Raw genomic sequence first — 57671 nt, 5'->3', positions numbered from 1 at the left:
CCCGCTTGTGCTCCTTTTTTCTTTTTCTTCGCGCGCTGTTCTTTAATCGCACGAAGCTCTCTTAATTTATCTTTGCTTAAGCGCGCGGTGCCATTGTTAATGACTTTGCGTGACTTTTTCTTTCTGGTCATGTCGTGTCTCTAATGTGCAGGCTTCGTTAAAAAAATGACGTCAGCCGCAATAAATTCAAGGTCTAATCCAAAACGCTCTGCAATGTAAGCAAATGTCTCTTTGCTATAAAAAGCGATGTGCGTTGGATCATTTTTGTAGTGCCAAGTGGAAAAGCGTTGTACATCGATCACCAGTTTAGTCATTAACGCTAACGTGCCACCTGGGCGTAATAAATCTACCCACATTGATAATACATTCTGTGGTTGCGCTAAGTGCTCTATGACTTCTGTGCTACATATAAAATCATAGTCACACTTTAGCGCTTGCTCGTCTGGATAATAGTACAAATCATACAAGGCCACACTGTGCCCTTGTTGCTGTAACATGCTGGCCAGCATAGGAGCTGGACCACAGCCAAAGTCTAACCCTTGGCTTTTCGGCGCTAGACGAACATTGAGTGGTTCATACACTCGTGATAGAAAGCGGCGATACCCGTCATCAGCAAGATCATTTTCATGCTGATCATAAATAGCCTTTTCTTGTGCTGCTGACAGAAATTGCTGTGGCGCAACAAAGACGAGAAAACAATGTGAACATTGCCAGTAATCTCGTTTTTTATCTTGATGGTAGTGACTGACTGTTGCGCTGTCGCACAAAGGGCAGGATCTCGCTTTCATAGCGCGTATTGTAACAGGACAAATAAAAAGGCGGTAGAGTAAACTCTACCGCCTGGTAACTCGAGCGCCTGAATACTCCGGACACTTCTCCCTTCGACTTCTTTACAAGTCTGTATTTATTATTTTTATTATCACTTTCCGTATTGTTTTTATTATCTTCCGTGCGGTGTTTTTTTGTTATCGGTCTTCCTAACTCTTTTTTATTCTTCCTTGGTTTGCATCAATGATGCTCCCCTAACGCACAATACCGTCGCTATTCCTTTAGTGCTTTCCATATTGTTGTTGTTTGTTGCGACAGCCAATAATTTACTCACTCACAAAATTGTTACAACTGGTTTATAACTTTTTTCTCACATTCATGCTATTCAGTTATGTTAAAAAACTTATAATTCATTAACTTATATGTTATTGATGAAAAAATTTGAATAATTACTCACATAAACATATGGTCAATGTCTCACAAATGGATGAGATATATCTCCATGTGAATTTCAGGCATAAAAAAAGCAGCTAATGCTGCTTTCTTAGATACTTTATGAAATCTAATCCATTATTATGGTTTAGATTAGTGAAGACCACTCATGTACTTAGAAAGTACTTCAATGTCTTTGTCTGTTAGCTTTTTAGCGATATCGCGCATCATGCCGTTTTGGTCATTTGCACGTGTACCGTCACGGAACTTCTCAAGCTGACTCTTGATATATTCTGGATGCTGGAAAGACACCTTAGGAAAACCAGCAAGTGATGTACCGTTACCGCGAGGACCGTGACATGCTGAACACGCTGGGATGCCGCGCTCTGCATCACCTGCTTTGTAAAGCTGCTGGCCTACTTCAACCACTTCCTCAGGCGTAGAACCTTCAGACATGTTCAAAGATGCGAAGTATGCAGCCAAGTCTTTCATGTCTTGGTCACTTAAAGGCATTGCCATACCGCTCATGACTGGGTCCATACGACCTTCTTTGCCACCAGACGTCATACCCAGTTTAAATTCTTTTAGTTGCTTGTAGATGTACTCTGCATGCTGACCAGCAATTTTAGGATACATACTAACAGGCGCATTACCATCGGCGCCATGACAAGCAGCACATGTAGCCGATTTGTCTTTACCTGCGTTAATGTCGCCATCGAATGCTGCTGCGTTGTTTGCACTCAACACACCAACTAGCATAGTTAAAGATAGTGCTAATTTCTTCATGGTAAATTCTCTGTTCCAGACCCTGTATTTCAATACAATCATTACGATGCAATGCCACTATTCTACACGATAAAAATTTCTCTGGCACGTTTTCTACCCATATTAAACTTATAAAAAGCGGGGTTTTATTGAAAATTTTTAAACCAGCTCTGCTATAAATGAATTTATACTTACTTCACAGAGCCTTTAGGTTCCCCCCAAACTGATATAAAATAGCCGTTAGATCAGTTAAGAGCCCCACCTCAGGAGTCAATGTGGCAAAATCTCGTGTCGATTACACCAAAGCACAATTTATTACCAGTGCGCCGGATATTACTAAGCTTCCGGACGACGAAGGTATTGAAATTGCGTTCGCTGGGCGCTCTAACGCCGGTAAATCAAGCTCGTTAAATACATTAACAGAGCAAAAACTGGCTCGCACCAGTAAAACACCGGGTCGTACTCAGTTAATCAATGCCTTTGCTCTTGATGAAGGACAACGCCTGATTGACTTACCTGGCTACGGATTTGCCAAAGTACCTTTGGAAATGAAAAAGAAATGGCAGAAATCTTTAGGTGAGTATCTGCAAAAGCGCCAAAGCCTTAAAGGCTTAGTGGTATTGATGGATATCCGTCATCCTCTTAAAGATCTAGATAGACAACTTATCGAATGGGCATCAAGTAGCGAAATCCCTATTTTAGCGTTGTTAACTAAGGCAGATAAGTACAAGCAAGGTAAACGTAAAGCTGAAGTGCTTCGCGTTCGTCGTGAACTTGCTGAAGTATCAGAGTCTATCAAGGTACATGCATTTTCTTCGCTCAAAGGCACTGGCCTAAACGAGCTGCAAAAGCAATTAGATGAATGGTTCTTGGGTCCATATCAGCCCGTTATCCCAAGCGAAAACGAATCTGCACCAGAGTAAATCACAAAACCTTCTTGCGTGGTCTCAATAAGATCTTGAGCCCACGCATAAAACACCCCTCGAGACACTTTAGCCTCAACGCCATGAGGTAGTTTTAAATAAGGCAAATATTGACCTTGCGGGTCTTCTTTGCACTGCAGCGGATGCTCTGTGCTGAGTACAAACTCCCTACCAACATTGTCAGTGCACACTAATATAGGCTTTGCACCCGAAGCTGGTGCTAATCGCCAATCAACAACGAGCAGCGGCGCGTCATCAACCTGTATCGCCATCTTCTCAACGGGTGTCTTTAAGTAATACTGGCCCTGCTCTTGGCACAATACTTTAGCGAACAGCTTAACAAGCCGTTGACGGGTGATGGGGGAGCCATGGTGGTGCCACACGCCATCAGGGGTAATATGGATATCAATGGCACCACACGATTGCGGTGCCCATTGCTCTAAGGGGGCGATTGGCTCCTCAATAGCCTTAATTAAGGCTGCGAGGTCGTTACTATTGGCTGTCATTAAGTGTCAAAACAAAGGATACTGGAACAGCACGGGTGATGGATTGAAGGCCCGCTATTTCTTGCAACTTATCTATCCCTTGAGAAAGACCATAGTCTGCTGGATTCACCAATACGGGTGTCAGCGAACTCACAACTATTTTATTTTTCTTATCCATTGTGGCGATAAGATCAATCGCTTGCACTTTGGTTTTGCCATTAAGAACCAGAGTCGCTTCTACTGGCGCTTGTGCCCACCCTTTGGTTTTAACTTGTTGAAGCAGCGCCTGCACATCTGCACTTACTTTCATCGTTGGGAAATCGGCAATATTGAACAAAAATTTCTGCATGCGTTCATTACGAATCGGAATATTGGTCTCTACGCTGCCCAATTCAATATCCAATAAAAACTGCCCTTGCTTACTCAACGTACCTGAAATCGTCTTGAAATGGTGGTTTTCCGCAACCATGTTATTTTTAACTGAGACAAAATTCACACGACTGTGGTCGTTGTCAATCTGCCAAGTGGCAGCTGCTTGCGTGCTTAGCAATAACAAACTGGGTAATAAAATAGTTTTAACACACTGATTAAACATGACGATTCCTGTATCAAAGATAATGGTGAATGCACTAAATAATACCAACAAAACTCAAATAGTGATCATTGCAGCGCTTTAAAAAAGTTCAGACACACAGCCTCGCGCGTTGTATGCACTTGCTACAAAGTCTAGGCGTATAGGAAAGTTAGCTGGAAAAGAAAAAGCCGGCTTACTAAAACAGCAAGCCGGTTATAGCAATCTGGGGAGAAGCTATCAATACGCTGTACCATCGCTAAGCGAGTGGCACATCATCAACAGGATGTCCTACAGGATGAGGACGCCGCGGACTGTAGCAAATCAGTTTTAAGAAATAAACGCCCGAGCGTGTTTTGCACTGAGATTTAATTCTATATAAACCAAAAAGAACCAATCATTATACAAATTTACACGCTGTTAACCTGTGCCAACGGGGGGGCATTTATTCTGTATTGTGCCTGTTAGTGTGCTTGTTGCCAATTATCACCACTGTCAGCCTCAGCAATTAACGGTACATCCAGAGATGCCGCTTTTGCCATCAGGTCACAAATCTGTTTGGTGTAATCAGCAACATATTGCTCTTGAATTTCAAACACCAATTCATCATGCACTTGCATTAAGATCTTCACGCTACCTTGTGGTTGCTGCTTCACCCATTGGTGCACTGAAATCATTGCTTTTTTGATGATATCAGCTGCAGTACCTTGCATAGGCGCGTTAATCGCTGCACGCTCAGCTGCTTTGCGACGCGCACCATTGCGCGCATTGATTTCAGGCAAGTGCAAACGACGGCCAAACAGTGTTTCTACATACCCCTTATCAGCGGCACTTTCGCGCGTGCGTTCCATATATTCCAACACCCCAGGGAAACGTTCGAAATATTTATCCATGTAGTGCTGCGCTTCATGACGTGGAATATCAAGCTGGCGTGACAAGCCAAATGCTGACATCCCGTAGATCAAACCAAAGTTTACCGCTTTGGCTTTACGACGCATGTCGCTGGTAACCTCTTCAAGTGGCACTGAAAATACTTCACTGGCTGTGGCGCTGTGAACATCTAAATCGTTCGCAAATGCATTAAGCAAACCTTTGTCCTGCGACAAGTGTGCCATGATTCGTAGTTCAATTTGTGAGTAATCCGCGGCCACAATCTTACATCCCGGACTGGCAATAAACGCCTCTCGAATACGGCGACCTTCTTCGGAGCGAATTGGGATGTTCTGCAAGTTTGGATCGGTTGAACTTAAACGACCTGTTGCTGTAACCGCTTGATGATACGAGGTATGCACGCGCTTCGTTTTCTCATTCACCATCAGTGGTAATTTATCTGTATAGGTCGATTTCAACTTAGATAAACCGCGGTGTTCGATGATCACTTTAGGTAACGGGTAATCATGGGCCAACTCTTGGAGCACTTCTTCCGCAGTAGATGGTGCGCCTTTAGGCGTTTTCTTGATTACTGGAAGTTCCAGCTTTTCAAATAAAATAGCCTGAAGTTGCTTTGGCGAGCCGAGATTAAACACTTCTCCTGCCATATCAAAGGCATCTTTTTCAAGCTCTTGCAAACGCTCACCTAAACGCTGTGAGTGCTGAGCAAGCATCTGTGAGTCAATCACTACACCGGTGCGCTCTATATCTGAAAGCACTTCAACAAGCGGCAGCTCTATGTCATTAAATACTGACTTTAATTGTTCATCTGCCTGTACTTTTGGCCACAAATGCTGGTGTAAACGTAAGGTGATATCTGCATCTTCTGCGGCATAGGGCGCTGCTTTTTCTAACTCAATTTGATTGAAAGTAAGCTGCTTTTTGCCTTTGCCAGCAATGTCTTCAAAACTGATATTTTTGTGGCCCAAGTATTTAAGGGCTAACGAGTCCATGTCATGACGCGTGCCAACACTATTGAACACATAAGATTCCAACATAGTATCAAAGGCGATACCCCAGAATTCGATCCCTGCATTGGCTAGAATACTTTTGTCATATTTTAGGTTCTGACCCACTTTCGCTTTGTTAGCATCAGCCAAGATTGGCCCAAGCTTCTCTAACACGGTTGTTAAGGGAAGTTGTTCCGGCGCCCCCGGGTAGTCATGGCTAATCGGCAAATACGCAGCTTCACCTGCCTCAACCGCAAAACTCATCCCTACCAACTGCGCTTGCATATAATCAACACTGGTCGTTTCAGTGTCGAAAGCGAACAACTCTGCATCTTGCAGTTTCTTCACCCATGTATCTAACTGCGCTTCAGTCAAAATGGTTTCGTAATGTGCATCAACTTTTGGCACTTCCTCTGCGCTAGTTGGTGCGTCAAGGTGGGTCTCAGTTGCCGTGCCTTTATCCAGTAACTCGCCTAGCCATCGACGAAACTCACATTCGCCATAGAGTTTGATCAGCTCATCGGTGTTTGGCTCGTTGAGTTTTAGCTTTTCTAAATCTTCTTCAAGCTCTACATCTAGCTTAATCGTTGCGAGCTCATAACTGAGCGGCAATTGCTCAAGAGCATTGCGCAGCTTCTCACCGATTTTGCCTTTTACCTCATCTGCATGATCGATCACGCCTTGCAGTGAGTCATATTTATCAAGCCATTTAACCGCTGTTTTTGGACCACACCCCTCAACACCGGGAATGTTATCAACCTTGTCACCCATCAGCGCAAGGTAATCAATAATTCGCTCAGGCCCGACACCGAATTTCTCTTTTACCGTAACAGGATCTGAGATGCTATCTGTCATGGTATTAATCAGTGTGACATGCTCATTCACTAACTGAGCCATATCTTTATCACCAGTTGAAATGAGCACATGGCGCTTTTGCTCACTGGCAATACGGGCGTAAGTACCGATGACATCGTCCGCTTCCACCCCTTCAATACTAATAAGCGGGAAGCCCATAGCACGAATAATATTGTGAAGAGGCTCAATTTGGGTGCGCAAATCATCAGGCATTGGCGGACGATTCGCTTTGTATTCACTGTACATATCGTTGCGGAAAGTCTTACCTTTGGCATCAAAGACCACCACCATATGCGACGGGTTATATTGCTTGACCAAACTTTTAAGCATGTTAACCACGCCATAAATCGCACCGGTTGCCTCACCTTTAGAGTTTGTTAGATGCGGTGGCGCATGATATGCACGAAACAAATAAGAAGAGCCATCAACTAAAACAAGGGGATTTTCTGGGATTTGCGCCATTTTTCAGCACTCTGAATATAGTTATTTTTGATAGCCAAAGGATGCCACAGAGCAGCCGAGAAAACGAGTCAGATTTGCAACGCCCCATTTATAGAAACACGTCCTGCTCCACTTATAAACATGGCTAAAAATGAGTCGGATATTTGCCTAACATCCTGTGGATAACTTTGTAGATAAAAACAACGACAAAAAATCCAGAATCAGTAAATTGAATCTAGATTGATTTTAAGTCTATGTTTTTAGGTGAAAAGAAGAAGAAACGGCGTATCTTATTTTCTTATTATTTTATTCTTCCATTGTGGAAAGTGATTTTTAGTAAGTGCCAATTAGAGCAACCTATCTAAATAACCAGCTATGCATAATAGCACATTAGATCAAAGATCATAGGGATCATTTATAACTTTTTTATGATCAGCAATTAGTATTAAGTTATATGTAAGAATTGACGCGAGCTGTGTTAAATTTAAGAGATAAAATTCGACTGTTTTAAAGGAAATTACGTATGACTAAGGTAGCGATTATTCTCAGTGGTTGTGGTGTATTTGACGGTGCGGAAATTCATGAGTCAGTGCTCACTTTACTCTATTTAGAGCAAGCCGGTGCGCAGTATCAGTGTTTCGCGCCTAATGTTGACCAATACCACGTGATCAACCACCTGACAGGCGAAGAACAAGCGCAAAAGCGCAACGTATTAGAAGAGGCAGCGCGCATCGCACGAGATGAGATCCTCGATCTCAAAGAATTGAATGTCGATGATTATGACGCCCTAGTTTTACCAGGTGGGTTCGGCGCTGCTAAAAACCTCTGTGACTTTGCCTTAAAAGGTGCACACAGTACCCTAAATACTGATGTTGAACGCGTATGCCGTGAATTTGCGCAACAAACAAAGCCTGCAGCATATCTTTGTATCGCCCCAGCTATCATCGCGCACATTTACCCGCAGGGTACAAAAGCAACCATCGGCCATGATGCCGATACTGCGGCCGCCATCGAAGCTATCGGCGCTAAACATGTCGAGTGCGCAGTTGATGACATCGTAGTGGATGAACAAGCGAAAGTTATTTCTACTCCAGCTTATATGTTGGCGGGTTCAGTAAAAGAGGCCGCCGCGGGCATTGAAAAGGCAATCAACAAGCTCGTCAGCCTAAGCTGAGCTCAAAGCAGCTCGATTTAGCGTTATCTTTTAACGAGCACATGTCTTGGGTTAGCCGTTTTTTACAATGCATTGGCCCGTGAATCGAAAAAGATTGCGCTAAAACATAAAATGTCTACTTTTTAACACATTAATATTGGCTAGACGTTTTATAAATTGTTCGGCGGGGTTATAATCTGCCGATATTTCGTCACAGGTCTCTAAGACCTTTAGCATCCGAATGAGCAAAGAAACATGAAGAAACTATCTGCCGCATTGTTATTGTTATCAACCGCTGTTAGCGCACAGCCTTTCGACAACTCTATGACTGAAGAAGCGATCAAAGCACGTCTTCAACCTGTTGGTGAAGTTTACCTAGCTGGTCAAGCTGCAGCAGCTGACGCAGCCCCTGCTGGCCCTCGCAGCGGTGAGCAAGTATACCAAGCGTCATGTTTTGCATGTCATGGCTCTGGTGCATTAGGCGCGCCAAAAACTGCTGCCGACTGGGAACCGCGTATCGCTCAAGGTTTCGACACTATGCTTGACCACGCCATCAATGGATTCAATGCAATGCCTCCACGTGGTACGTGTATGGATTGTTCTGATGATGAAATCAAGGCAGCCATTGAGTTCATGATTAAGTAAGTCTTAACTTACAGAAAAATCTATAAAAAAGGAGGGCATGCCCTCCTTTTTTCGTACCTAGAAAAGCGCACGATAGTTCTTGACCCTCTGTGTGAATAGTGGAATATTAGATGGTCAATAATTACACAATAATAATAAATGACGCGTTCAGTGGATGAGTGTTCAGAAATAACATTGCGCAAAATAAACAAGCGCTTAAAGAAGTTGCTGCAGCAATATAAACAGCAACACCATGTCCAGCACGCGTTAATCAGGCTCTCAGAGCAAGCTAGTACCCATCCAGATTTACATTCTTTTTATCCTGCTATTCGTCAACTTCTTGCCGATTACGTGCCTAGTAAGAATTTTTATGTTGTGCTTAAAGACCCTGAGTCTGGTTTGTTAGAGCTGTCTTACTTTGTTGACCAAAAAGATCCCAACAACCATCCGCAGCTCTCTCACAAACAATTTGAACAAAGTGTGACTGGTTACGTATTTCATTCCAAAGCGACCGCCTACTTTAGCAGTGAAACCATGGCTCAAGGAGCCAAGCAAGGTAAGTTTAAGCTACTAGGTACACCATCTGAACACTGGTTAGGTGTTCCGGTATACCAAGACGATGATGTTATCGGGGTCATGGTGTCGCAAAGCTACGACAAGGACGAAGGCTACAGCCAAGAGCAAATTGAACTCTTTGAAATGATTGCTCTGTATTTGGCTACCGCAATTGAGAGGGTTAAAAAGCGCGAGCTATTAGAAAGTCAGGTGAAACAGCGAACGCTGGCACTGACTCAAAGCAATGCTGCGCTCAATGAAGAAATCGCACAGCGTAAAAAAGCGCTTGAGTGCCAACAAACCTTGTTCCAAATCGCGGAGCTAGCCACTCAAGCGATTAATATGGACGATGTCTATTTCCATCTACATCAAATCATTAAATCAATTACCTATGCAGACAATCTATTTATTGCATTACATGACAAAGACAATAACTGGTTGAGTTTTCCTTACGCCGTAGATGAAAACGATGATGATTTTAGCCCTCGAACCTTTGCTAAAGGCTACAGTGAGCTGGTGCTTACCACCAAACAATGCCAATTGATCAACAAAGAACGCGCACAAGAGCTGATGCAAGAAGGGCTTGTAGCCAATAGCATTCATACTAATCAAACTCGATGCAGCAGCTGGCTTGGCGCGCCACTGAAAACCGCGCAGGGAGTCATAGGACTCATTGCTTGTCAGGCCTATAACGACAAATATGAATTTACCCAAGACGACATGGAACTCATTGCTTACGTCTCCAACCAAGTCGCCAATGTTTTGCAGAATCAGTTGTCACAACAAGCTTTGCGCAAAAGTCACCAAGAGCTGGAGTTACGTGTTGCAGAAAAAACACGTGAACTGCGCCAAGCAAATATGCATCTACAGCTGCAAATTGATGAGCGTCGTAAAATTGAGCAACAGTTATATCATGATGCTCACCACGACGCGCTTACCGGGTTACCCAATCGTAGTTTATTTCTGTCTCAGCTAGAGCGCACAATGCAACATTACCAGCGCTTTCCAGAGCAGCATTTTGCGGTTTTATTTATTGATTTAGATAAGTTTAAAGAAATAAATGATCAATTAGGCCACCAATTCGGTGACCAATTCCTTATCGCCGTAGCGAATAAGCTAAAGCAATGTATTCGCGAGCATGACTTAATAGCCCGCCTAGGTGGTGATGAATTCGTAGTATTGCTCTCGCAACTCAACGACAAAGAGCAAGCTGAAGACGTCGCAAAGCGCATTATTGCAGTGATGCAGCAGCAGTTTTGTCACGAAGGAACATGCATTCAAAGCGGGGCGAGCATAGGTATAACCTATAGCCATCAGGACTACAGCCATACCGATGAGGTTATCCGCGATGCTGACGCTGCCATGTACTATGCCAAACACTCTGGCAAAGGGCGCTATGAGTTCTATCATCCTTTGCTCAGTTATAGCATTAGCGAAAAAGAGCATGTTGAACGTCATTACCTTGGGGATTTACACACCCATTATCGTAAACACGATATCATCAGCCCCACTGGGCAAGCACCATTGCAGGTGTTATCGGCATTCGCAGACCATCCGATTCTTGGCAGCATCAGTTTTGAGCAAATTAAGCGTTTTGCCAGTAACAACGATGAATTAGCCCATGTTGAGCTCAGCCTCATGCGCCATGGCTTCTCACAGTATCACGGCAAACAGGTGTCTTTACTTCATGCCTCCACGTTGCTTCTTGATGAAAACTATTTCAAAGATCTGAGTCACTGGTTACACAACATAAGTAACAAATCACAACTGTGTTTATTATTTTCTGAAACAGAACTGCGCTTTTGTAGCTCAACACAATTGAGAAATTTAGAGTCATTGCAGGCTATGGAAGTGAAAATAGGCCTCAATGATTTTGCCAGTGATCGCTGTGAACTTGGGCCGCTTACCCAGTTACCTTATTTTTGTGTGCTACTAAGCAGCACCTTTAGCCGTCGCATACTGCAGGACCAAAGCTATGATCACATGCTCCAAGGTGTACTCGCAGTAACACAACTAAGTAAGTGCAAAGTTATCGCTAAAGGGCCTGATATATTAAATTACCGTGATCGCTTAGAAGCACACGGCATCAATTATTTTGTAGGTCACCAAGAGGCACTGGATGAGCTAGTGCCTCTTGAGAGCATTACTTCTTTAGCATAGCGCGCAAATTGGCAACTCGTGCCTGCCCTTGCTGCATTCTCTGCTCTTGATTTTGCGGTGCTTTTCGTGCTTCAAATGCCAAATCTTGTTGTGGCAACTCCTCCACAAAGCGACTGATCTCGGGCGTTATCATCTCACCAAACTGACGACGATTTTTAGCATAAGTCATGATCAATTCTTGCTGTGCTCGAGTGATCCCTACATAAGCCAAACGACGTTCTTCTTCGACGTTATCTTCATCAATACTGCTTTGGTGTGGCAATAAGCCCTCTTCCATGCCCACCATAAATACATAAGGGTACTCCAAGCCTTTTGATGCATGCAGGGTCAGCAGTTGCACCGCGTCACTTTGGTCTTCTTCTTCGTTGCGTTCCATCATGTCCCGCAACGTTAATTTCATCACTACTTCAGGCAAAGTCAACGCCGGGTTATCAGCATCCCCCGTGAGCATATCGGTGATCCAACGATACAGCTCCGACACATTCTTCATGCGCATCTCTGCCGCTTTAGCGCTGGTCGATGTCTCATATAAATAGGCTTCGTAGTTAATTTGACGCACCAAATCTTTCACTGCTTCTAAGGTGTCACTGCGCTGAACATTATCTGCTAGTTCGACAACCCAGCGGGCAAACCCCATCAATGCGTTAAAGCCTCGACCTTGCAAGCGCCCCGCTAGTTCAGGCTCAAAACACGCGGCAAACAAACTGATGTGCTTTTCATTGGCAAGTGAGCCTAATTTCTCCAGTGTTACCGGACCAATTTCGCGCTTAGGGGTGTTGACGATACGCAAAAAGGCATTGTCGTCGTCTTGGTTCACGAGCAAGCGCAAATACGCCATCATATCTTTAATTTCTGCACGGGCAAAAAACGACATACCACCACTGATTTTATAGGGAATGCGGTTACTCATAAGCGCCTTTTCAAACACCCTAGCTTGGTGGTTACCGCGATACAAAATCGCATAATCTTTAAAGTTGGTACGCTTAGTAAATTTGTGGGAAATGATCTCTGCCACTACGCGCTCGGCTTCATGCTCTTCGTCTTTTGTTGCAATGACCTTAATTTGCTCACCGTAACCCAATTCACTAAAGAGCTTTTTATCAAATACATGCGGGTTATTGGCAATGAGGATATTCGCCGCTTTAAGAATGCGCCCTGCACTGCGATAGTTTTGCTCCAACTTAATCAGGCGCAAACCGGGAAAGTCTTTACTTAAAAGCACCAGGTTCTGAGGCTTAGCACCACGCCATGAATAAATGGACTGATCATCATCACCCACCACAGTAAAACGAGCCCGTTGACCTACCAGTAGTTTCACGAGCTGGTATTGGCTGGTATTGGTATCTTGATACTCATCCACCAGCAAATAACGAAAACGGTCCTGCCAGCGATCACGAACCTCAGCATTAGAACCGAGTAATAACGTAGGGATCATAATGAGATCATCAAAGTCCATAGCGTTATAAGCACGTAATTGAGTTTGATATCGCGCGTACAGCTGAGCAAAGAGTGCTTTTTGTGGCTCGCGTGCTGCTGCAATTGCGTGCTGAGGCAAAATAAGTTCGTTTTTCCAGTCACTTATCTGCGTTTTCAGTGCATTAAGTAAGTCTTTATCGCCTTTGAGCTCATCGTCTGTGAGCTCATTCAACAATTGATTAGTGTCTTGGTCGTCAAACAGTGAGAAACCAGCTTTGAAGCCTAGCGTTTTCAGCTCCTTTTTGATTATCTCTAACCCCAGAGTGTGAAATGTGGATACCCATAAACCTTTGGCTTCTTGTTTTCCCAAGGTTTGGGCCACTCGCTCACGCATTTCACGCGCAGCTTTGTTGGTAAAAGTTACCGCAGCAATGTTTCGCGCCTGATACTGACAATTTTGCACCAAGTGAGCGATTTTATTAGTAATTACACGGGTTTTACCTGAGCCTGCTCCTGCTAACACAAGGCATGGACCACTGATGTACTTTACCGCTTCATTTTGCTGGGGATTGAGCTTCATAAACACTTATCTAAATCACATTGAACGGCACATTTTAGCGTATCTATCGTTTGGTTACAGCCGCGGTAGCAGGCAATATTTTAATAAAGTCGGCATTAACTATCCCGAGTGCGCATTAAATTAGTTACACTTAGGGCATACACAGATAGGAGTACAGTGATGATTAACCCTAGTAAAATTGAAGAAATCGCTCGTCAAATTGGTAACAACATGCCAAAGGGGATGCGTGATTTAGCTGAAAACTTCGAGTCCAAAACCAAGCAAGTACTGCAAAACAAGCTTTCAGAGATGGATTTTGTCAGCCGTGAAGAGTTTGATATTCAGAGCCAAGTACTGGTGCGTACTCGTGAGAAACTCACTGCTCTTGAGCAAAAGGTAGCGGCGTTAGAAGCAGCGCTGGCCGCGCAAAACGCAGCGTCTGACGAGTAATATCTTGGGCGTCGAGTGTGACCTGAGGTGTGACCCTTGGTGTGACCTATGAATACTCGGCGCAAAGGCCAGACGCCCGCATTAGTTTACTCACCGCACTAGCACACGAACGCAAACATGTAAGTCCTTTGTATTGCGCTATCAATACGTAAACGGGCATACAGCATAACCTAGTTACAGATACATTTATGAATAAGCTCAATACCCTTTGCGTGGCTGTGTTCGTTGGCCTGCTTGCCGTCATTGTTGGATTATGCGCTTTTACATTGAGCTGGAATTTATGGGCGCATTGGGGCGGCCCAATGCCGGGAGTTCACGTCATACTGTGGCCAGCAAATATGTCATTAGTGTATGTGTGGCACCCACTTTTTACTGAAGAAATTAATTTTTGGCCAAAACTGATGCTGATGATGCTTGGCCAATTTATTTTTGTATCTGGTGTCGCGGCCGCACTTTTATCCCTAGTAAAGCGGGTAATGATTGAGCCCCAAAATGACCACTGAGCCCAAGCGCTAATTCATATTTAAGGCTAATACCTCTTTATATGTCCATCAAAAAAAGAGACCTCTGTAGGCCTCTTGATAAACTCTTTATTTATTGACCACCAATTCGATGGGGATGCCACGTACACGCATAGCAACATGCTCTAGGGCTTCTTGATAACTTGTTTCAAACTCATTTTGGCAGCGAAACACTGCGTTCATATCATGTAGGCAGCCATTTTCGAGGCTGTAGACCCAGCCGTGTACAGTCAGTTCCTGACCTTTTGCCCATGCCTCTTGCACTATGTTGGTACGACACACGTTGCGCACTTGTTCAATGACGTTCAACTCAATTAAGCGTGCTAAACGGTCTTTTTCAGGAGCCTGGTCCAACAAATCCTGATAACGCTCTTTGATGTCACCAACGTGGCGCAGCCAATTATCAATCAACCCAAGCTTGGCGTTGTCATGTACAGCCTTAATACCACCGCAACCGTAATGACCGACCACCATGATGTGCTTAACCTTTAATACTTCTACTGCGTATTGCATCACAGATAAACAATTATGGTCAGTGTGCACAACAACATTGGCGACATTGCGGTGAACAAATAACTCACCGGGCATAAGGTCGACAATTTGGTTAGCTGGCACCCGGGAATCAGAGCAACCAATCCATAAGTATTCCGGGCTTTGCTGTTGCGAAAGCTTGCTAAAAAACTCGGGATCTTGTGCCGTAGTGCGCGCAGCCCAGTGCTTATTTTTCTCAAATAAATGGCTTAAATTCTTCACATCAACTCTCTGTTCAGTCTTGCATCAATAAGAATATTCCGAGGAGTGAGTGAAGGCTCGCAAAACTCAAAAATATCCACATCATAGTGTGCCTGTTGCAAATATAAAGCACGATCGAGTACCAGCCAAACTTCTATTGCTCTTCTGAATAGATGTCTTACCAGTTCAATGCGATCTGTCATCCGCTTACGCTGACAACCAAGTGCAAGATAATGCTCATAATTAAGCGCTTGTGGTAACGCTAGCCCCTTTTGCTGCGCAGCCCATTGGCAAAAATCAGCAAACTCACCACTGAATACTTGCTTGCCAACCGAAGGAACCGGAGTGTAATCAGTTTTGCTGAAGACATCGCGCACGAGCTGGTCAAAACCAAGACGCCATTGCACTTCTGTTTGGCGTAAGCGCTGTACGCGCTGACCTGCCGTAACGGTTTGCTGCAAAGCGAGCTTTAAGTCGCTTAACTGTAAGTTTAGTTTACTTTGCTTAGCACGTTCGCTCATGGGTTGATAATACTCATGCTGCAAAAACAAGTGATAACAACATGGAGAAATCGATATGCGGGGTGTATGCACATCACTGGCTTGACGGATCAATGCTTGATGTAATCCGCCACACGCGTGTAATGCCACCGCATGCTCACAACCCTCAATCCAAGCACTGCAGTCATCCGCAAGCACATCCGCTTGAGTGAATGCGATGGGCAGCTCAAATTGTTGAGCCAAGTGCTCACCTTGCTGGCAAAGATGCGCCTGAATTTCCACACTGTGAACACTGACATCATATTGGTGCGCCAACAAACGCCCAAGATGCCCTTTACCTGCACACCACTCCAATACCTTCTCATTGTGATTTTGCGGTGCAAGTTGCTCAACAAAAGTTTGTAGCTGAGTTAGCTTACGTCCTTTAATACCATTGCTTAACCAAAACGGTAAGCTCTGGGTTGGCATTTGTTGACGCAGATCTAAAACGCTCAGCGCACTGAGTTGCTCGATATTGGGAATATAATTGGCAAAATAACGAACAAGCTGCTGCTCATTGGCATCTAACGTCTGCACGTCTTCATCGTCTAGTTGCTCAAGCACTGGGGCTAATTCAGGCCATGGATAAGCATCACACGCAAAAGCAACACATTGCCAATATTGACGCGTGTCATAAAGAAGTTGATCTAGCGCTTCAAAACGCGCGAGCAAGGAAGACATAAATGCACTGTGGTTAGTTATTTGCGCAAAGTATATCAAACTTCACACGTGACTAGGACGTGTTTTGCCATGGCAGAGCCTGCGTCGCAGCGCCCTATTTAAGTGCGGCCGCCAAAAAACAGTCTTAAATAGGTGGGAATAGAAATAACGAGAATGCAGATAGCCAAGATGACCATCCATGAAAATGTGCCATGGTTGGACATAGGTTCTGGCTCATAAATAAAGCCTTCGAAATGCTCTTTCACCTTTTGCGCATCAATCTGATATAGCTCGGTGATCACCCGCCAGCGCGCATCCGACATAGCTCCTATGGCATTACCTGATTGCATAATCAACGGTTTTAGTTGGTCTGCTTCAAAGGCAAGTTGCGCCATACTCTTGTGCGGCGCATAACGTTTGCGGGTAGTTGCAATCGCTTCGTCCAAGTTCAAAAGTGCGTAACGCCAGCCGCGAATACTTGCTTGATGAAAGCGCGACACCACATCAGGGTTTGCATCAAGAAATGCTTGTGACGTAAACAACACATCACCATACACATTTAAACCATAGCGCTTAGGGCACAATAATCGATAGCCGATCCCCCTGCGGGTTAACACAAAGGGTTCATTGGTAATATAAACCTGCATGGCATCGATATCCTTGTCTATCCATGCCCGCACATTGCTCTTATTTTGATGTGTTACGACCTCAACATCGACATTATGATGCTCAAGCAAGGTCATAAGCTCAGCATTTTCATCTTTACTCAGAACACTGATACGTTGACCATCAAAATCTTGAGGAGTGTGAATGTCGGAGTCCTTATCGACTAACCAACAATAAGGGGATGATTGCAACAGGGCCGCCAGAGCAACTAAAGGCTCACCTGCAAGGCGCTTTTTAATGATGCCAGAGTGGGTAATACCGAAATCAGCGTTACCGATGAGCACTTCACGCATGGTATCAGTGTCATCTGGTAATGAGGGCACAATATTTACCGCCAGCCCTACATCATCGTAATAACCGAGCTCTTTTGCCATGTAGTAACCAGCAAACTGAAACTGATGCTGCCACTTCAGTTTCAGTGTTACTGAGGTTGTTTCTTTCTCCCGCGCTGCGCTTTGGGGCATGAGCCCTATGAAAATAATTACTAGAATTAGGTACTTACCCACGAAACAACCCTAAAGAGATAAACTCCTCAACTATAAGCAAGCTTTTTTCACAATGCCAGTATTGTGGTTATTTTGATATGCGGGTCTGTGCGCCAAAAACTGTTGATAGCACGGGTTATTCGTTTCCTCGAAACATTGATAACCCAAACGCTCAAGGTGCTGTTTAAAGGCGTTATCATCGTCTTTGGGCACTTCAAAAGCAGCCAACACATTACCTGTTGCGGCACCATGATTGCGATAATGGAACAAACTAATGTTCCACTTACTGCCCAAAGTATCTAAGAAACGCGCAAGCGCTCCTGGGTATTCTGGAAACTCAAAGCGTAACAACCGTTCTTGAAGTTGCTCCGAAGGCTTGCCTCCGACCATATATCGCACATGCAGCTTTGCTAGCTCGTTATCCGACATATCAACATAGTCGTAACCTTGGTCATCCAGCTCGGCCAAAAGCTCGGCCAATTCACTGGCTCCTTGGCGCAGTCCAATACCAACAAAAATCTGTGCTTCACCTGGGCCTGCATAGCGATAGTTAAACTCAGTGATAGCGCGGCCACCTAGGGACTGACAAAAACGTTTGAAGCTGCCTTTTTCTTCTTTGATGGTCACCGCCAATAACGCTTCGTTCTTTTCGCCCAAAGCAGTTCGCTCTGCAACATGACGAAGGCGATCAAAATTAAGGTTTGCACCGGACAGTACCGCAGCTAAATTCAAACCAGTTTCACCGCTTTGCTGCACCCATTTTTTCAACCCAGCCAGCGACAGCGCACCCGAGGGCTCGGCAACAGCACGAGTACCGACAAAAATATCTTGCACCGCAGCACAAATTTCATCACCTGTCACAGTGATCACGGCGTCACAAAACTGCTGTGCTAAACGAAACGTTTCGGTGCCAATAATTTTTACGGCGACGCCGTCTGCAAAACTACCTACTCGTTCAAGCTCTACCGGCTCACCTGCCTCCATGGCTGCAAGCAAGCACGCACTTTCCTCTGCCTCAACACCAATCACGCGAATATCAGGCCGCAAAGATTTAATGTATACCGCCATTCCAGCAAGCAGACCACCGCCACCAACAGGCACAAAAACCACATCTAAATCAGGTAATTGCTGCATCAATTCACGGGCGATAGTGCCCTGACCAATAATCACATCTGGATCGTCAAACGGCGGTACAAACACCGCACCTTGTTGTTCGGTTAGCTGCAACGCATGCTCCTTAGCAGCATCAAAATGATGACCATGTAGCACCACTTCACCACCAAAGCTGCGTACCGCATCTACTTTAATTTGCGGTGTTGTCAACGGCATCACAATTGTTGCCTGATGCCCCAGTTCGGTCGCACTTAACGCCACCCCTTGAGCGTGATTGCCTGCCGATGCGGTGATCACTTTAGAGCCTGCTGGTAACTTACTGAGCTTGTTATATGCACCGCGCAGTTTAAAAGAGTAAACAGGTTGTTGGTCTTCTCGTTTAAGCCATACTTTCGAACCGAGTTTGGCCTCTAGCGTGGCAAGTTCACTGACATCAGTGACCCTGACTAGAGGCTCCATATTGGCCTGAATGATGGCACGAAAATAATCAAGCTCGCTTGCAGCCATCAGCTTAGGTCCTCAAGTTTTTGCAAATCACGCACCGCACCTTTATCAGCACTGGTAGCCAGCAGTGCGTACGCTTTCAATGCCGCAGTCACGGCACGCTCACGGTTAAGCGGTTTATAAGCAAGCTTGCCACGCGCTTGCTGTAACTCTTGGCGTAAAGTCAGTTGCTCAGCAGACAAAGACAAGTTGATACCACGATTAGGGATATCAATGATGATTTCATCTCCATCCTCTACTAAAGCAATAGCTCCGCCACTTGCTGCCTCTGGAGATACGTGTCCGATTGATAACCCGGAAGTACCTCCTGAGAAGCGACCATCGGTGATCAGCGCGCATTCTTTATCAAGCGCCATGGATTTGAGATAGCTGGTTGGATACAACATCTCTTGCATCCCCGGGCCACCTTTTGGGCCTTCATAGCGGATCACAACCACGTCACCCTTTTGTACTTTGCCCTCTAAAATCCCCTCTACAGCGTCATCTTGAGACTCATATACTCGGGCTGTGCCTTTGAAAACCAGCATGTCCTCAGAAACACCAGCACTTTTCACGATACAACCGTTTGGCGCTAAATTGCCATAAAGCACCGCCAAACCGCCATCTTGGCTAAAAGCATGCTCAACACTGCGGATACAGCCTTGCTCACGGTCCAGATCCAGCTCCTGCCAACGATAATCTTGGCTCATTGCTTTGGTGGTACGGATCCCAGCAGGACCCGCACGATAAAATGTTTGCGCATCTGTATTTTGAGGGTCGGTAGCATCATAGCGAGCGATGACATCACCTAACGTCTCGCCAGCAACGTGACCTACCGATAAATCAAGCTTGCCGGCTTTGGCCAGCTCATTAAGGATGGCCATAATGCCACCGGCACGGTGAACATCTTCAATGTGATACTGCTGTGTTGCTGGAGCAACTTTACATAAAAACGGCGTGCTGCGGGACAGTCGGTCGATATCCGACATATCAAATTCTACACCGGCCTCTTGCGCTGCTGCCAGCAAGTGTAAAACCGTATTCGATGAGCCCCCCATGGCGATATCTAGGGTCATGGAGTTCATAAATGCTGCTTGGTTTGCAATGTTACGCGGCAAAACAGAGTGATCATCGTCGCCATAAAAGCGATTACATAAATCAACAATGCGTTGGCCCGCTTCAACATACAGTTGCATACGGTCTTTGTGCGTCGCCAATGTTGTACCATTACCTGGCAATGCAAGACCCAACGCCTCAAGCAAGCAGTTCATCGAGTTGGCAGTGAACATGCCTGAGCATGAGCCGCACGTAGGGCATGCCGAGCGCTCTACCTGCTCAGAGTCTTCATCACTCACACTCGGATCCGCGCCTTTAACCATGGCATCGACTAAATCAAGTTTAATATCGATATTGGCCAGTCGCGTTTTACCCGCTTCCATTGGGCCACCTGACACAAAGATCACGGGAATATTTAAACGCAGCGCTGCAAGCATCATTCCTGGGGTAATTTTGTCACAGTTAGAAATGCACACCATAGCATCGGCACAGTGCGCATTAACCATGTACTCCACCGAATCAGCTATGAGATCGCGCGAAGGCAATGAGTACAGCATGCCACCGTGACCCATGGCGATACCATCATCAATTGCGATAGTGTTAAATTCGCGAGGTACACCACCTGCATCGCGAATTGTTTGCGCCATTAAATCACTCAACTGGTTTAAATGAACGTGCCCTGGCACGAACTGCGTGTAGGAGTTTACGACTGCGATGATTGGTTTTTTAAAATCACTATCGGTCATTCCCGTTGCCCGCCAAAGCGCTCGCGCGCCTGCTCGTTTACGTCCTTCAGTTGTTGTTGCACTGCGCAATTTAGCCATGTTTACCTCGATAATTTTGCGACCACATGTGTGTCGACTTTCCTCATTCCCAAAAACAGATGGCAGCGTCGATGCGCTGCCGAAAAACTTAGTCGTTTACGTATTCTAACCAACCACGCGTATCTTCACTTTGGCCTTTTACTAAGTCGAAGTACGCTTTTTGTAGCTCCTCAGTGATCGGCCCACGCTCACCTTTACCCACTTGAATTTGATCCACACTGCGCACAGGAACCACTTCGGCGGCAGTGCCAGTCATAAAGAACTCATCGGCTAGGTACAATGCTTCACGGGCAATTGCCTCTTCACGCACTTCATAACCACGCTCTTTTGCCAGCGTCATGATGGTGTCACGCGTTAATCCTGGCAAAATACATGCGGTTGTTGGTGGTGTATAAAGCACGCCATTTTTAATAACAAACAAGTTTTCACCAGCCCCTTCACTTAAGTAGCCATTGGTATCAAGCGCAATACCTTCAACATATCCGTTGCGCTTCGCTTCACCTGAAATAAGCTGAGAAGACAGATAGTTACCACCAGCTTTAGCTGCCGTTGGCATGGTATTTGGAGCCAAGCGATTCCATGATGAAATACATACATCCACGCCTTGCGCGAGGCTGTCTTCGCCCAAATATGCGCCCCATTGCATTGCGGCAACAGTGACATCAGCTAAATGCGACTTAGGGTTCAAACCCAGGCCCACATGACCTAAAAATGCGAAAGGACGAATGTAAGCATCCTTAAAGCCATTTAGCTTTACAGCATCCTTACACGCTTGATTAAGCTCTTCTAAAGTAAAAGGAATTTCCATACGATAGATCTTTGCCGAATCGTAAAGGCGCTTCATATGGTCAGTTAAACGAAAAATAGCCGGACCGTTTGGCGTATCATATGCGCGAATGCCTTCAAAGACCGAGCTGCCATAGTGTAAGGCATGGCTTAATACGTGGGTCGTGGCCTGTGCGTAGGGGATCATTTCGCCGTTGTGCCAAATCAGTTCAGATGTTTGTGTCATGTGATAATTACCTTCTAAAAATCCGTGTTATTGCGTACGTCGCGTTAGCCTGACAAAGCCGCCGCTAACTCGCCTGTTGATGTAGTTGCTGCATAGTGACACTGTGCACATCTACCAGCTTATTAAGTTGTTGCGTTAAAAGATAGATAGGTTTGTCACTATCTACTGTAATATTCACGGCGAATTGATCGTTGTCCGTTGCCAGTTCAAGTGCCGTAAGCTTGAAGCCTCTGTGACGCGCCACGCGTAAGAAACGCTCTACCGCAACGGTTTGTTTCGTTAAATTTAAGGTTAAACGGTGTTTCATAGTTGCTCCTAAGGCTTCTTACTCGCGCTAACGTGTGTCAGCATTTGGTCATTCGCAGCGCCCGGTGGCACCAGCGGCCAGACATTGTCTTTATCGTCGATACACACATGCAACAGATAAGGTCCAGTGCTCGAGAGCATGGCCTGTAAAGCATCATCCACTTGCTCTTGACGGGTAATACATTGGCCATCGATGCCAAATACCTTTGCCAATGCCACAAAATCTGGGTTGTCTGATAGATTGGTTTCGCTATAACGCTCTTCAAAAAACAATTGTTGCCATTGGCGCACCATGCCGAGACGTTGGTTGTCGATAACCACGATTTTTACATCAAGGTTGTTTCGACGGATGGTTGCCAGCTCTTGAATATTCATCATGATTGAGCCGTCACCAGAGATGGTTAACACCATGCTTTGTGGGCGCGCAATTTTGGCACCAATAGCGGCGGGCAAACCAAAGCCCATAGTGCCGGCTCCACCACTGCTTAGGTGATTACGCGAGTGCGAAAACTGCATATGCTGCGCCACCCACATTTGGTGCTGGCCCACATCGCAACATACCACCGCATCATCACTTAAACGTTGTGACAATTGGTTGAGTAAAGCAGGCGCATAAACCGTGTCGCCGGGGTAATCGTAACGCCATGCATGCTGGCTTTTGAGCGCACTTACATGCTCAGTCCATTGCGGCTCGCAAACAAAACAGTGAAGTTGTGGCAAAGAGATTTTTAGATCTGCAATCAACGACGCCGCAGCGGGCTTACGTTTTCCGACTTCAGCCGGATCGATATCAAGGTGGACGACCTTAGCGTGTGGCGCAAATTTAGTGAGGTGCCCCGTTACTCGGTCGTCAAATCGAGCACCGATACATAACAACAAATCACACTGCTGAACGGCCAAATTAGCAGCCTCGCCACCGTGCATACCCAACATCCCCAAATTCAAGTCGTAATCAGGGGTTACACTACCCAAAGCCTTGAGCGTTTGGACCGCTGGCATATTGGTCTTGTAGAGGAATTGCATTAATTGGGACTGGGCATCGGCTGCTTGCACCCCGCCGCCGATATAGGCCATCGGCCGTTGGCATTCGCTTAGTAACTCGTTAGCGATATTTACCTGTTCATGGCACAGCGTACTGACATCATCACTGTGCGCTAACCACGGATGGTACTGCGCCGCAGCCATCTGAATATCTTTAGGTATATCAACAACAACTGGCCCTGGACGCCCACTTTGGGCAATGTGCATAGCTTGCTGTAGGACCTGAGCGAGATCTTCACTGCGCTCAACCATAAAACTGTGCTTGGTGCAGGATAAGGACATGCCCAAGATATCGACTTCTTGGAATGCATCAGAACCAATCGCCGCTGTCGGCACCTGACCAGTAATAGCCAGTAACGGCACGGAGTCCATCATCGCATCGGCCAGTGCTGTGATTAAGTTAGTTGCCCCCGGGCCGCTCGTCGCAAAGCATACCCCTAGTTTGCCAGTACTACGCGCATACCCAACGGCAGCAAACCCAGCTCCTTGCTCATGTCGGGTGAGGTAGTGCCGCAAAGGTGAGTCATATAAGGCATCGTAGATAGGCATAATAGCGCCACCTGGATAACCAAACACTTCTCTCACGCCCTCTTTGGCGAGTATCTCAACTACTAATTCTGCGCCGGTCATTGTTCCCCATTCCTCAATGTATTGGCCACTAAACGAAAAAGCCCCCCGAACTTTTCAGTGCGGGGGGCTTAATACGTGTTAAATTTTCTAACGCACTATGAAGCCCCCGCGGTAATAATAATCACCACGACTGTAATCAGTAGAATTAGGCTTACTTGGCTGTTTAACATGAAATAATTCGTTCTAATGTAAATTCAAAATTCGTTATAGACGGCTATACCGTCGCTCTTTTTCTATTAGTACCGCGACTGAAGACGCAAGTCAACAACAAAAACAATGCGCATTTATGAGTAACAAAAACAATTTAAGCATTAAAAAACCGTCATTGGGTTATTTTGAGAAAAACATCACCTCACCATGCCATTCAACAACCTAACTTATCCTTAATGTGATTACCCACTAGCTGATTAATTTTTAATAATTATTTGTGGGTAATTAGGCATGGTCCAATAACTCGAGTACACTCGCTCAAGGAAGGTATAAGGATGACACTATGAGAAAAATAATTTTACTGTGGCTTTGTGCTCTCGCACTCTTCGCATTGCCGGCTTTCGCACAGCTTACTCCGGCGTTGTGGAAAATTGAAAAGCAAGGAATGACGTCGTATTTGCTCGGCACAGTGCACGTAGGTGATAAAAGCATGGAGGTATTACCGAGCACTATTGAGAATGCGATCAAAAATAGTGATTCTGTAGTGGTTGAAGTTAACTTGGAGGCTCTCTCTGCCTTACAAATTCAACAACGTTCACTTCCCTATTTACGCCTACCTCAAGGTCGCACGCTTGATTCTGAACTCACCACTCAAAGTTATAAAATGTTGAGTGATTACTTTGGTGATAAAAACATTAACATCACACTGTTTTCATCATTAAAACCATGGGCAGTATTACTGACCATGATGCAACTTGAAATTCAAAATGCCGGTTTTGTTGAACACTACGGCATCGACAAGCAAGTTGTATTAGCAGCCCAGAAGCTAAACAAGCCTGTTTTAGAGTTAGAAACGCTAGAGCAGCAGATGGAAATTTTCACCGCTTTGGAAGGGCATGCAGATCAAATGGTCGCCGATACTTTCAGGCAGCTCAAAGAGTTAGATGGTTATTTTGAGCATATGGTCGAGGCTTGGAAAACGGGAGACACTGAGGTACTTATCAATATTTACGATGAGTCTTTCGACGATTCCCCATTCGGCAAGCTCAATGAGCAGGTGTTGCTGATTGAACGCAACAAAAGATGGATTGAGAGCTTAGCGCAGCCGCTGAGCGAAGAGTCTTTGTTCATTGCTGTTGGTGCGTTGCATCTGTTTAAAGACAATGGCTTAATCGCCTTGTTAGAACAACAAGGTTTTGTTGTAACGCGACTTTAGGGCGTGACTCACTCAGATTCTTGAGCAAGCTGCACTTCGACAAGTGCGGCTTTTATTTTTTCTATACTGACCGGTTTGTGCACTACCAAATTTGCCCCTGCAATAAGGCCTTGCTTGATCCGGCGCTCATCTTGGCTTGCGGTCACTAGCAAAATGGGGCCATCAAAGTTGTATGTGGTGCGAATGTGTGAGGTTGCTTCTATACCATCCATATTGGGCATGTTGATGTCCATAAAAATACAATCATATTCACCGCTCTTTACTCTTTCTACGGCCGCTTCACCGTCTTGCGCAACATCCACTTCAAAGTCAAAAATTTTAACCATGTTACTGATTACCAACACGTTAATCGTATTATCATCGACCACCAATGCCTTTCTTGTTTGCGACTTCGACCCTATTTTGGTCTCTGGTACAGATTCGCTAGCTGGCCAAATTAATTGCGCCAAAGTGCCTGACTTTAAGTGCTCAAAATGCAGTTCTCCTTTGGCGATATGGGTCAGTGCAAAGGCCAAAGGTAAGCCCATTTTTATCCCTTTAAAATTGTGCACTTTATCGGTGTCGTAGTACAAAGCATTATGCTGGATGGCTGCTAATTCTTGCGCTTTGATCCCCTCTCCTTGATCACGAATATCGACTCGAATATTTTGATCGTACGGTTGATATTCAACCACCACCAACACATCCCCATGGGTATGTTTCAACGCATTAGACACCAATTGATTCAACACCTGAATAAAGCGCACATGATCTGTTCTTACACGCAAATGAGCCATCTTTTGGGACTCCACTTGCACCTTTAGCCTTTGTTTAAATTCAGGGTTTAATTGTAATGGTGCGATCACCGCATTTATGGAGTTATTGAGCTCGTTACTCGATTCTTCAAATTTAAGTTTGCCCTCTTGCAGCTGTTGCATGTCCAGCATTTCTTGAACCACTGACTGCAAGTTGAGAGCGCAGTGGGACACTGACTTGATATCTGATTTACTCACCTTGTCAGGCTCAGCTAACAACCCAGTGATACCATTGATTGGTGTCATCAACTCATGACTCACATTAGCAAGAAAGTCACTTTTTATTCTACTCGCTCTAACCGCTGTCATGCGCTGCTTGCGCAGTATTACCAGCATCCTATTAATACGCACTAGCAAGGGTTTAAAAATCAAAAACCACTCACAACAAACGGTGATAAACGCTATCAATGCCAACAACGGCAAGATGCGCTGCATCTGCGCTATTTTACTTTGTGAACTGTGCTCCATTGCGCTCACAACTGCGTCTAATTTCTCTAGAAAATGCAGTAAATTAGTTCCTGAAAACAGGGTTAAATCTGAACTTTCAAGCGCCAGTCTCGCGAATTTTCTAACTTGTAAATCCAGGTTATTGCCTGCGTATAAAAGCACCTCACCACGGTTATGAGTCACCATGTCACTATTAAGCAAAAATTGATGATTGGCAATAAATGTGGCTACAGATTGCTCGAGCTGTTCTCTATCGAAGTCATTGGGTTGATAGACAAGCGCATGCTTATGCATGGATATTTTTTGCGATAGCATCCTTTGCATACCCGCAACATTAATAATTTTTGCATCACTTTCCTGCATTTTAGAGACATAAAACACAAAAGACACTGATAAGGAAACGACCAATATCAGCGCGATAGCGGCAAAAATGTAGCGCACTCTAAAGTGCTTGGTAATGTTATGCATTCCCGATCCTGTCATGGTGCTCAACTCTAAGCCTTGCACAAAATATCCAATTGTAAAATTTGTTAGGCAGATATCATTGACACCAGGGGCACGAAAGTGGTTGAATAAAAAAGCACCCTATTCAGTCAGCCATCCAGATGGCTGCAAGGGCTAGAAGAGGTGCGTCATTCAGGTAATTATGATGAGGAGAGCAAGCTCCAGCGATTCATAATGAGGGGAATGTACGCCGAGAGGTGAGTTGATTTTGCTTAACACTCCCTCGGGCGCTCGGGTTGAATCCCAGCGACTGTCACCAATAGCACATACATGCTATGAATTTGGTGGAGAGCTTCTGGTCTTAGAATAACAGGCCACAGGCTCTGTTATTGTATAAGTCCATTCGCTCTTCGAATTTAACCTGTTCGAATCAGCGGATGTGGCGAGAAATCACCACTCTTTTATCGCTATTCGAACTCGCACTAAGTTCGGATGAGATGACAACTACTCACTCGTTAACAGATATTGTACTGTGGACTGCGCTCATTACTCCTATGCAGGAGGATGGCAGCGTTGACTTCAACAGCTTGACTCGCTTAGCTCATGAGCAACAAAACGCGGGCAATGGTTTACTTATTTTAGGCTCAACCGGCGAAGCACTTGCGCTGAGCATTGACGATCAAAAGGCGGTGGTAGAACACATCTGCGCCCTGGCATTAGATGTGCCTATCATGGTTGGCGTAGGTGGGTGTAACCTTGCCCAGCAGCGCCAATGGATTGCCTTTTGTAACGAGCAAGCAATCGACGCATATCTGCTAGGAGCCCCGCTATACGCTAAACCGGGCCCTCGCGGACAACACCAATGGTTTAACGCTTTGCTCGATGAGAGCCGCTTCCCTTGCATGCTTTACAACGTCCCTAAACGCGCGGCTGTAAGCCTTGCTCCTGAGGTGCTGGCTCAACTACAAAGCCACCCAAACTGTTGGGCCCTAAAAGAAGCCAGTGGCGATATCGACAGCTTCGAACAATATCGTACCGCTGCGCCAGAGTTGGCTATTTTCAGTGGTGATGACGCGCTGATACCGTATTACGGGCAAGCTGGAGCAGCAGGTTTGGTGTCAGTTGCAGCCAATGTCTGGCCACAGGCAACCAACCGCTTTGTGCAGTTAAGTCTGCAAGGTCAAAGCCATAACGCATTTATGTATTGGCGAGACGCAGTTGCGGCACTGTTCCATGTGAGCAATCCAATTCCAAGCAAATGCTTACTGCATGCATTGCGCCGCATTAGCACCCCCACTCTTCGTGCACCATTAACGCATCAAGAAATAGATGATATGCAACTACTTCTGCGCGCACACGATTCCATTACATCTTGGCATTCAACACAGGTTTAACATTTCCCATGAGCTGGTTAGAACTACTTAATAATTTAGAAACTGGCGCTGTACGCGCTGCAACACAAGACGAACAAGGCCAATGGCACGCTAACGTAGAAGTTAAGCAAGGCATCTTAGAGGCGTTTAAGAACGGCACTAACACCGAATTTAACGGAGGCTTTGTTGATAAAGACAACCTAGCTCCTCGTGGCTTTAGCGCGCTTGATAACGTGCGCATGGTGCCGGGCGGCACATCGGTACGCCGCGGTGCTCACGTGGCATCAGGCACCATCATCATGCCCCCTGCCTATGTAAACATTGGCGCATTTGTTGATACAGGCACTATGGTTGATAGCCATGTACTTGTGGGCTCATGTGCACAAGTAGGTAAAAATGTTCATCTAAGCGCCGCAGTGCAACTCGGTGGGGTACTTGAACCTATCGGTGCGAACCCTGTTGTAATCGAAGATGACGCGTTTATCGGTGCTGGCTGCATCATTGTAGAAGGCGTCGTAGTGAAAAAAGGCGCGGTGTTAGCACCGGGCGTACGCCTTAGCGCAACAATTCCGGTGTATGACTGCGTTAATGAGCGTCAGTTAGACAAAGGTGAACCCATTCCTGAATATGCAATTGTCATCCCAGGCTCTCGCCCAAGCTCAAGCGCATGGGGCCGTGAACAAGGCTTATCGATGAGCTGCGCACTTATCGTTAAATACCGTGACGAGCAAAGTGATGCATCGTTAGAGCTTGAAGAGGTATTACGCTAATGCACATGGCGAGTACGCAGACCCTGTCGCATCTGCACACTGTTGCACAAGAGCAATTAGAACCATGCTTTGTGTACGATCTTGACGCACTACGAACACACCTCAATACCTTGATGGATCAAGATGTTGTTACCTTGTGGTATGCAGTTAAAGCAAATCCGCTTTCTGCAATTGTTCGTACGTTAGCTGAATGTGGTTTTCGCTTTGATGTTGCCAGTTCAGGTGAACTGCAACAAGTACTCGCCCAAGAAGTACCTGCCCAGCAGGTACTCAATACCGGCCCTGCAAAATCGCGCCGTCAAATAAAGCAGTTTATTGAGCTGGGTGTGCGTACTTTTGTCGCTGAAAGCCTCAATCAAGTTCGCTGGCTCAATGAAGCCGCGCTTGAGCATGATGTGCAGTTAAAGCTGCTTTTGCGTGTGCAGTTGCGCTGGCCCAAAGGTGAAAAAAACCCTCTGGGGGGCGATTCACTCACCCCGTTTGGACTTGATCCCCAACATTGGCATGGTCTGTACTTAGCGGACTACCCTGCGCTGCAATGCATTGGCGTGCACATTTTCCAATGGGGCAATATGCTCAGCGCCGACAAACTGCTCTCGCTTTGGCAGCAAATGTTGCCGCCGCTGCAAGCTCTTAGTGAAAAGCTTGGCTTTGCCATGCAAGTACTCGATTTAGGGGGCGGACTTGGCGTGCCTTACGACGAGCACAGTGAGCCATTAGCATGGCAAGATGTGTTAAATGCCCTTGCGCAAATTAAACAGCAAAGTGGTGTACAAGAGTTGTGGATGGAGCTAGGCCGTTACGCCGTGGCCGAATGCGGTTACTACCTTAATCCTGTTGTTGAACAAAAAGAGAATTATGGTGAGCAGCAACTCATTGTTAGTGGTGGCATCAACCATCTTTTGCGTCCTGCGGTTGCAGGACAGGCGTTCCCATGCCGGCTATTGCGTGAAAGCCATGCTCCATTGCAGGCTTTCAATATTCACGGCCCATTATGCACCGCTCTAGATAGTTTGGGCACACATAACTTACCGCTCGATATTAATGAAGATGATTGGCTGGTTTTCTCCCAAACGGGTGCTTACGGGTTTACCGAAAGCATGCCGTTTTTCCTTTGTCATCCGCTAGCGGCAGAGTACGTTATCGACAATGAGCAACTTCACCTACTACGTGAAAGCGCCTCACCAAGTAGTTATTTGAGGTAATCAACATGAATCATATCGAGCAGCAAAATATTCAAGTAGGTGAAATTGCCAATGGCTTGCCTCTGAGCATCCCTGTGTATCGACTTAAAGGCGATGGCAGCGGTAAAAGTGTTTATATTCAAGCCAACATGCACGGGGCTGAAGTGCAAGGTAATGCGGTGATCTATCAATTGTTAGAGCAATTGAAAATGCTGGATTTACGTGGTGATATTACCCTCGTGCCTTATGCCAACCCAATAGGCTGTAACCAGAAGTCAGGTGAATTCACACTCGGACGCTTTGACCCTATCACTGGGGTAAACTGGAACCGTCTCTATCACTTCAATACAGAGTTAGTAAGCGAGTTCGCTGAACGCAGCTCAAACCTCAGTGATGAGCAGCTGCGCCACGAGTTTAAGGCAGCTCTTGAGGCTGAGGTTGATACCCGTTTAAATGGCCCCGCGCACAAACTTGCAACAGGTAAACGCATTGCGTTAAATCTGCAAAAGCTGGCCCATCAAGCAGATATCGTGCTTGATTTACATACCGGCCCTATCTCCGCTAAACACTTGTATGCACCAGAATATGCCCGTGACAGCGCCCGATATTTTGATATCGAACATGTGTTGCTCATTCCTAATGAGTTTGATGGTGCGATGGATGAAGCGGCATTTTGCCCATGGTGGCAATTACAAGAACAACTTGCGCAGCAAGGTCGTGACTTTGCTGTGCCAGTAGAGGCATATACCGTGGAATTAGGCTCTCAGGAACGTATTGATTTAGACGATGCTCTCGAAGATGCGAATAGCATCCTCAGCTACCTTAATTATCAAGGCGTTTTCAAAGATGCCCATTACACCCCAAAGGTCATGCAGCGCCACGCCTGCTACTTAAAAGACTATGTCGCCTACTACGCACCAATGGGTGGCATGGTGCAGTACAAAGCGAAGTTAGGGGAGCATGTCAAAGCAGGGGATACCATCGCCCACATTCTGCGCATGGAACGCTATCTCAGTGAAGAGCCCTTACACCCTGTAAAATTCAACCAAGATGCCATTGCTATTTTGCACTTCGCCTCTGCAAGTGTGAATCAAGGTACAGAACTCTATAAATTCTTCACTAACACCTTTGATTTATAACTGATTGCGTGAGAGTCAGTGAGTCGTACTCACTGTTTATGGGCGGCCTAGCCGCCCTTTTTTCAGCCTAAATTCACTCAACTGCTGCTAAAAGTTGTGATCATCAGTATAATCGTTTGTACCCCAAACCTCTTTTAATCATTGAGATGCTATGAATTGGCGTTGTATTACCCTTGTGTTTGCTCTGAGTGCACCCGTGTGGGCTACCGAGACAGGAGCTGACCCCTCTGTAGAGCAAGATGAAATTGATATTGTTAAGCAGTGTATTTTAAATGAGGCTATTGCCGGTGATAGCACCCAAACTGTGGCGCAATTACGTGAAAAATGCACTCAGCTAAACAGTAATAAAAAGATCACGGCAATCGATAAGCGCAATGCGCGTGAGCGTGTAACAGAGCAAAACCGTAATGTGATCACCCCCCATAATCGCAATTACATTCTGCCAGTTAGCTACATCAAGCATCCTAATGAAGAACCTTTTGGCAACCTTGATACGCTTTCGGATGACAGTGATGGTGAAAACCTCGATAACTTTGAAATTAAATACCAGCTTTCTATCAAGGTGCCGGTATTCGACGGCTTTAGCGACCCTGATCAAGCGGTATATTTCGCGGTAACGCTGCAGTCCTATTGGCAGTTCTTTAACGACGATATTTCTTCGCCATTTCGGGAAACAAACTATGAACCTGAGATATTCTGGATAAATTATCTTGACGAAGAGAATGTCTGGTGGGGCGATGAACTTGCCGTCGCATTGGGTGTGTCGCACCAGTCTAATGGCCGCAGCCAACCTTATTCGCGCTCGTGGAATCGCATTTATGCCAATTTCATTTGGGAGCAGAACGGCTATGTATTCAGTTTCAAACCTTGGTATCGCATTCCCGAAGATGAAAAAGAAGATGAACTAGAGGCGAAAGGCGACGATAACCCTGATATTCATAAATATATGGGCTATTTTGAATTCACGGGCGTGCGTCGTTTTGGTGAGCACGAAGTGAGCTTTATGCTACGTAACAATTTAAATTCAGATAACCGTGGTGCCATTCAGCTCGATTGGTCTTTCCCTGTATGGGGTCGCCTACGTGGCTATGCCCAATACTTCAATGGTTATGGCGAAAGTATGATTGATTACAACCAAGATATTGAACGTTTTGGTGTAGGTATCCTACTTACCGATTTACTGTAAAAAGCGCTAATATCACAGAAAAAGCCAGCTTTATGCTGGCTTTTTGCTACAAGTACACACTTTGGTTATATCAATATGTATAAATATGTGCTCAGATTTATACTGATTAGTATTATTTGCTCACAACCACAAAGCGCCCTTCAAACTCTCCGACTAACTCATCGCCATCGAAAATACTTACGGGCACGGTATAGCTTGCTTTGCCATCACTTTCGAGTTTATCAAAACACCCTTCACATGCTGTTTGTGTAACGTGTGCTCTCGGCGCTGACTTAATGGGCTTCATGTACTTAATATTAGCGTTTGCCAGTACAATATCACCCTCTTTAGCGGCTTCACGCATTGCCAGATAAGTTGCTCCCCACCCTGCTAACGTAGCCATAGAGTAGACGGAGCCGGCAAACATGGTGTTATGCACGTTGATGTTAGCTTGAAGATCCGCCACTACACTGAACTCCCAGTCAGTATACGACTCCACCTTAATGCCCATATGATCGCTAATCGGGATAGACTCACGCCATGTATTTTGTAGCACTTGCGTCCAATCTGGATGGCGGAACCAACCTGGCTCGCTCGGACGCTGCTTTACCATGCGCCAGTGTTGAACATCACCAAAAGCAAGGTGTGCTTTTTCTTTGAGCTCGTAACCATGGCGCTTATAAAACTCCAGTGCACGCTCTCGGGCGAATAACACCAGTTCATCCGCATTTTGATTCCACGCGATTTTTTCAAGCTCGTGCAACAGACGACTACCAAGATGCTGGCCTCTATGCGCCTCTCCCACAGCCATATAACGCACTTGTGCTTGCTGCGAGTTATTGAAGTGCAAACGCGCAACCGCCAACACTTCACCTGCATTGTTCTTGATAAATCGATGTTCAGACTCTTGCTCTAAATCATCTTGCTCACTGCCTCGAGGCTGATCCCAAGGAGCTCTTAATACTTGCCAACGCAGTGCATAATAAGCTTGCCAATCATCACTGCTTTGCGGGGTTGTTACTTGGAACATACTGACTCCCTTTATTCTTTTTGCCCACCTTACAAGATTTCCCAGCGTGCGCAAATAACACCAAAGCACAACAGCTAATTTTACGTAAAAATATGTGCACAATTAGGCAATTTTCCACACCGTGTCTATGCTGTTGATATGGAAACAGTAATCGAGCACAGTGGCGCTGTATCCGAACACTTCGTTGCAGACTGCGCGAACATCGGACAACTTTTATATTGGCATCGCTTCGGCGGGAACAGTATTCAAGTACGCCAACATAAACAATTTCGCTGGCTACTGATAAATCAGACCCTTCAGTCTATTATCGAACGTAGCCGGCCTAATCACTTATTGTTTCCGCATTTACAAATATTTGCTCAGTATTGGCAAACACTTACACCACCTAAACGGGTGCTTGAACTCGGTTTGGGCGGTGGAGCCATTCGCAATTATTTGCATCATACTTACCCTGATACTGAACTGATCACGGTAGAGCGTAATGCCGATATTATTCATTGCTACAAACGTTACTTTGGCGGTCAGCACGATACTAGCTTGCGCAAAGGTGACGCTGAAGAAGCCCTAATAGAGTCCGGAAAATTCGACTGGATCATTGTGGACTTATTCAGTGAGCTCGACGCCCCCATGTTTTTATATAAACACAGCTTTTACGACAAAATTCGTCACGCACTGAATCATGATGGCCACATATTTATAAACTTCTTGGCTGAGCATGAGTCACAACTGCAACAGCTCACTCATATTCTTATCACCTGCTTTGGTAAAACACCGAACATCGTCGATGTTAAAGGCTATGCCAATCGCCTAGTGTTTATTTCACCTTAAACACTTAAGTTAAAGGTGACTGGGCCATCATTCACCAAACTCACTTGCATATCGGCTGCAAACTGCCCTGTTGCGACGCTCACCCCTGACTCTTTGGCCTTCATTACAAAGTATTCATATAAATGAGTGGCTTGCTCTGGAGTAGCCGCGCTTGAGAAACTCGGACGCATGCCCTTTTTGGTATCCGCAGCAAGAGTAAACTGTGACACCACCAGCAGCTCGGCTCCGATATCACGCAAACTTTGATTCATTTTTCCCTGTTCGTCGGTGAAAATGCGATAGTGAGTGACTTTATGTAGTAACTTCTCTGCGAGCAGTTCGTTATCTGCTTTTTCCACTCCCAAGAGTAATAAAATGCCTTTGCCAATTTCTCCCACAATCTCGCCATTAACTTCTACTTTAGCGTTACTTACTCGCTGTATTAACCCTTGCACTGGAGCCTCTTTAATTTCAGAAACATATGGTCGGTAGCCCGACACTGGGCTTGGCAATATACCTCATTAGCTAGCGAGTGACCAAGCCCGTCAACACTATCTAAATGGGCGTTGAGCTTAGTCGCCAACGCCTGTGCTCGAGCAAAAGCGCTCACTAAATCATGGCGACCATGTACCATCCAAATAGGGATATGTGTCAGCTTGTGAGCGTGACTCATCAGGTAATTATCTTCGATGAAAAACTGATGGTAAAAATAATGAACCTGTAATTGTGCGCGCTGCACACGTGAGGCAGTCGCCTTGAGTTTAAAATCAGTGGCCCGCTCTTGGCTCAGGATGTCTTCCCATGCGCACCACGTTTTTGCGGCGTCAATATTGGTCAGTTCATTGCCACAAAATAAGCGCTGACGGTAGCTCTCAATGAGCTCACTAACATTCAGTAGTTGCGGATTGAATTGCTGATATTGCTCGGGGTAAAACTGCGCACCAGCACCATTTCGACCTAAATACCAGTAACTGTCTTGAGCGCTAGCCAAAAATGTAGCCCACAGCATTAAGGCAGCAACCCGTTGTTGGTAACGCAAGGCGTAACATAGCACTAACGTAGCTCCGAAAGACTCGCCACACAGCACCCAGCGCTCAATACCCAGATGTGCTCTGATCGCCTCTAAATCGTGGATGAGTAAATCCAAGGTGTTGTTGTTACAACTATGTGGTGTGGAGTTACCACATCCTCGCTGACTGTAGAGTAAGATACGATAGTGCTGGGGATTGAAGTGGCCACATTCAAAGCGACTAAGCCCAGCACCTGGACCACCGTGACATATAATCACTGGCAGTCCGTCAGGGTTGCCATGCTCTTCGATTTCCAATTGATGACCTTGCCCTACCGCAAGATGGTACACCTTATTGGGGTGTGAAATTGGATAACTCAGAGACATAGTTACTCCTTGTTGGCGACCTCCTCTTTGACGATATCGTCAATGGGTGGCTTACTGACACTGATACATACGGTAAATTCGGCCCCTAACAGCACAACAATCCACGACAAATAAACCCACACAAATAGAATAGGAATTGTTGCTAAAGCACCGTAAATCACCTCATATGAAGGGAAATGGCTGATATATGCCGCAAACGCCTTCTTAGTTAACTCAAATAGCAAAGCTGCAAACACAGCCCCAGGCAGCGCCGCTTTTAACGGCACTCGTGTATTAGGCACTAAAGTATAGAGCATCAAAAAGCCGACTGTGGAAATCACATAGGGAAGCGTCTTCAGCACAAAGCCACTAAACCCTGGTATGCCCTCGTCGGCAAATGACACCAAGGTGACTATGTAGGAGGTGGCACCAATACTGAGTCCCAATAAAACAGGACCTAAACTCAACACCATCCAATAAATAGCAAAGGAGATTATGCCGGGGCGTTTTTGCTTAATCCGCCAAATACGATTGAGGGTCGCGTCGATATTACGGATCAAAAACAGCGCCACGACCGCTAGAAAGCTAACCCCCACAGCGGTCATCTTATTAGCATTGCCAGTGAATGCCCCGATATGCTCTTGTAGTACATCAGAGGACGTAGGCAACAGATTGGTAAACAAAAACTCTTCAATGGCAACACGGGTATCTTCAAAGCCCGGAAACGCTGAAAATATGGCGACACCCACAGCGATAAGAGGCACCAAAGACAGCAAGGTCACATAGGCAAGATAGCCTGCATTGACCGTGATATTATCTTCTGCACACCGAGTCACAAAGTAGCGCCACCAGCGCGGCTGCGACTTAAGCCAAATCATCATGGTGGTTTTTATTTTGCCACTATCCCACTTCATTACTAACTCAAAAATAAAAATCTTTTGCTTATCATAGCAATCAGCCACATAATTTACAGTATCAACTTTCGAGACAGGAAATCATGATGATTAAAAAGCTCACTCTGGCTGCGGTATTTATGTCGCTCACTGCGTGCCAATCTGCTTACTACTCGGCGATGGAATCAGTTGGCGTACATAAACGCGACATTTTGGTCGACCGCGTGGAAGAGACTAAAGAGTCACAAGAAGAATCTCAAGAAGAGTTTCAATCTGCACTTGAGCGCTTAAGCACCTTGATTAACTTTGATGGCGGTGACTTACAAGACGCCTATGAGCAACTCAATGACGATTACGAGTCAAGCCTCGCAGCAGCTGAGGATGTCACTTCTAACATCAACAAGGTTGAAGATGTGGCAGAAGCTCTATTTGAAGAATGGGCCGATGAGTTAGAAGAGTATCAAAGCGCTTCCTTAAAGCGTGAAAGTGCAAAAAAGCTGCGTGCAACACAACGTCAGTTTGATCAACTACTGCGCTCAATGCGCGCCAGTGAAGCGAAAATGCAGCCTGTTTTAGAGTCTTTACAAGACAATGTATTGTATTTGAAGCACAACCTTAACGCGCAAGCCATTGCTGCTATCAAGGGTGAATTTGCTAACCTGCAACGCGATATTAAAGTGCTGATTGATGACATGAATAGGTCAATCGCTGATTCCAACCGCTTTATCGAGCAGATGAATCAAGGCTAAATTGCTGACACACGTATTCTAGGGAGCTAAGGCTCCCTTTTTATTTGTTCTAAATCAATATGATAATAACTTAAAGCGTTTGTAGTTATTGCAGCATTTACTCCCACCCTATAAAGATGTATTTTATATACATCTTTATTTCATGATGTGTTGCTATGAATATTACCCGCTTTACCGATTACGCTTTGCGAGTCCTCATATACGCTGCGCTGCATCAAGGCAAATTGGTCACCATCAAGGATATTGCCAACCGCTACGACATTTCTAAAAACCATTTAATGAAAGTGGTGCAAGAGCTCAGTGCCAAAGGCTATCTAGATGCCATTCGCGGTAAAAACGGTGGCATTCGCCTAAGTCGGCCCGCAAACAGTATCAATCTTGGGGAAATTGTTCGCCTGAACGAGCAACATTCAACATTGGTGGAATGTTTTGGCGAAGATAATCACTGTGTGATCACTCCTGCTTGCCAGCTCAAAGGGATCCTCGCACAGGCTATGGAATGTTTTTTCGCTCATTTAGATGGTTTTACACTGGCGGATTTAATCAATGAGCAAGAACAGCCCGCGCTCATGCAGCTTTTGCACATACAGCAAAGCTAAGCGTCTGAATAGATTATAAAATAGGTAGAGGTGTGTATGGCAATATTACTCCCTAGTGGGCAAATAGCAGAGCCCAGTGAGCAAGCGCGTGGTTGGCCAATTATGCGCATGGCTTTTCGGCCATTATTTTGGCTAGGCGCATTATTTAGCGCGCTGAGCGTGCCAATATGGGCGCTGTCTTTTACTGGAAATTTGCCCTTCAACCCGCTTGGCGGAAGCTACTTTTGGCATGTACATGAAATGCTCTTTGGGTTCGCCGTTGCCATCATTACTGGCTTTTTGCTGACGGCAGTACAAACATGGAGTGGTGTTCCCAGCGTTAAAGGTAAACCGCTCGCGTTGCTTGTGGCGCTGTGGCTCAGTGCGCGACTATTACTTGCATTGCCAAGCACAATACCGAACGCAATTATTGTCACCCTCGACTTGGCTTATTTGCCGCTAGCAGCACTGTGTTTAAGCTTACCCATTATTAAGGCACGTTTGTGGCGCAATCTCTTCTTCGTCCCTATCTTGCTGGCGATGGCTTGCTTGAATGCTCTGATGTATGCAGCCAGATTTAACCACCTCGATATGAATTTCATTAGCATCAGCCATATTATGGTCATGATGATCACGTTAGTGATGGTGATTATGGGCGGGCGTGTGTTCCCTATGTTTACGGCCAACGGCACACAAACACCCCGCGTTACTAATATTTCATGGCTAGATAGAACCGCAATTATCAGTGTGCTCGCCTGCATTTTGCTGACGATTTCTCCCCAATCGTTAAACGATAACGTGACAGGCTGTGTATTTATCTTTGCTGGAGTCATTAACTTTATTCGCGCTGTTCGTTGGCGTATTTGGGTCACCTTTGGCTGTGCACTGGTGTGGCCGCTGCACGTGAGCTATTGGGCTATTTGTATCGGTTTGGTGTTACTCGGTTTATATTATCTGGCACTGCTCAGTTCAGTTTCAATGGCCTATCACGCGATAACCGTCGGCGGTATTGGCATGATGGTGCTGGCTATGATTTCAAGAGTATCGCTTGGGCATACTGGCCGTATGATAAAAGTCGGCCCGATGATGACAGTGGCATTCGCGATAATGCTTGTGACACTTGTTATACGCCTGCTAGCTCCTGCTTTGAGCGCGTATTATCAGACATTCATTATGGCTTCTGCGTTGTTGTGGAGTATAGCGTATGGCTGCTATGTGGTCCGCTACGCGGGTATTGTCTTTCGCCCAAGAATTGACGGTAGAGACGGTTAAGGTCACGCACAAAAAAGCCCGCTTGATAGCGGGCTTTTTGTCATTCGCTGTAATTAGCTCTTTTTGCTTTCACGTGATGCGCGCTTACGATCACTTTCAGTCAATAGCTTCTTGCGAATACGGATGCTTTCAGGTGTTACTTCTACTAGTTCGTCATCGTCGATAAACTCAAGCGCTTGCTCAAGCGTCATCTTAATAGGTGGAACAAGTGTTTGTGCTTCGTCAGTACCTGATGCACGTACGTTTGTTAACTGCTTACCTTTAAGCGCATTAACAGTAAGGTCGTTATCACGGCTGTGAATACCGATAACCATACCTTCGTACACTTCAACACCGTGACCGATAAATAACTTACCACGGTCTTGTAGGTTGAATAGTGCGTTAGTCAGTGCTTTACCTTGCGCGTTCGCAATCAATACACCGTTCTTACGCTGACCAATCTTACCGCCTTTGTGAGGACCGTAGTGATCAAACGTGTGGTACATCAAACCAGAACCTGAAGTCAGTGTCATGAACTCAGTTTGGAAACCGATAAGACCACGGCTAGGAACCATGAAGTCCATGCGGATACGACCTTTGCCATCTGGAGACATGTCAGTCATTTCTGCTTTACGCAAACCAAGCTGTTCCATGATTGAGCCTTGGTGCTCGTCTTCACAGTCAATCGTTACTGTTTCGTACGGTTCTTGTAGTTCACCGTCAACTTCGCGAAGAATTACTTCTGGGCGTGATACTGCAAGCTCATAGCCTTCACGACGCATGTTTTCAATTAATACGCCTAAGTGCAATTCACCACGACCTGATACACGGAAGCTATCAGGGTTGTCAGTGTCTTCTACGCGAAGTGCTACGTTGTGTACCAGCTCAGCATCAAGACGCTCACGGATATTACGTGATGTTACGTATTTACCTTCTTGGCCAGCAAACGGTGACGTGTTTACTGAGAAAGTCATGGTAACAGTTGGCTCATCAACGCTTAACGGCGGAAGTGCTTCAACAGTATTTACATCACAGATAGTGTCAGAGATTTTCAGCTCACCAAGACCGGTAATGGCAATAATGTCACCCGCAGTTGCTTCTTGTGCTTCGTGACGATCAAGACCTAGGTAAGTCAGAACTTGGCCAACTTTACCGTTGCGCGTTTTACCATCGGCACCGATAACGGTTACCTGTTGGTTCACTTTAACCGTACCACGCTTGATACGACCAACACCGATAACACCTACGTATGAGTTGTAATCAAGCTGAGAAACTTGCATTTGCAATGGACCTTCAGGGTCCGCGTCTGGCGCTTCGACTTCGTTGATGATCGCTTCAAACATTGGTTCCATTGTGTCTGAAGGCTCATCTAAATCTAATGTCGCCCAACCATTGATAGCTGACGCGTAGATCACTTTAAAATCTAACTGTTCGTCTGTTGCACCTAGGTTGTCGAATAGGTCGAACACTTGGTCCATTACCCAGTCAGGACGTGCACCTGGCTTGTCAATTTTGTTGATAACAACGATTGGCTTCAAACCCTGCGCGAACGCTTTTTGCGTTACGAAACGAGTTTGTGGCATTGGGCCTTCTTGAGCATCTACAAGCAGAAGTACTGAGTCAGCCATCGAAAGAACACGTTCTACTTCACCACCGAAGTCAGCGTGTCCCGGAGTATCTACGATGTTGATGTGGTAATCTTTCCAGTTGATTGCCGTGTTTTTAGCTAAGATGGTAATTCCACGCTCTTTTTCAATGTCGTTAGAATCCATCACTCGCTCTTCGTTACCACCGCGAGTTTGCAGTGTGCCCGATTGCTCAAGCAATTTATCAACCAGAGTCGTTTTACCATGGTCAACGTGCGCGATGATCGCGATATTTCTTAACTTTTCGATGCTCATATATCTACTTTGGAGGCAAGCCTCATTGTTCCTAGATGATCCACGCCCAGCAAACTGCTACCAGCGTTGGGTTTAAAAGGGCGCGTATTATCCCTTATAACGCCACTAGATGAAAGTTTATCCAACATTATTTTTACTACTATATTGCACTTATCTGAGTTGGCTACACCTAACTGATTAAAAAATAGACACAAACTATTTTTTTAAGCTCTTTTTAAATTAGGTAAATTTATATTCCTTAGCTGTCATCGCAATTTAAAATATCTGCACTACAATGAAGCAATTGCGCACCAAATAAGTGCAAAAACCTTATTTGAAATTCGGTATGTGCAAAAAACCATATACACAATAGTCACTTACAAAGTTGGCACGATTTGCGCTTACTAGTGCACAAATGCAGTAATATGCAGCACACAAAAATCCCTATGTTGGAGGACACATGTCACAATCGGTTTTAACTTTTATTAAAGAAAATGACGTTAAGTTCGTAGATCTTCGTTTTACCGACACTAAAGGTAAAGAACAGCACGTTTCTATTCCTCATCACCAAGCTGACGAAGACTTCTTCGAAGACGGCAAAATGTTCGATGGTTCTTCAATCGCAGGTTGGAAAGGCATCAACGAATCAGACATGGTGCTAATGCCTGATCCAGAAAGTGCAAAACTTGACCCATTCGCAGAAGAAACAACGCTTATCGTTCGTTGTGACGTCGTTGAGCCTTCAACTCTACAAGGTTATGAGCGTGACCCTCGCTCTGTTGCTAAGCGTGCTGAAGAGTATATGCGCTCTACAGGTATCGCTGATACTATTCTTTTCGGTCCAGAGCCAGAGTTCTTCCTATTTGACGATGTTAAATACAAATCAGACATGTCTGGTTCAATGTACAAAATCGATGCTGAAGAAGCATGTTGGAACTCTGACAAAGATTACGAAGGTGGTAACACAGGTCACCGTCCAGGTGTTAAAGGTGGTTACTTCCCAGTTGCTCCTGTTGATTCATCACAAGATTGGCGTAGCGCGACTTGCCTAGTTCTAGAAGAAATGGGTCAAGTTGTTGAAGCTCACCACCACGAAGTAGCAACTGCTGGTCAGAACGAAATCGCGACTCGCTTCAACACTATGGTATTGAAGGCGGACGAAATCCAAGAGCTTAAGTATGTTGTTCACAACATGGCTCACGCTTATGGCAAAACAGCAACGTTCATGCCTAAGCCAATCGTAGGCGACAACGGTTCTGGTATGCACTGTCACCAATCACTAGCTAAAGATGGCAAAAACCTTTTTGCTGGTGACAAGTACGGCGGCCTTTCTGAAGAAGCGCTTTACTACATCGGTGGTATCATCAAACACGCTAAAGCAATCAACGCATTCGCTAACGCGTCTACTAACTCATACAAGCGTCTAGTACCTGGCTTCGAAGCGCCGGTAATGCTTGCTTACTCAGCACGTAACCGTTCAGCATCAATCCGTATTCCAGTGGTTCCTTCAGAGAAAGCGCGTCGTATCGAAGTGCGTTTCCCTGACCCAACAGCTAACCCATACCTAGCATTCTCTGCAATGCTTATGGCTGGCCTTGACGGTATTAAGAACAAGATCCACCCTGGCGATGCAATGGATAAAGACTTGTACGACCTTCCTGCAGAAGAAGCGGCTGAAATCCCAACAGTTGCAGCGTCACTAGACGAAGCCCTAGCTTCTCTAGATGCAGACCGTGAGTTTTTAACTCAAGGCGGCGTATTTACAGACGACTTAATAGACGCGTATATCTCGCTGAAGTCAAAAGAAGTTGAAAAACTTAACATGACAACTCACCCAGTTGAGTTCGAAATGTACTACAGCGTATAACCTGATAACTACTTTTTAGTTATATCATGTGTGTTCTCAAAGCCTGCTCTGCAGGCTTTTTTTATGGTAAAAATTAAATGAATGCACTACAGTTAAAGCTGGGGAATTAGTACGCTATTAATAGCTAACTATAAGAATAATATGCAAAATTAGGAATACATGTGAATATAAAGCTGACGATTTCTAGTGTGTTGCTGGTGCTATCGATGATGGTATCTGTACTATCAACGGTATCGGCAAATACCAATAAGAACATCTATGTATACAAGGATGAGAAAGGCAATTTAGTGTTCTCAGACACTCCGCGCAAAGGCGCAGAGAAAGTCACGCTGAACTCTCCAGTAATGGACATGCCAAGCACGGATACTAGCATCCTCAACGAAGCTGATGATGAGTTAGAGGCAACCAAATTCACAATTTCAGTTACTTCCCCAACTCAAGAAGAAACCATTCGTGATAACACAGGCTCAGTGCATGTATCTGGAATGATTAAACCGCGCTTTTTGCAAGGCCATAAAGTGCAGCTATTTTTAGATGGCCAAGCTCATGGGCAAGCGCAAACATCCACACTATTTGTGATGCGAGATGTTGACCGCGGTGAGCACAATGTCACCCTTAAACTCGTAGATTCACAAGGCAAAGTATTGGCAACGTCCAAACCCGTTACTTTCTTCTTGCATCGCCGTTCTGTGATTACGGGTCCATAGCACTTAGCGACGACCTTATAAGTACACACCTTTAAAACCTGATAAACTATCTGCACCAACATGGTGCAGATGACGATACCATCATGAAACTCGACTTCGATTTTTTTCAACAGATGTGGGAAAACCTACATACTGCTATTTTAATTTTGGATAAAGATTTTAATCTTGTTTTTGCCAATACCAGTTGTACAGAGTTGCTTGGACAAGGCTTAAAGCGCATTGTTGGCCAACCGTTCGATACGCTCTTTAATTACCATTCAATCGAATTAGATCGCATCTGGGAATACACCTTGAAACAAGGTGTTGATTGCCACCAGCATAGAGCTGACGTGGTGTTCGTAGACACCCGTCATGCCAACCTGGCAATAAATAGCCGCCGCATTAACTATCAAGGGGAGCCTTATATTCTCTTTGAAATGCGTCAAACAGACGAAGAAATTCGTTTGGATCAAGCCTCTAATCAAATGCACCAACATCAAGCGGCTCGTACCTTAATAAGAAACTTAGCACATGAAATAAAAAATCCTTTAGGTGGAATTCGCGGAGCGGCGCAATTATTGCAGTATGAGGTTGATCAGCAGGAAAGAGACGAATGTGCTCAGCTTATTATTCACGAAGCGGATAGGTTACGTCAGCTTGTAGATAGACTACTTGGCCCAAACCAGCGGTTACAAAAACAAGCGACCAACATTCATCAGACTCTCGAGAATGTGCTGAAGCTGTGCGTGCTGGATAACAACAAAGCCATCGAGCTTATAAAAGACTACGACCCCAGCATCCCCGATGTGGTTGTCGATAGCGATAAAATTCAGCAAGTACTCTTGAACATTGTGCGCAACGCCATGCAAGCGCTTGATGGGAAGGGGGAAATAAAGGTGACTACTCGCGTTCGCTATCATGTGCGCCGCTATGACACCACGCTCAAAAAAGCCCTGCAGATCAAAATTTGTGATAATGGTCCGGGCATCGCACCCGAAGTGCGCGAAACCCTGTTTTACCCAATGGTTACCAATAAAGAAGGTGGTTCAGGGTTGGGGTTATCAATTGCGCAAACCTTGATTGATCAACACCAAGGGTTTATCGAGTGCGACAGCTGGCCGGGTCATACTGAATTTACAATATACTTGCCACTATAAAGGGCTAAGAGGTATACGATGAAATCTGTTTGGTTGGTAGATGACGATGCATCCATTCGTTTTGTGCTGCAAAAAGCACTTACGCGCGGCGGCTATAATGTAGAAAGTTTTGATAACGCTCAAGACGTTCTCAGCGCACTCGCCTATTCTCAACCCGCAGTATTGTTGTCTGATGTACGCATGCCAGGAATCGACGGCATGGAGTTACTTGAGCAGATCAGCGAAGAAAACCCCTCTCTGCCCGTTATCATAATGACGGCCCACTCCGATCTGGACTCTGCCGTACAAGCATTTCAAAAAGGCGCATTTGAATATCTTGCCAAGCCTTTTGATTTGGAAGAAGCGGTGAGTGTAGTCGATAGAGCTGTTCGCGCACATTCTCAAAAGAAAACAAAAAAAGCATCAGCAGAGCAAAAACGTTCAGTCATTATCGGTGAAGCACCAGCAATGCAGGAAGTGTTTCGAGCCATTGGTAAACTCAGCGCTTCGAGTATGAGTGTGTTGATTAATGGTGAATCTGGCACAGGTAAAGAGCTTGTAGCCAGTGCCCTGCATCAGCACAGTCCGCGTAAAGATGCCCCATTTATCGCGCTGAACATGGCTGCAATCCCAAAAGACTTGGTTGAATCTGAGTTATTCGGCCATGAAAAAGGAGCATTTACTGGCGCAGATAGTGTTCGTAAAGGGCGCTTTGAGCAGGCTAATGGTGGTACACTTTTCCTAGACGAAATTGGTGATATGCCATTGGATGTGCAAACGCGTTTATTAAGGGTATTGGCCGATGGCGAGTTTTATCGCGTTGGTGGTCATCAAAGTATCAAGGTGGATGTGCGCATCATTGCCGCAACGCACCAAGATCTGGAGCGCCTTGCGCAACAAGGGAAGTTCCGTGAAGACTTATTTCACCGCTTAAACGTGGTCCGCTTAAAGCTGCCCCCACTACGCGAGCGCACAGAAGATATTGAGCAACTGGCTGAGTATTTTCTCAATAAAAGCGCACAAGAACTGAAAATCAGTACAAAGATTTTAAGCCCGCAAGCGTGCGATCAAATGAAGTTATTCAATTGGCCGGGTAACGTACGCCAGTTAGAAAACACCTGTCGCTGGCTCACGGTCATGGCACCGGGTGAATACATTGCTGCTGAAGACTTACCAGCGGAAATCATTGCCGCCCATCCACAAGACGTAGATGCTGATTGGCTCGATCTTTTCCAGCAATGGCTCAATAACGAGTTCAAGCAAGGTAAAGACAATGTGTGGCCAGACATTCAAGCTCAGCTTGAAACACGCCTAATAAAATCAGCGCTTGCAAGCTGTGGTGGTCACAAACAGGAGGCGGCACAACGTATCGGTTGGGGTCGCAACACACTGACTCGCAAGCTCAAAGAGCGAAATATCAGCCCTTCTTAACACTGGTCTATCGGCTATTTTTGACTACAGTATACAGTGGCTCGTTGACAGTATATTAACTGTCTCTTGGTGAAGGTGATCTCTTTCACCTAATGCCACTGTATATGTATTCACATTCGCACGACGAATCATTTTTCTCATGAATTTCAAGGATCTGATATATGTTTAAAGCATACGCAGCACATAGCCCGGGCGGTGAGCTTGTTCCATTTGAGTATGACCCTGGTGAACTCGACGCCCATGATGTGGAAATAGATATAACAAGCTGTGGTGTGTGCCACAGCGACTTGTCTATGTGGAAAAACGAATGGGGAATGAGTCAATATCCCTTTGTAGGCGGTCATGAAGTGTCGGGTATTGTCAGCGCGGTTGGTAGTCATGTAACCAATATACAGGTCGGTGACAAAGTCGGCTTAGGTTGGCACAAAGGTTACTGTAATACATGCGGTGAGTGTTTGGGTGGCGACCATAATTTATGTGCCTCACAAAAACCAACTATCGTCGGCAATCACGGTGGCTTTGCAAATAAGGTAAGAGCCCAAGAAACCGCCGTTATTAAAATTCCCGACGCCCTAGATATTCATGTTGCAGGCCCACTTTTATGTGGCGGCATCACCGTATTCAACCCTCTGGTTCAATTCGATATAAAGCCAACGAGTCGCGTTGCTGTCATTGGCATTGGTGGATTGGGACACCTCGCTTTGCAATTTGCTAAAGCATGGGGCTGCGAAGTCACCGCTTTCACCAGTGCATCAAAGATGGAAGAGGCTAAATCACTGGGTGCTCACCACAGTGTAAATTCGCGCGATCCAGACGCTTTTTCCGCGCTTGCGGGGCAATTTGATCTCGTTATCGTCACGGTAAATGTTGCGATGGATTGGGGGGCGGTGATCGCTACCTTAAAGGCAAAAGGTCGTATTCATTTTGTTGGCGCGGTAGCGGCCCCTATTGAGTTAACTGCTTTCTCACTTATTGCACAACAAATTACGGTGTCGGGATCTCCAGTAGGTTCTCCCGCCACTTTGGCAACCATGATGGAATTTGCTGCGCGTCATAATATTAAGCCAGTGACCGAGCATTATAAGATGTCGCAAATAAATGAAGCTTTTGCGCACCTAGAGTCCGGTAAGGCGCGATATCGTATTGTCCTAGAAGTAGACTAGGACGTGTTAAATTAAAAAAGGGCATCGCGCCCTTTTTTCTCATCGGTGTAATGACGTGCTAACGAAATGTACGCCACGCATCAACTAAGGCGACTAAGTCTTCCACTCCACAAGCAGCTGCAAGCTCAGACTCATCCAAGGTTAAATCATCTTCTAGGTATGTCTCTAAGTCATCACCATCATGATACAAACCATGACTTTCGAAAATGGCCTCTCCATGGGCTAGAATTACTCGCATCTCATTCCCTGCGATAATCACCTCTTTATCTGCAGACATTAATGCAGCGATAAAACGCTGTTGTAATGATTCATTTTCATACAACTCGTCATTAAACCAACGCGCAATGAGCTTATGCTCATCAGTCACTTTGATACGTTTACCCCATAATGGATCTGAAAAGAGTTGATATTCCATAAGTACTACACCTGATAATAAGGCGCGCATGATACCAACAACTTAGCAAAAATGCCTGTATAAGTGTTCATCAAAAATGTGCTGGGCGAATGCGCTATAGAACATGATAAAATGACATCAGTTAAATTGACTTGCTGGTAGATATGTTAGACACCTTTACCCTTATTTTCCCGCTCATTTTTACCGCTGGAGTCGGTTTCGGTTGTGCTCGCTATGGCTTTTTAAAGGCAGAACACTTAGCTGGAGTCAGCCGCTTTGTGTTTTACGTATCGATTCCAGCAATGCTTTTTATAAACATGCTTCAGGCGCCACTCACACAAGTGGTGAGTCTTGCTCTTTTTACCAGTTTTTATGGACCAGTGATTGGGGTTTATTTAGTTGCACTCGTGATATTTAATCTGCGCTTCAAGCAAGTGAGTAAAAGTGCGGTGCTCGCACTCGGTGGTAGCTATTCAAATACAGTACTTATTGGACTGCCTATTGCCATTGCAGCGTTGAGCACAGAAGTCGCCGCGACGGTATTTGCGTTAATCACCTTTCACAGTGCCACGCTGTTTCTTTTGACCTATCTCTTCTTTGGCAAGTCTCATGCTTTAAATTGGCGTTTAACGGCGAAGCAATTAGTCATCAACCCTGTGGTGTTACCCATTGCTTTGGGGGTTGTGGGCAACCTCATGGGTATTAAACTCACAGGCGCATTGCATGCTAGTGTGACTTTGCTCGCAGAGCCAGCGATCGCCGGAGCGCTCTTTGTGCTTGGTGCTAATTTGCACCATTATCAACTAAGGCGCGGGCTGCACCTTGCATTATTGCTCAGCGTGCTAAAACTATTTGTGCTCCCTGCTGGCGTATGGCTATTTGCTTGTGAAATTTTCTCACTACCCCGTGAACAGGTGCTGTTGTTGGTGCTACTCAGTGGCGCACCATTAGGTGTCAATGCCTACCTTGTTGCAAAACAGCTCCGTACTGAAAATGACACACTTGCCAGCACTGTGGTGTTGAGTACCTTGTTGAGCGTGGTGAGCTATGTTTTCTGGTTGAATTGGGTGTAATACCAAATAGGTATAAAAAAGCGTGCTTATGAGCACGCTTTTTTATAGATTTGATGGCTATCCATCCGAGCGAAACTTTGCCGCATCAATGATTGCCCAAATATAAGCAATACCCGCGATGATCCCTGGAATAATAAGCCACCACAGAGCGACGCCACCAAAAAATACAATTGCAAAGATTAGTGCCGCAAGAATACGCCCTTGAACGAGTTGGCCTAAACCTGGAAAAAATACATTACATAGTGCGGCGATTACGTTACCGCCCGAGCCTTGTCCTGACATAAAACCCTCTTCTGTCATTTATTTCTTGTTTCTTATTTAGTTATTACAATAACCAGGCCAACTTTTAATTCTTATATATCAAGACTTTATATATCAACCTTTTTTGTAATAGCTCCAAATTTAGCCTAACATACTAATGTTTAGTGTTTTTAACATTACCTTATCTATGTTAAGAACATAATAGATAATAAAAAATAGTTGCTTATTATGCTCGCTAAAATTTCCAAACCCATCGCCCAACTAACCGACAAATACATGCCTGACCCGCTGGTCATAGTAATTATTCTCACTTTGCTGAGCTTTGCCTTCGCCCTAGTGGGCACAGAGCACTCCATTGATGCGCTCATCATGATGTGGGGTAGCGGACTGAGTAACCTTTTCACCTTTGCAATGCAAATGCTATTGGTGCTGGTATGTGGTTTTTTACTCGCCACCGCTCCATCAGTGCAAAGACTCCTTGATTTAATAGCGGGGCACATTAACAATCCTGGCAAAGCAGTGGTCGTGACCACAGTGGTCGCTATGCTCGCAAGTTGGATCAATTGGGGGTTTGGCTTGGTAGTGGGAGCACTGTTTGCCAAAGCTGTTGCGCGTCATTGCCGCGTTGACTATCGCGTACTTATTGCCAGTGCTTACTCAGGTTTTATCATTTGGCATGGCGGCCTGTCGGGCTCCATTCCTCTGACCATAGCCACACAAGGCCATTTCGCCCAGCAGCAAATAGGTATTATTCCAACCAGTGAGACACTCTTTTCTACGTTAAACCTCACATTAGTCATTGGCCTTGCGGTGCTTTTGCCTATCGTGAATTACTGGCTACTGCCCAAAGCTGAAGATGCAGTATATGTGGAGCAAAGCCGTCTTGATGAGCGTGACGCACAGTCACACAAAGCGAACATTAACTCCTTAGAGCAAGCTCGCTGGCCCACCGCCACTATTGCATTACTTGGATTAACTTACTTGGGCTTTTCGTTTTACGGTGGTAACCAAGGATTGAACCTCAATACCATTATCGCCCTGTTCTTATTTGGCGCTTTATTACTTCAGCCCAACGCCCACGCATTTATCAATCAGTTGGCTGAAGCAGTCAAAAATGGCAGTGGTATCGTTATTCAATTTCCTTTTTATGCTGGATTAATGGCGCTGATGAGCCAAAGCGGTCTAGCACAGGCTATTTCCGAGTTATTTATTAGTGTTTCTACCTCTACAAGTTTACCCATATGGAGCTTTCTCAGTGCAGGTTTGGTGAACATATTTGTGCCCTCTGGCGGTGGGCAATGGGCAGTACAAGCTCCTCTTCTACTGCCTGCTGCTCAAGCACTTGAAGTACCAACACATGTGGTCGCAATGGCAGTCGCATGGGGGGATGCATGGACCAACCTCATTCAACCATTTTGGGCACTTCCCGTACTTGCCATTGCCGGTCTAAAAGCGAAGGACATAATGGGGTTTTGCTTGTTACAACTCGTTATCAGTGGTGTGTATATCGTCACTGTTCTTTCTCTGGTTGGCACCTAATTAGGCACTGAACTAATAATAAAGAATTACCAAATGGAAATATTATTAGGTTTTTAGGGGTACAAGTTTGCATAGCTGAATATGGGAGCCTAAATTTTAACCATATGCAGTGGAGGATTTAATGAGCAAACTTAACCAAGGGAAGGTGACAGCGAGATATCGAGTAGCCGTCGTTGACGACTCTCGTGCAATACTCGTTGTATTAAAGGCGATGTTCGAGGAATTGGGTATTAAGGATGTGTCATCGTACGATGATGCCCACAAAGCTTTTCAGGATATCGAAAAAGCGCCGAGCCTTTATGACCTTGTCCTAACTGATCTTAATATGCCTAATATGGATGGCATCGAGTTTATTCGCAAGCTGGGTAACATAGATTTCCCTGGCGCGGTGGTGATCATCTCGGATATGCCGCAAGAGGTCATAAGCCTTGCAAGTAAGCAAGCGCGTCAAAACAATGTCCACCTCCTGGGTAACATTGCAAAGCCTGTGCACATTGATAAAGTCCAACACTTGTTTCACAAACTAGATTGTTTGCGGATGTTCGATGAGGATCCTCTGGCGAACATCTCTGAACTCGCATTACTAGATGCCATAAGCCATAACCGCATTCTTCCTATGTACATGCCCAAAGTGAATATGGTTACAGGCAAAGTGCAGTCGCTCGAAGTTATGTCGTGTATCTTACCGCGTGGTGGCGGGGAAATGTCTGAATCGAGCTGTTTTATTGGCGTTGCACGAACGAACGAGTTGTTAAATTTACTGACGTTTCAACTCATTGAGAAGGCATCTAAGGATTTGGATCACTTTCGCAACACCTATTCAGATGACTTGAAGCTTGCTATCAACTTGCATCCTTCACAGCTCGCAGACCTAAATTGTCCTGACAAATTCACCTTAATCTTATCACTGAATAACCTCAATCCCAGTGACGTGGTTATTGAAATCAGTGAGCATCAACCATTGAGTGAAGACAACGTGTTAGAAACCATAAATCGCCTCAAACTGCGCGGTTTCGAACTTTCACTTGATGAGTACGGTAGTGGATTTACTGACAGCCAGCTGATGTACAAGTTGCCCATAGACGAGATTAAGATTAGCTACCCATTGATAACAGAGATTGAGAAAGATCACTTTAGCCAAGCCATTGTCCATGAGATAGATGATATTACCACTGACAGAAAGCTAAACATGGTTGCCTGCGGTGTTGCTCGCCAGCAAGAACTTGATTACCTAACGGCTAAATTTCCAAAAATATACATACAAGGGCCACTTATCACAAAGGCGATGAAACGCAGCGACATGGTTCAGTGGCTAAAAGAACGCAAGCAATCCGCAAAGACTAAGCACATGTAGCGCTCCCTGAATATTGATATTTTTGGTACAAAAGACTACAAATAAACTATCGCTTTCGTTGTACCTAATAATGAAATATCTTATGGAGTATCGTAAAATGTCGAAGTTGTTAGTTGTGATGATGCAAAGGTTTGCATTAAACAGTTCTAGGCACTTTTAGTGCGCAGTTAGATAAAGATATTCTAGGTATACCTTGCATGCCCATAAATGTGTTACTTGTTGAAGACGATGATTTATTAGTTAAGCGCATTCAAAGCCATTTCAGCAATACTGAATTTTTAATTCATGTTGACAGTACAGGCGGTTGTGCACTGTCAATGGTTCAAACTTCCCTTGCGCAGCCCGAACAAGCTATTCAGCTCGCTATTGTTGATATTGTTTTGCCTGAAAAAGACGGGTTGCTGCTCGCGAAAGAGCTAACGACACTCACCGAAATCGGGGTAATTATGCTGTCGAGCCGAGATTCTCAGTCTGACCGTATCGCCGGTCTCGCTCAGGGAGCAGATGACTATATTTGTAAACCTGTTGATTTACTTGAACTCGAATTGCGTATGCGCGCCGTTTATAAACGCCTCAGCGCGACTCAGTCGCAAGATGATGATTCAACTGAATACATTGAGTATGCTGATTTTAAATTGCATCCTGACAACCGAACACTTATCACTAGTGCGCAAGAAGAAATCCGCCTAACGGAAGCCGAACACAAAGTACTTATCTGCTTAATTGCTAACGCAGGCAAAGCAACATCTCGTGAAAAAGTATCTGAAGAAATAGGGCAACCCGATTGGAGCCCTACAGATAGAACTGTGGATGTATTGATAGGCCGCCTGCGTAAAAAACTAGGTGACGAGAAAGAGCAAAAACGCATTGTCACAGTACGCGGCAAAGGCTACATGCTCTCTTCAGGTTAAAATATCAGTTTATTTTGCTCATAAGCAGCAAGCGCTTGCTGAAATTCACTGGTATCAAAAGCTTGATCATCCGCTTCATCAACCGCTTGCTGTTGAAAACTTATCGCTTGCTCAAAGTTACCCAATTTAGCATGCGCTGCCGCCAAGTAAGCGTACGCCATAGGATGATCGTTGCTATCCGCTACTTGCTCAGCAAATTTAATTGCCAACTCAAGCTCCTCGGGCTTATCAGAGTACAAGACATACCAACGCGCAAGTTTTCGCATGGCAATGACATCACCGTTATCAGTGGCCTTTTGCAACCAATATTTAGCTTGCTCTTTATAGACTGTTGATTCATCCGCCTGAGCCATTAAACACTTACCCAACTGCGCTTGTGCCTTTACATGTTCTTGTATCGCAGCTGCTGTTAATAAACGTAAGTTACAGTTAAGGCCCAACTCAAAAAGAGTATCACTGTGCCCACCTACCGCAGCTTTATACTGCCAATATTGCCATTGGCGCTCTTGTGCTCGGTTCACGACAGGCGTTAAATCTACATACGCATTCACCGAATAATTCAAGTAACTAGGGTCTTGGTTTTTATTGTTGTAGAAAAATCTCGCGTAATACCAGTTGTCATCGCTCAACTTATTTTGCAAGGCGCTGACTACCCAGCTTTCCATCAGATTTTCGGCTTGCTCTGTTAACTTCTTCGGTATGCCATGATGCCCTACGCTCTGCCATTGTTGCGCCTTACCTTCAGCAGTAATATTTACCAAGTAACCAAAGTTAAAGAAATTAGTTTCAATGGTGCTATCTCGCTCAAATTCTGGCTGAGTGATAGACGAAAATCGTAATTGTGGTGCAGTGCTTGTAAGTAATAACTCACTTTCATCAACAGCATAGCGTTCGGCCTGAGCATCTAGCAAACGCAGGAGCAATGCCAGTTCAGCTTGGGCATTAACATCATCACGTTTTGCTTGCGCTAATAAGGTGTCAGCTCGAGCACGGAGCTTTGCCGTGAATTCATTTTCATCAGCCCCCGCAAACACGCCTCTGACGATACCATTGCTAAAAACAGCGTCATCAGAGTTAAAACGTGTATCTTCGAGCTTTTCTGCAATACTTTGGCCGAACTCCGGTGCTGGATATGAACTTACCAACACCATGTCTCTGGGCATACCCATCTCATCTATATCGAAGACATAGCTAGCGATGCCCGGTATACCTTGGCTTTGTAAATCACTAGGATACTCTGTAGGAGGGTTTACCGTACGCTCGCGTAACGGGTTATAAGTCAGTGTTCGGCTAAGCTCATGGAAAAGGGTCTGCGTGCCAGATTTACCAAATCTGACGATCAATTGTTGCGCCAGAGCTTTGGCCTGCTTAAGCTCGTTTTTATTTAACCGGCGGATAACAGACTTACGCGCTTGTTCGGCCATCTTAAAATCATTATCTATCGCAAGCGTAAAGTAGGCATAAGCCTTAATAGGATCGGCTGCCACACCTTGCCCACGCAAATATTGTACAGCAAGATTGAATTGGCTTCGTCCATCGCCAAGCTCAGCCGTTTGCTCAAATAGAGAAAACGCTTTTTCATAATCTTGATCAAGGTAATAACTCATGGCGTCGCTCGCATTACCGAGACAAACCTGAGGTATTAGCGCTATGGCAAAAATCCAATTTTTCATTGAGCACTCCTAGTTACCGAACCAATCAATGTTAACAGTTGGTAAATGGACGTGCAATGGCAATTACCCCAGCCGCGCAACCATGCGCTCAAAGGCCCGATAACTCAATGCTTCTTTTATGCATTCTTGGGTGATCTCGCCCAGCCCAGCAAGGTCAGCAATAGTGCGTGCCACTTTGATTACGCGCTGATGAGAGCGCGGTGATAGATTTAGCTTATTAGATGCGCCACAAAGGTAATCACTGCAGGCCTCATCCAATGCGCAAAATGACGCTACTTCCTTCGTTGACAGTAACGCATTGACCTTACCTTGGCGGTGTAACTGAATCTGATAGGCGCGAATAACTCGCTCTCGTATCACAGCGCTTGATTCCTCACTTGCAGAGGATAACAATTGCTCACTGGGCACGCGCAGCAATTCTATTTGTAAGTCAATGCGGTCTATAAACGGGCCCGATATACGGGAGAGATAGCGCATAACTTGATCTGGCGTGGCCCGTTTATCTGTATGATGCCCTGTAGGGCTGGGGTTAAGTGCAGCGATAAGTTGAAATCGCGCCGGAAATTCCACTTGGTGGGCTGCACGCGAGATTGTCACATGACCCGTTTCCATTGGTTCTCGAAGGCTATCGATCACCTTGCGCTCGAATTCTGGCAACTCATCCAGAAACAATACGCCATTATGTGCCAATGAAATTTCGCCGGGTTTGGGTTTTGAAGAGCCCCCAACTAAGGCAACAGCAGAGCATGTATGATGAGGGTTTCTAAATGGTCGTACACGCCATTGAGCGACGTTCACAGCGCGACCACTTACAGAATACACGGATGCAGTCTCAAGCGCTTCTGTAATCGACATCGGCGGTAATATAGACGCAAAACGCTGGGCAAGCATTGATTTACCCGTGCCAGGGGGGCCACTAAAAAGCACGTTATGCTTGCCAGCTGCTGCGATCTCTAAAACCCGTTTTGCCAGAGCCTGACCTTTTACTTCATCAAAGTCGCCACATTGATTCTCAATGTTATTCGCACTCGTTGGCTCTGGCTCTAAAAATTGCAGACTCTGTTGCCCTGATAAGTCGTGCCACACTTCAACCAAAGAGCGGGCGCACTTAACACAATCAGTCTCAATGAGCTTGGCCTCATGACTATTTTCCTCACTCAAATAAACGAAACGACCCTCTGATTTCGCAGCAAGCACACTGGGAATAACTCCTCTTATTGGTCGAAGTTGACCATCAAGACCAAGCTCCGCCAACAGTTCTATTTTGCCAAGTTCTGTGAATTGCAATTGCCCAGAGGCTATGAGAATTCCCACGGCTATCGCTAAGTCATAGCGCCCACCCTCTTTTGGTAAATCAGCTGGGGCCAAGTTCACAACTATACGCTGACTTGGGAAAATGAAATGACTATTTTCTATGGCGCTACGAACACGATCTTTGGCCTCTTTCACCGATGTTTCGGGTAAACCAACAATATTAAAACTTGGTAGTCCGGATCCGAGGTATACTTCGACGCACACCTCTATTGCAGTGATCCCAATTTGCTCTCGCGCATAAACAGTTGCTAAAGACATTTCCCTGTCCTTGTTCCTAATAAGGAACTTTAAGTCTAGCTGGGATATCTGAAAACGTGTACGCTAATATTCCACTTCAAAGCTATCAAACGGACGACGAGTGTTGTCAGCCCACCTATCCACATCGCATGCTGATTGGCTACGCCCAAACTCATTAAACCGATATAGACAGAGGCCCCAAACAAACAAGCGACGGCATAAAGTGGGCCCTTTAATAACATAGGCACTTCGCGCGCCAATACATCGCGGATCATGCCGCCAAAGCAACCTGTGAGTACGCCCATTATAATCGCCGTCATGGCTGGCACGCCTGACTCTAAAGCTTTTTGTGCTCCCATAATAGCGAAGAAGGCAATACCCAGGGCATCCGCCAGTTGGAGCAAGTAGTGGGGGAAATTGGGTTTATAGTTAAGCCAAATAATAGTGACAAATACCGTGAGTAAAATCGTAATGAAGTAGCTCGTATCATGCACCCAAAAAACAGGAAGATCTAAAATTACATCTCTGAGTGTACCACCGCCAATAGCTGTTACCGCAGCAAGGACAATAACACCGAAGCCATCCATGCTTTTTTCATGAGCTAATAAGGTGCCAGAAATAGCAAATACAGCCACACCAAGTAGGTCGAACCAATGAAAAAGGTCAAACATATATCGCCTGAAGGAAATAATAAAAACAACAGCTTAGAACGTACAATAAACCCTAGCCATAGAAAAACAATTTATTTCCCTCCAAACGCAAAAAACCCGCTCATAGAGCGGGTTTCTTTAATTTGAAGCCTGGTGATGACCTACTTTCACATGGCAAATGCCACACTATCATCGGTTGGGGACGCCTAGTCGGGGCCGGCCTTCCGGCAGTTCCGTTTCACTTCTGAGTTCGGCATGGGCGGGGCTGGCCTTCCAGTCTGGTGGGTCCTGAACGCAAAAAACCCGCTGCATTGCTGCAACGGGTTTCTTTGAATAAGGCCCTGACGATGTTCTACTTTCACATGGCAAATGCCACACTATCATCGACGCTGTTTCGTTTCACTTCTGAGTTCGGCATGGGGTCAGGTGGTTCCAAAACGCTATGGTCGTCAGGAAAAAATTGTAAATTCGGAAAGCTTTATAAGGAAATGTCTACTTCAGTCTTTATCTCTAACTTCTAACTTAACAGTCTCACACCATTTTGGCGTTGTATGGTTAAGCCTCACGGGTAATTAGTACAGGTTAGCTTAACGCCTCACAGCGCTTCCACATCCTGCCTATCAACGTTGTAG

Annotated in this window: 51 protein-coding genes, 2 rRNA genes and 1 riboswitch (1 of these 54 running past the window's edge); of the genes, 25 read left to right on the top strand and 28 right to left on the bottom strand. The window is 45.4% G+C overall.

What is annotated here, in order from left to right; genetic code table 11:
* The 3 genes from yihI to AAEU32_RS07160 form a co-directional block, all read right to left on the bottom strand.
* Positions 1-131, bottom strand: the beginning of a protein-coding gene (gene yihI / locus AAEU32_RS07170; protein WP_421969851.1) for a Der GTPase-activating protein YihI. It extends 448 nt beyond the left edge of the window; only the first 131 of its 579 coding nucleotides appear in the window; its start codon is at positions 129-131; its stop codon lies beyond the left edge, outside the window.
* A gap of 9 nt (positions 132-140) precedes the next feature.
* The gene (locus AAEU32_RS07165; RefSeq protein WP_421969850.1) at positions 141-788 is read right to left on the bottom strand and encodes a class I SAM-dependent methyltransferase; all 648 of its coding nucleotides are present in this window, start codon (positions 786-788) and stop codon (positions 141-143) included.
* A 565-nt stretch (positions 789-1353) separates the two neighbouring features.
* Positions 1354-1986, bottom strand: a complete 633-nt coding sequence (locus tag AAEU32_RS07160; protein ID WP_421969849.1) for a c-type cytochrome — start codon at positions 1984-1986, stop codon at positions 1354-1356.
* Positions 1987-2240: 254 nt separating this feature from the next.
* Between AAEU32_RS07160 and yihA the strand changes: the two genes are divergently transcribed.
* On the top strand, positions 2241-2888 hold the full coding sequence (gene yihA / locus AAEU32_RS07155; protein WP_421969848.1) for a ribosome biogenesis GTP-binding protein YihA/YsxC: 648 nt from the start codon (positions 2241-2243) through the stop codon (positions 2886-2888).
* On the opposite strand, the gene AAEU32_RS07150 is transcribed toward yihA, so the two are convergent.
* From AAEU32_RS07150 to polA, 3 genes are all read right to left on the bottom strand, one after another.
* Positions 2846-3394 (bottom strand): DUF1285 domain-containing protein, encoded by a 549-nt coding sequence (locus AAEU32_RS07150; protein ID WP_421969847.1) that lies wholly within the window; start codon positions 3392-3394, stop codon positions 2846-2848. The genes yihA and AAEU32_RS07150 overlap by 43 nt on opposite strands.
* On the bottom strand, positions 3381-3968 hold the full coding sequence (locus AAEU32_RS07145) for a YceI family protein (protein WP_421969846.1): 588 nt from the start codon (positions 3966-3968) through the stop codon (positions 3381-3383). The genes AAEU32_RS07150 and AAEU32_RS07145 overlap by 14 nt, the downstream gene beginning before the upstream one ends.
* A gap of 440 nt (positions 3969-4408) precedes the next feature.
* Positions 4409-7141: a DNA polymerase I gene (gene polA / locus AAEU32_RS07140; protein ID WP_421969845.1), complete on the bottom strand. Its 2733-nt coding sequence runs from the start codon at positions 7139-7141 to the stop codon at positions 4409-4411.
* A gap of 502 nt (positions 7142-7643) precedes the next feature.
* Between polA and elbB the strand changes: the two genes are divergently transcribed.
* The 3 genes from elbB (at position 7644) to AAEU32_RS07125 (ending at position 11612) form a co-directional block, all read left to right on the top strand.
* Entirely contained in the window at positions 7644-8294 is a 651-nt protein-coding gene (gene elbB / locus AAEU32_RS07135; protein WP_421969844.1) for an isoprenoid biosynthesis glyoxalase ElbB, read from the top strand.
* Between the two features lie 234 nt (positions 8295-8528).
* Complete coding sequence (locus AAEU32_RS07130) at positions 8529-8918, top strand: c-type cytochrome (RefSeq protein WP_421969843.1); 390 nt, start codon at positions 8529-8531, stop codon at positions 8916-8918.
* Between the two features lie 138 nt (positions 8919-9056).
* Entirely contained in the window at positions 9057-11612 is a 2556-nt protein-coding gene (locus AAEU32_RS07125; RefSeq protein WP_421969842.1) for a bifunctional diguanylate cyclase/phosphodiesterase, read from the top strand.
* Here the strand turns inward: AAEU32_RS07125 and rep are convergent.
* Positions 11596-13608, bottom strand: coding sequence for a DNA helicase Rep (rep, locus tag AAEU32_RS07120; protein ID WP_421969841.1), 2013 nt, complete (start codon positions 13606-13608; stop codon positions 11596-11598). The two genes, AAEU32_RS07125 and rep, sit on opposite strands and share 17 nt — an antisense overlap.
* 159 nt (positions 13609-13767) lie before the next feature.
* On the opposite strand from rep, the gene ubiK reads away from it, so the two are divergent.
* Positions 13768-14037 carry a ubiquinone biosynthesis accessory factor UbiK gene (ubiK, locus tag AAEU32_RS07115; RefSeq protein ID WP_421969840.1) on the top strand — a complete coding sequence of 90 codons (270 nt, stop codon included), beginning with the start codon at positions 13768-13770 and terminating at the stop codon, positions 14035-14037.
* A 188-nt stretch (positions 14038-14225) separates the two neighbouring features.
* Positions 14226-14540: a hypothetical protein gene (locus AAEU32_RS07110; RefSeq protein WP_421969839.1), complete on the top strand. Its 315-nt coding sequence runs from the start codon at positions 14226-14228 to the stop codon at positions 14538-14540.
* Positions 14541-14627: 87 nt separating this feature from the next.
* On the opposite strand, the gene can is transcribed toward AAEU32_RS07110, so the two are convergent.
* From can to ilvG, 8 genes are all read right to left on the bottom strand, one after another.
* Positions 14628-15311, bottom strand: coding sequence for a carbonate dehydratase (can, locus tag AAEU32_RS07105; protein ID WP_421969838.1), 684 nt, complete (start codon positions 15309-15311; stop codon positions 14628-14630).
* Complete coding sequence (locus AAEU32_RS07100; protein WP_421969837.1) at positions 15308-16510, bottom strand: methyltransferase; 1203 nt, start codon at positions 16508-16510, stop codon at positions 15308-15310. Before AAEU32_RS07100 ends, can begins: the two co-directional genes overlap by 4 nt.
* Positions 16511-16608: 98 nt before the next feature.
* Entirely contained in the window at positions 16609-17661 is a 1053-nt protein-coding gene (locus tag AAEU32_RS07095) for an ABC transporter substrate-binding protein (RefSeq protein WP_421969836.1), read from the bottom strand.
* 30 nt (positions 17662-17691) lie between these two features.
* Entirely contained in the window at positions 17692-19260 is a 1569-nt protein-coding gene (gene ilvA, locus AAEU32_RS07090; RefSeq protein WP_421969835.1) for a threonine ammonia-lyase, biosynthetic, read from the bottom strand.
* Positions 19260-21116: a dihydroxy-acid dehydratase gene (ilvD, locus tag AAEU32_RS07085; RefSeq protein WP_421969834.1), complete on the bottom strand. Its 1857-nt coding sequence runs from the start codon at positions 21114-21116 to the stop codon at positions 19260-19262. Before ilvD ends, ilvA begins: the two co-directional genes overlap by 1 nt.
* A gap of 88 nt (positions 21117-21204) precedes the next feature.
* A complete protein-coding gene (locus tag AAEU32_RS07080; RefSeq protein WP_421969833.1) occupies positions 21205-22128 on the bottom strand; it encodes a branched-chain amino acid transaminase in 924 nt (307 codons plus the stop codon).
* Positions 22129-22192: 64 nt separating this feature from the next.
* On the bottom strand, positions 22193-22435 hold the full coding sequence (gene ilvM / locus AAEU32_RS07075; protein ID WP_421969832.1) for an acetolactate synthase 2 small subunit: 243 nt from the start codon (positions 22433-22435) through the stop codon (positions 22193-22195).
* An 8-nt stretch (positions 22436-22443) separates the two neighbouring features.
* Entirely contained in the window at positions 22444-24105 is a 1662-nt protein-coding gene (ilvG, locus tag AAEU32_RS07070) for an acetolactate synthase 2 catalytic subunit (protein ID WP_421969831.1), read from the bottom strand.
* Between the two features lie 493 nt (positions 24106-24598).
* Between ilvG and AAEU32_RS07065 the strand changes: the two genes are divergently transcribed.
* A complete protein-coding gene (locus AAEU32_RS07065) occupies positions 24599-25471 on the top strand; it encodes a TraB/GumN family protein (protein ID WP_421969830.1) in 873 nt (290 codons plus the stop codon).
* Between the two features lie 8 nt (positions 25472-25479).
* On the opposite strand, the gene AAEU32_RS07060 is transcribed toward AAEU32_RS07065, so the two are convergent.
* On the bottom strand, positions 25480-27180 hold the full coding sequence (locus AAEU32_RS07060; RefSeq protein ID WP_421969829.1) for a response regulator: 1701 nt from the start codon (positions 27178-27180) through the stop codon (positions 25480-25482).
* 146 nt (positions 27181-27326) lie between these two features.
* A riboswitch (Lysine riboswitch) is annotated at positions 27327-27519 on the top strand.
* Positions 27520-27653: 134 nt separating this feature from the next.
* Between AAEU32_RS07060 and dapA the strand changes: the two genes are divergently transcribed.
* The 5 genes from dapA (at position 27654) to AAEU32_RS07035 (ending at position 32808) form a co-directional block, all read left to right on the top strand.
* Complete coding sequence (dapA, locus tag AAEU32_RS07055; protein ID WP_421970091.1) at positions 27654-28550, top strand: 4-hydroxy-tetrahydrodipicolinate synthase; 897 nt, start codon at positions 27654-27656, stop codon at positions 28548-28550.
* Positions 28551-28558: 8 nt separating this feature from the next.
* Entirely contained in the window at positions 28559-29299 is a 741-nt protein-coding gene (locus AAEU32_RS07050) for a 2,3,4,5-tetrahydropyridine-2,6-dicarboxylate N-succinyltransferase (RefSeq protein WP_421969828.1), read from the top strand.
* On the top strand, positions 29299-30504 hold the full coding sequence (locus AAEU32_RS07045) for a PLP-dependent decarboxylase (RefSeq protein ID WP_421969827.1): 1206 nt from the start codon (positions 29299-29301) through the stop codon (positions 30502-30504). Before AAEU32_RS07050 ends, AAEU32_RS07045 begins: the two co-directional genes overlap by 1 nt.
* Positions 30505-30509: 5 nt before the next feature.
* Entirely contained in the window at positions 30510-31622 is a 1113-nt protein-coding gene (locus AAEU32_RS07040; protein ID WP_421969826.1) for a succinylglutamate desuccinylase/aspartoacylase family protein, read from the top strand.
* A gap of 151 nt (positions 31623-31773) precedes the next feature.
* Positions 31774-32808 carry a phospholipase A gene (locus AAEU32_RS07035; RefSeq protein WP_421969825.1) on the top strand — a complete coding sequence of 345 codons (1035 nt, stop codon included), beginning with the start codon at positions 31774-31776 and terminating at the stop codon, positions 32806-32808.
* A gap of 112 nt (positions 32809-32920) precedes the next feature.
* Here AAEU32_RS07035 and AAEU32_RS07030 read toward each other — a convergent pair whose 3' ends face one another.
* Positions 32921-33817 carry a bifunctional GNAT family N-acetyltransferase/hotdog fold thioesterase gene (locus tag AAEU32_RS07030; RefSeq protein WP_421969824.1) on the bottom strand — a complete coding sequence of 299 codons (897 nt, stop codon included), beginning with the start codon at positions 33815-33817 and terminating at the stop codon, positions 32921-32923.
* 138 nt (positions 33818-33955) lie between these two features.
* Between AAEU32_RS07030 and AAEU32_RS07025 the strand changes: the two genes are divergently transcribed.
* Positions 33956-34645: a spermidine synthase gene (locus tag AAEU32_RS07025; RefSeq protein ID WP_421969823.1), complete on the top strand. Its 690-nt coding sequence runs from the start codon at positions 33956-33958 to the stop codon at positions 34643-34645.
* Here AAEU32_RS07025 and dtd read toward each other — a convergent pair.
* Genes dtd through AAEU32_RS07010 form a run of 3 tightly spaced genes read right to left on the bottom strand, consistent with a single transcriptional unit; the run spans position 34642 to position 36880 of the window.
* The gene (gene dtd, locus AAEU32_RS07020) at positions 34642-35079 is read right to left on the bottom strand and encodes a D-aminoacyl-tRNA deacylase (RefSeq protein WP_421969822.1); all 438 of its coding nucleotides are present in this window, start codon (positions 35077-35079) and stop codon (positions 34642-34644) included. The genes AAEU32_RS07025 and dtd overlap by 4 nt on opposite strands.
* Positions 35067-36020 (bottom strand): alpha/beta fold hydrolase, encoded by a 954-nt coding sequence (locus AAEU32_RS07015; protein ID WP_421969821.1) that lies wholly within the window; start codon positions 36018-36020, stop codon positions 35067-35069. The genes dtd and AAEU32_RS07015 overlap by 13 nt, the downstream gene beginning before the upstream one ends.
* 2 nt (positions 36021-36022) lie before the next feature.
* Positions 36023-36880, bottom strand: a complete 858-nt coding sequence (locus AAEU32_RS07010) for a virulence factor BrkB family protein (RefSeq protein WP_421970090.1) — start codon at positions 36878-36880, stop codon at positions 36023-36025.
* Between the two features lie 116 nt (positions 36881-36996).
* Between AAEU32_RS07010 and AAEU32_RS07005 the strand changes: the two genes are divergently transcribed.
* From AAEU32_RS07005 to AAEU32_RS06995, 3 genes are all read left to right on the top strand, one after another.
* A complete protein-coding gene (locus tag AAEU32_RS07005; protein WP_421969820.1) occupies positions 36997-37641 on the top strand; it encodes a DUF2959 domain-containing protein in 645 nt (214 codons plus the stop codon).
* Between the two features lie 155 nt (positions 37642-37796).
* Positions 37797-38240 carry an Rrf2 family transcriptional regulator gene (locus AAEU32_RS07000; protein WP_421969819.1) on the top strand — a complete coding sequence of 148 codons (444 nt, stop codon included), beginning with the start codon at positions 37797-37799 and terminating at the stop codon, positions 38238-38240.
* Between the two features lie 36 nt (positions 38241-38276).
* Positions 38277-39491, top strand: a complete 1215-nt coding sequence (locus AAEU32_RS06995) for an NnrS family protein (protein WP_421969818.1) — start codon at positions 38277-38279, stop codon at positions 39489-39491.
* 53 nt (positions 39492-39544) lie between these two features.
* Here AAEU32_RS06995 and typA read toward each other — a convergent pair whose 3' ends face one another.
* Positions 39545-41371 carry a translational GTPase TypA gene (typA, locus tag AAEU32_RS06990; protein ID WP_421969817.1) on the bottom strand — a complete coding sequence of 609 codons (1827 nt, stop codon included), beginning with the start codon at positions 41369-41371 and terminating at the stop codon, positions 39545-39547.
* A 439-nt stretch (positions 41372-41810) separates the two neighbouring features.
* On the opposite strand from typA, the gene glnA reads away from it, so the two are divergent.
* The 5 genes from glnA to ahr all read left to right on the top strand — a co-directional run bounded on the left by glnA (position 41811) and on the right by ahr (position 47633).
* Positions 41811-43217: a glutamate--ammonia ligase gene (gene glnA / locus AAEU32_RS06985; RefSeq protein ID WP_421969816.1), complete on the top strand. Its 1407-nt coding sequence runs from the start codon at positions 41811-41813 to the stop codon at positions 43215-43217.
* Positions 43218-43378: 161 nt separating this feature from the next.
* Positions 43379-43924, top strand: coding sequence for a DUF4124 domain-containing protein (locus AAEU32_RS06980; protein WP_421969815.1), 546 nt, complete (start codon positions 43379-43381; stop codon positions 43922-43924).
* A gap of 83 nt (positions 43925-44007) precedes the next feature.
* Entirely contained in the window at positions 44008-45060 is a 1053-nt protein-coding gene (gene glnL / locus AAEU32_RS06975) for a nitrogen regulation protein NR(II) (RefSeq protein WP_421969814.1), read from the top strand.
* An 18-nt stretch (positions 45061-45078) separates the two neighbouring features.
* Positions 45079-46470, top strand: a complete 1392-nt coding sequence (gene ntrC, locus AAEU32_RS06970; RefSeq protein ID WP_421969813.1) for a nitrogen regulation protein NR(I) — start codon at positions 45079-45081, stop codon at positions 46468-46470.
* Between the two features lie 161 nt (positions 46471-46631).
* Positions 46632-47633 (top strand): NADPH-dependent aldehyde reductase Ahr, encoded by a 1002-nt coding sequence (gene ahr, locus AAEU32_RS06965; protein ID WP_421969812.1) that lies wholly within the window; start codon positions 46632-46634, stop codon positions 47631-47633.
* A gap of 58 nt (positions 47634-47691) precedes the next feature.
* Here the strand turns inward: ahr and AAEU32_RS06960 are convergent, their stop codons facing one another.
* Positions 47692-48078: a YacL family protein gene (locus tag AAEU32_RS06960; protein ID WP_421969811.1), complete on the bottom strand. Its 387-nt coding sequence runs from the start codon at positions 48076-48078 to the stop codon at positions 47692-47694.
* 113 nt (positions 48079-48191) lie between these two features.
* On the opposite strand from AAEU32_RS06960, the gene AAEU32_RS06955 reads away from it, so the two are divergent.
* On the top strand, positions 48192-49100 hold the full coding sequence (locus AAEU32_RS06955) for an AEC family transporter (protein ID WP_421969810.1): 909 nt from the start codon (positions 48192-48194) through the stop codon (positions 49098-49100).
* Between the two features lie 57 nt (positions 49101-49157).
* Here AAEU32_RS06955 and AAEU32_RS06950 read toward each other — a convergent pair whose 3' ends face one another.
* Positions 49158-49382 carry a hypothetical protein gene (locus AAEU32_RS06950; RefSeq protein WP_421970089.1) on the bottom strand — a complete coding sequence of 75 codons (225 nt, stop codon included), beginning with the start codon at positions 49380-49382 and terminating at the stop codon, positions 49158-49160.
* Between the two features lie 207 nt (positions 49383-49589).
* Here AAEU32_RS06950 and AAEU32_RS06945 point away from each other — a divergent pair, with 207 nt between their 5' ends.
* From AAEU32_RS06945 to AAEU32_RS06935, 3 genes are all read left to right on the top strand, one after another.
* Entirely contained in the window at positions 49590-50900 is a 1311-nt protein-coding gene (locus AAEU32_RS06945; RefSeq protein ID WP_421969809.1) for a short-chain fatty acid transporter, read from the top strand.
* 121 nt (positions 50901-51021) lie between these two features.
* Positions 51022-52254, top strand: coding sequence for an EAL domain-containing response regulator (locus AAEU32_RS06940; RefSeq protein WP_421969808.1), 1233 nt, complete (start codon positions 51022-51024; stop codon positions 52252-52254).
* Positions 52255-52451: 197 nt separating this feature from the next.
* Positions 52452-53165, top strand: coding sequence for a response regulator transcription factor (locus AAEU32_RS06935; RefSeq protein ID WP_421969807.1), 714 nt, complete (start codon positions 52452-52454; stop codon positions 53163-53165).
* Here AAEU32_RS06935 and AAEU32_RS06930 read toward each other — a convergent pair.
* From AAEU32_RS06930 to AAEU32_RS06910, 5 genes are all read right to left on the bottom strand, one after another.
* Entirely contained in the window at positions 53162-54838 is a 1677-nt protein-coding gene (locus AAEU32_RS06930) for a tetratricopeptide repeat protein (protein WP_421969806.1), read from the bottom strand. The genes AAEU32_RS06935 and AAEU32_RS06930 overlap by 4 nt on opposite strands.
* Positions 54839-54901: 63 nt before the next feature.
* On the bottom strand, positions 54902-56410 hold the full coding sequence (locus tag AAEU32_RS06925; protein WP_421969805.1) for a YifB family Mg chelatase-like AAA ATPase: 1509 nt from the start codon (positions 56408-56410) through the stop codon (positions 54902-54904).
* A 35-nt stretch (positions 56411-56445) separates the two neighbouring features.
* Positions 56446-57060 (bottom strand): trimeric intracellular cation channel family protein, encoded by a 615-nt coding sequence (locus tag AAEU32_RS06920; protein ID WP_421969804.1) that lies wholly within the window; start codon positions 57058-57060, stop codon positions 56446-56448.
* Positions 57061-57378: 318 nt separating this feature from the next.
* Positions 57379-57493 (bottom strand): 5S ribosomal RNA (gene rrf / locus AAEU32_RS06915).
* Between the two features lie 97 nt (positions 57494-57590).
* Positions 57591-57671 (bottom strand): 23S ribosomal RNA (locus AAEU32_RS06910); the annotation flags it as partial.

The sequence above is a fragment of the Pseudoalteromonas maris genome (assembly GCF_049257235.1).
Classification (GTDB): Bacteria; Pseudomonadota; Gammaproteobacteria; order Enterobacterales; family Alteromonadaceae; genus Pseudoalteromonas.
Note: the sequence above shows the minus strand (reverse complement) of the source record. Positions and strands in the feature narration are given on the sequence as shown.

Bases quoted from the DNA above. Each gene is read 5' to 3' on its own strand.
- AAEU32_RS07165 (WP_421969850.1), bottom strand. From the start codon at position 788: ATGAAAGCGAGATCCTGCCCTTTGTGCGACAGCGCAACAGTCAGTCAC.
- AAEU32_RS07160 (WP_421969849.1), bottom strand. From the start codon at position 1,986: ATGAAGAAATTAGCACTATCTTTAACTATGCTAGTTGGTGTGTTGAGT.
- AAEU32_RS07150 (WP_421969847.1), bottom strand. From the start codon at position 3,394: ATGACAGCCAATAGTAACGACCTCGCAGCCTTAATTAAGGCTATTGAG.
- AAEU32_RS07145 (WP_421969846.1), bottom strand. From the start codon at position 3,968: ATGTTTAATCAGTGTGTTAAAACTATTTTATTACCCAGTTTGTTATTG.
- polA (WP_421969845.1), bottom strand. From the start codon at position 7,141: ATGGCGCAAATCCCAGAAAATCCCCTTGTTTTAGTTGATGGCTCTTCT.
- elbB (WP_421969844.1), top strand. From the start codon at position 7,644: ATGACTAAGGTAGCGATTATTCTCAGTGGTTGTGGTGTATTTGACGGT.
- AAEU32_RS07130 (WP_421969843.1), top strand. From the start codon at position 8,529: ATGAAGAAACTATCTGCCGCATTGTTATTGTTATCAACCGCTGTTAGC.
- AAEU32_RS07125 (WP_421969842.1), top strand. From the start codon at position 9,057: ATGACGCGTTCAGTGGATGAGTGTTCAGAAATAACATTGCGCAAAATA.
- rep (WP_421969841.1), bottom strand. From the start codon at position 13,608: ATGAAGCTCAATCCCCAGCAAAATGAAGCGGTAAAGTACATCAGTGGT.
- ubiK (WP_421969840.1), top strand. From the start codon at position 13,768: ATGATTAACCCTAGTAAAATTGAAGAAATCGCTCGTCAAATTGGTAAC.
- AAEU32_RS07110 (WP_421969839.1), top strand. From the start codon at position 14,226: ATGAATAAGCTCAATACCCTTTGCGTGGCTGTGTTCGTTGGCCTGCTT.
- AAEU32_RS07100 (WP_421969837.1), bottom strand. From the start codon at position 16,510: ATGTCTTCCTTGCTCGCGCGTTTTGAAGCGCTAGATCAACTTCTTTAT.
- ilvA (WP_421969835.1), bottom strand. From the start codon at position 19,260: ATGGCTGCAAGCGAGCTTGATTATTTTCGTGCCATCATTCAGGCCAAT.
- ilvD (WP_421969834.1), bottom strand. From the start codon at position 21,116: ATGGCTAAATTGCGCAGTGCAACAACAACTGAAGGACGTAAACGAGCA.
- AAEU32_RS07080 (WP_421969833.1), bottom strand. From the start codon at position 22,128: ATGACACAAACATCTGAACTGATTTGGCACAACGGCGAAATGATCCCC.
- ilvM (WP_421969832.1), bottom strand. From the start codon at position 22,435: ATGAAACACCGTTTAACCTTAAATTTAACGAAACAAACCGTTGCGGTA.
- ilvG (WP_421969831.1), bottom strand. From the start codon at position 24,105: ATGACCGGCGCAGAATTAGTAGTTGAGATACTCGCCAAAGAGGGCGTG.
- AAEU32_RS07065 (WP_421969830.1), top strand. From the start codon at position 24,599: ATGAGAAAAATAATTTTACTGTGGCTTTGTGCTCTCGCACTCTTCGCA.
- AAEU32_RS07060 (WP_421969829.1), bottom strand. From the start codon at position 27,180: ATGCATAACATTACCAAGCACTTTAGAGTGCGCTACATTTTTGCCGCT.
- dapA (WP_421970091.1), top strand. From the start codon at position 27,654: ATGACAACTACTCACTCGTTAACAGATATTGTACTGTGGACTGCGCTC.
- AAEU32_RS07050 (WP_421969828.1), top strand. From the start codon at position 28,559: ATGAGCTGGTTAGAACTACTTAATAATTTAGAAACTGGCGCTGTACGC.
- AAEU32_RS07045 (WP_421969827.1), top strand. From the start codon at position 29,299: ATGCACATGGCGAGTACGCAGACCCTGTCGCATCTGCACACTGTTGCA.
- AAEU32_RS07040 (WP_421969826.1), top strand. From the start codon at position 30,510: ATGAATCATATCGAGCAGCAAAATATTCAAGTAGGTGAAATTGCCAAT.
- AAEU32_RS07035 (WP_421969825.1), top strand. From the start codon at position 31,774: ATGAATTGGCGTTGTATTACCCTTGTGTTTGCTCTGAGTGCACCCGTG.
- AAEU32_RS07030 (WP_421969824.1), bottom strand. From the start codon at position 33,817: ATGTTCCAAGTAACAACCCCGCAAAGCAGTGATGATTGGCAAGCTTAT.
- AAEU32_RS07025 (WP_421969823.1), top strand. From the start codon at position 33,956: ATGGAAACAGTAATCGAGCACAGTGGCGCTGTATCCGAACACTTCGTT.
- AAEU32_RS07015 (WP_421969821.1), bottom strand. From the start codon at position 36,020: ATGTCTCTGAGTTATCCAATTTCACACCCCAATAAGGTGTACCATCTT.
- AAEU32_RS07010 (WP_421970090.1), bottom strand. From the start codon at position 36,880: ATGATGATTTGGCTTAAGTCGCAGCCGCGCTGGTGGCGCTACTTTGTG.
- AAEU32_RS07005 (WP_421969820.1), top strand. From the start codon at position 36,997: ATGATGATTAAAAAGCTCACTCTGGCTGCGGTATTTATGTCGCTCACT.
- AAEU32_RS07000 (WP_421969819.1), top strand. From the start codon at position 37,797: ATGAATATTACCCGCTTTACCGATTACGCTTTGCGAGTCCTCATATAC.
- AAEU32_RS06995 (WP_421969818.1), top strand. From the start codon at position 38,277: ATGGCAATATTACTCCCTAGTGGGCAAATAGCAGAGCCCAGTGAGCAA.
- typA (WP_421969817.1), bottom strand. From the start codon at position 41,371: ATGAGCATCGAAAAGTTAAGAAATATCGCGATCATCGCGCACGTTGAC.
- glnA (WP_421969816.1), top strand. From the start codon at position 41,811: ATGTCACAATCGGTTTTAACTTTTATTAAAGAAAATGACGTTAAGTTC.
- glnL (WP_421969814.1), top strand. From the start codon at position 44,008: ATGAAACTCGACTTCGATTTTTTTCAACAGATGTGGGAAAACCTACAT.
- ntrC (WP_421969813.1), top strand. From the start codon at position 45,079: ATGAAATCTGTTTGGTTGGTAGATGACGATGCATCCATTCGTTTTGTG.
- ahr (WP_421969812.1), top strand. From the start codon at position 46,632: ATGTTTAAAGCATACGCAGCACATAGCCCGGGCGGTGAGCTTGTTCCA.
- AAEU32_RS06960 (WP_421969811.1), bottom strand. From the start codon at position 48,078: ATGCGCGCCTTATTATCAGGTGTAGTACTTATGGAATATCAACTCTTT.
- AAEU32_RS06955 (WP_421969810.1), top strand. From the start codon at position 48,192: ATGTTAGACACCTTTACCCTTATTTTCCCGCTCATTTTTACCGCTGGA.
- AAEU32_RS06950 (WP_421970089.1), bottom strand. From the start codon at position 49,382: ATGTCAGGACAAGGCTCGGGCGGTAACGTAATCGCCGCACTATGTAAT.
- AAEU32_RS06945 (WP_421969809.1), top strand. From the start codon at position 49,590: ATGCTCGCTAAAATTTCCAAACCCATCGCCCAACTAACCGACAAATAC.
- AAEU32_RS06940 (WP_421969808.1), top strand. From the start codon at position 51,022: ATGAGCAAACTTAACCAAGGGAAGGTGACAGCGAGATATCGAGTAGCC.
- AAEU32_RS06935 (WP_421969807.1), top strand. From the start codon at position 52,452: ATGCCCATAAATGTGTTACTTGTTGAAGACGATGATTTATTAGTTAAG.
- AAEU32_RS06930 (WP_421969806.1), bottom strand. From the start codon at position 54,838: ATGAAAAATTGGATTTTTGCCATAGCGCTAATACCTCAGGTTTGTCTC.
- AAEU32_RS06925 (WP_421969805.1), bottom strand. From the start codon at position 56,410: ATGTCTTTAGCAACTGTTTATGCGCGAGAGCAAATTGGGATCACTGCA.
- AAEU32_RS06920 (WP_421969804.1), bottom strand. From the start codon at position 57,060: ATGTTTGACCTTTTTCATTGGTTCGACCTACTTGGTGTGGCTGTATTT.